Annotated in this window: 35 protein-coding genes; 10 read left to right on the top strand and 25 right to left on the bottom strand. The window is 62.0% G+C overall.

All coding sequences use genetic code 11. The features are described from left to right. Positions 1–114: 114 nt before the first annotated feature. Both Q0025_RS10865 and Q0025_RS10860 read right to left on the bottom strand, forming a co-directional pair. A complete protein-coding gene (locus tag Q0025_RS10865) occupies positions 115–498 on the bottom strand; it encodes a hypothetical protein (RefSeq protein WP_297298918.1) in 384 nt (127 codons plus the stop codon). A gap of 8 nt (positions 499–506) precedes the next feature. Then, the gene (locus tag Q0025_RS10860; RefSeq protein ID WP_297298915.1) at positions 507–1,178 is read right to left on the bottom strand and encodes a Crp/Fnr family transcriptional regulator; all 672 of its coding nucleotides are present in this window, start codon (positions 1,176–1,178) and stop codon (positions 507–509) included. Positions 1,179–1,591: 413 nt separating this feature from the next. On the opposite strand from Q0025_RS10860, the gene Q0025_RS10855 reads away from it, so the two are divergent. Further along, positions 1,592–1,804 carry a hypothetical protein gene (locus tag Q0025_RS10855; RefSeq protein WP_297298913.1) on the top strand — a complete coding sequence of 71 codons (213 nt, stop codon included), beginning with the start codon at positions 1,592–1,594 and terminating at the stop codon, positions 1,802–1,804. Between the two features lie 315 nt (positions 1,805–2,119). On the opposite strand, the gene Q0025_RS10850 is transcribed toward Q0025_RS10855, so the two are convergent. The 4 genes from Q0025_RS10850 to Q0025_RS10835 all read right to left on the bottom strand — a co-directional run bounded on the left by Q0025_RS10850 (position 2,120) and on the right by Q0025_RS10835 (position 5,246). Next, on the bottom strand, positions 2,120–2,812 hold the full coding sequence (locus Q0025_RS10850; RefSeq protein ID WP_297298920.1) for a VIT family protein: 693 nt from the start codon (positions 2,810–2,812) through the stop codon (positions 2,120–2,122). Between the two features lie 95 nt (positions 2,813–2,907). After that, positions 2,908–3,486, bottom strand: a complete 579-nt coding sequence (locus tag Q0025_RS10845; protein WP_297298911.1) for a cytochrome b/b6 domain-containing protein — start codon at positions 3,484–3,486, stop codon at positions 2,908–2,910. Positions 3,487–3,495: 9 nt separating this feature from the next. After that, the gene (locus Q0025_RS10840) at positions 3,496–4,737 is read right to left on the bottom strand and encodes an MgtC/SapB family protein (RefSeq protein ID WP_297298908.1); all 1,242 of its coding nucleotides are present in this window, start codon (positions 4,735–4,737) and stop codon (positions 3,496–3,498) included. Positions 4,738–4,967: 230 nt separating this feature from the next. Further along, complete coding sequence (locus Q0025_RS10835) at positions 4,968–5,246, bottom strand: hypothetical protein (RefSeq protein ID WP_297298905.1); 279 nt, start codon at positions 5,244–5,246, stop codon at positions 4,968–4,970. Between the two features lie 173 nt (positions 5,247–5,419). Here Q0025_RS10835 and Q0025_RS10830 point away from each other — a divergent pair, with 173 nt between their 5' ends. Beyond that, a complete protein-coding gene (locus Q0025_RS10830; protein ID WP_297298903.1) occupies positions 5,420–5,815 on the top strand; it encodes a hypothetical protein in 396 nt (131 codons plus the stop codon). 227 nt (positions 5,816–6,042) lie between these two features. Then, positions 6,043–6,903, top strand: a complete 861-nt coding sequence (locus Q0025_RS10825; protein WP_297298900.1) for a universal stress protein — start codon at positions 6,043–6,045, stop codon at positions 6,901–6,903. Between the two features lie 45 nt (positions 6,904–6,948). Here Q0025_RS10825 and Q0025_RS10820 read toward each other — a convergent pair whose 3' ends face one another. After that, the gene (locus Q0025_RS10820; protein ID WP_297298898.1) at positions 6,949–7,209 is read right to left on the bottom strand and encodes a hypothetical protein; all 261 of its coding nucleotides are present in this window, start codon (positions 7,207–7,209) and stop codon (positions 6,949–6,951) included. A gap of 127 nt (positions 7,210–7,336) precedes the next feature. Further along, a complete protein-coding gene (locus tag Q0025_RS10815; RefSeq protein WP_297298896.1) occupies positions 7,337–7,648 on the bottom strand; it encodes a hypothetical protein in 312 nt (103 codons plus the stop codon). A 241-nt stretch (positions 7,649–7,889) separates the two neighbouring features. Between Q0025_RS10815 and Q0025_RS10810 the strand changes: the two genes are divergently transcribed. After that, the gene (locus tag Q0025_RS10810) at positions 7,890–8,156 is read left to right on the top strand and encodes a hypothetical protein (RefSeq protein ID WP_297298894.1); all 267 of its coding nucleotides are present in this window, start codon (positions 7,890–7,892) and stop codon (positions 8,154–8,156) included. Between the two features lie 83 nt (positions 8,157–8,239). On the opposite strand, the gene Q0025_RS10805 is transcribed toward Q0025_RS10810, so the two are convergent. From Q0025_RS10805 to Q0025_RS10795, 3 genes are all read right to left on the bottom strand, one after another. Continuing rightward, positions 8,240–8,701 (bottom strand): group III truncated hemoglobin, encoded by a 462-nt coding sequence (locus tag Q0025_RS10805; protein WP_297298892.1) that lies wholly within the window; start codon positions 8,699–8,701, stop codon positions 8,240–8,242. Positions 8,702–8,764: 63 nt separating this feature from the next. Continuing rightward, the gene (locus Q0025_RS10800; RefSeq protein ID WP_297298890.1) at positions 8,765–9,145 is read right to left on the bottom strand and encodes a DUF488 domain-containing protein; all 381 of its coding nucleotides are present in this window, start codon (positions 9,143–9,145) and stop codon (positions 8,765–8,767) included. Positions 9,146–9,214: 69 nt separating this feature from the next. Further along, on the bottom strand, positions 9,215–9,691 hold the full coding sequence (locus tag Q0025_RS10795) for a hypothetical protein (protein WP_297298888.1): 477 nt from the start codon (positions 9,689–9,691) through the stop codon (positions 9,215–9,217). 385 nt (positions 9,692–10,076) lie between these two features. Between Q0025_RS10795 and poxB the strand changes: the two genes are divergently transcribed. From poxB to Q0025_RS10780, 3 genes are all read left to right on the top strand, one after another. Further along, complete coding sequence (poxB, locus tag Q0025_RS10790; RefSeq protein ID WP_297298886.1) at positions 10,077–11,807, top strand: ubiquinone-dependent pyruvate dehydrogenase; 1,731 nt, start codon at positions 10,077–10,079, stop codon at positions 11,805–11,807. A 191-nt stretch (positions 11,808–11,998) separates the two neighbouring features. Beyond that, positions 11,999–12,478: a hypothetical protein gene (locus Q0025_RS10785; RefSeq protein ID WP_297298884.1), complete on the top strand. Its 480-nt coding sequence runs from the start codon at positions 11,999–12,001 to the stop codon at positions 12,476–12,478. A gap of 45 nt (positions 12,479–12,523) precedes the next feature. Continuing rightward, the gene (locus tag Q0025_RS10780; protein WP_297298882.1) at positions 12,524–13,720 is read left to right on the top strand and encodes a lytic murein transglycosylase; all 1,197 of its coding nucleotides are present in this window, start codon (positions 12,524–12,526) and stop codon (positions 13,718–13,720) included. 9 nt (positions 13,721–13,729) lie between these two features. On the opposite strand, the gene Q0025_RS10775 is transcribed toward Q0025_RS10780, so the two are convergent. After that, complete coding sequence (locus Q0025_RS10775) at positions 13,730–14,959, bottom strand: serpin family protein (protein ID WP_297298880.1); 1,230 nt, start codon at positions 14,957–14,959, stop codon at positions 13,730–13,732. Between the two features lie 198 nt (positions 14,960–15,157). Between Q0025_RS10775 and Q0025_RS10770 the strand changes: the two genes are divergently transcribed. Next, positions 15,158–18,490 carry a DUF2126 domain-containing protein gene (locus Q0025_RS10770; RefSeq protein ID WP_297298878.1) on the top strand — a complete coding sequence of 1,111 codons (3,333 nt, stop codon included), beginning with the start codon at positions 15,158–15,160 and terminating at the stop codon, positions 18,488–18,490. 33 nt (positions 18,491–18,523) lie between these two features. Here Q0025_RS10770 and Q0025_RS10765 read toward each other — a convergent pair whose 3' ends face one another. Next, positions 18,524–19,807 carry an efflux RND transporter periplasmic adaptor subunit gene (locus Q0025_RS10765; RefSeq protein WP_297298877.1) on the bottom strand — a complete coding sequence of 428 codons (1,284 nt, stop codon included), beginning with the start codon at positions 19,805–19,807 and terminating at the stop codon, positions 18,524–18,526. 46 nt (positions 19,808–19,853) lie between these two features. Next, the gene (locus Q0025_RS10760) at positions 19,854–23,030 is read right to left on the bottom strand and encodes an efflux RND transporter permease subunit (RefSeq protein ID WP_297298874.1); all 3,177 of its coding nucleotides are present in this window, start codon (positions 23,028–23,030) and stop codon (positions 19,854–19,856) included. Positions 23,031–23,317: 287 nt separating this feature from the next. Here Q0025_RS10760 and Q0025_RS10755 point away from each other — a divergent pair, with 287 nt between their 5' ends. Then, the gene (locus Q0025_RS10755) at positions 23,318–24,211 is read left to right on the top strand and encodes an AraC family transcriptional regulator (RefSeq protein ID WP_297298871.1); all 894 of its coding nucleotides are present in this window, start codon (positions 23,318–23,320) and stop codon (positions 24,209–24,211) included. Positions 24,212–24,214: 3 nt separating this feature from the next. Here the strand turns inward: Q0025_RS10755 and Q0025_RS10750 are convergent, their stop codons facing one another. The 11 genes from Q0025_RS10750 to gltX all read right to left on the bottom strand — a co-directional run bounded on the left by Q0025_RS10750 (position 24,215) and on the right by gltX (position 38,683). Further along, complete coding sequence (locus Q0025_RS10750; RefSeq protein ID WP_297298869.1) at positions 24,215–24,481, bottom strand: formate dehydrogenase subunit delta; 267 nt, start codon at positions 24,479–24,481, stop codon at positions 24,215–24,217. Next, a complete protein-coding gene (fdhD, locus tag Q0025_RS10745; RefSeq protein ID WP_297298867.1) occupies positions 24,471–25,316 on the bottom strand; it encodes a formate dehydrogenase accessory sulfurtransferase FdhD in 846 nt (281 codons plus the stop codon). The genes Q0025_RS10750 and fdhD overlap by 11 nt, the downstream gene beginning before the upstream one ends. Next, positions 25,313–28,159 (bottom strand): formate dehydrogenase subunit alpha, encoded by a 2,847-nt coding sequence (gene fdhF, locus Q0025_RS10740; RefSeq protein ID WP_297298865.1) that lies wholly within the window; start codon positions 28,157–28,159, stop codon positions 25,313–25,315. Before fdhF ends, fdhD begins: the two co-directional genes overlap by 4 nt. 10 nt (positions 28,160–28,169) lie before the next feature. Next, on the bottom strand, positions 28,170–29,723 hold the full coding sequence (locus Q0025_RS10735; RefSeq protein ID WP_297298863.1) for an NADH-quinone oxidoreductase subunit NuoF: 1,554 nt from the start codon (positions 29,721–29,723) through the stop codon (positions 28,170–28,172). Next, the gene (locus Q0025_RS10730; protein WP_297298861.1) at positions 29,720–30,190 is read right to left on the bottom strand and encodes a formate dehydrogenase subunit gamma; all 471 of its coding nucleotides are present in this window, start codon (positions 30,188–30,190) and stop codon (positions 29,720–29,722) included. The genes Q0025_RS10735 and Q0025_RS10730 overlap by 4 nt, the downstream gene beginning before the upstream one ends. Before the next feature lie 171 nt (positions 30,191–30,361). After that, a complete protein-coding gene (locus Q0025_RS10725) occupies positions 30,362–31,252 on the bottom strand; it encodes a LysR family transcriptional regulator (RefSeq protein WP_297298859.1) in 891 nt (296 codons plus the stop codon). 199 nt (positions 31,253–31,451) lie between these two features. Then, entirely contained in the window at positions 31,452–33,674 is a 2,223-nt protein-coding gene (locus Q0025_RS10720) for a CHASE2 domain-containing protein (protein ID WP_297298856.1), read from the bottom strand. Beyond that, positions 33,668–34,444 carry an exodeoxyribonuclease III gene (gene xth / locus Q0025_RS10715; protein ID WP_297298854.1) on the bottom strand — a complete coding sequence of 259 codons (777 nt, stop codon included), beginning with the start codon at positions 34,442–34,444 and terminating at the stop codon, positions 33,668–33,670. The genes Q0025_RS10720 and xth overlap by 7 nt, the downstream gene beginning before the upstream one ends. Before the next feature lie 151 nt (positions 34,445–34,595). Next, positions 34,596–35,789 carry an FAD-dependent monooxygenase gene (locus Q0025_RS10710; protein ID WP_297298852.1) on the bottom strand — a complete coding sequence of 398 codons (1,194 nt, stop codon included), beginning with the start codon at positions 35,787–35,789 and terminating at the stop codon, positions 34,596–34,598. Between the two features lie 4 nt (positions 35,790–35,793). Beyond that, positions 35,794–37,110 (bottom strand): citrate synthase, encoded by a 1,317-nt coding sequence (gltA, locus tag Q0025_RS10705; RefSeq protein WP_297298849.1) that lies wholly within the window; start codon positions 37,108–37,110, stop codon positions 35,794–35,796. A gap of 154 nt (positions 37,111–37,264) precedes the next feature. Continuing rightward, complete coding sequence (gltX, locus tag Q0025_RS10700) at positions 37,265–38,683, bottom strand: glutamate--tRNA ligase (protein ID WP_297298847.1); 1,419 nt, start codon at positions 38,681–38,683, stop codon at positions 37,265–37,267. A 168-nt stretch (positions 38,684–38,851) separates the two neighbouring features. Here gltX and Q0025_RS10695 point away from each other — a divergent pair. Beyond that, positions 38,852–41,005: ComEC/Rec2 family competence protein (locus Q0025_RS10695; RefSeq protein WP_297298845.1), on the top strand; the 2,154-nt coding region annotated here is incomplete at its 3' end.

Below are 41,005 nucleotides of genomic sequence, written 5' to 3'. Positions count from 1 at the left end.
GCATCAGACGACGCGTAGCAGCCGTGGCGGTATGTAGGAAAATTCAAAGCCCCGCTCGGTCGCATGGGCGGGGCTTTTGGCTGAAGCGTAATCGACTACAGCGCATTGCAGACGTTACTTGCTAATCTCCTTGTAGAAAGCTTCAGCCTTTGCGAGGTTTCCGGCGGGGTCTTGGAAGAAGGTCAATTCCGCCTTCTGGTTGCCGAAGCAGTAGGTCTTGCCGTTGTAAGTCGCGTAGACGGAACAGTCAGTCTGCACTTTTTGATGCTGCGCTAAACCTTCCGTACACATGCCACCAAACTCTCCAGTCACAGCAAGCGCTACGCCCGTAAACCCTAGCAACGTGACTGCCGCGATTGCGGATGCAACCGGAATCATTTTCATCTTCGATCTCCGAAGCTGTTTTTCCAATGAAGATTCAGTTTCGCAGCAATACGACTTCGTGTCGGTAACCAAAGTCACCAAGCCAAAGAAATACGCAAGAGTCGGCGCGTCCATTTTAAATGCTAATGAGCCGACTCGCGCGAAGCCAGCGCTCGTCTATCCAGAATCTCCAACTTGCCGCGCGAACTCCTGACCCATCCGCTGCGCTCCCAATCGCCGAGATGACGGCTGACAATCTCTCGAACGCTACCGATGTCGGCAGCCAGTTCACGATGAGTTTTTTCGATTGTTCGGCTTTCTCCCGCATCCACAAGAATACGGCGCGCCAACCGTTGTTCGACTGTCGAGAAGGCAACGGAATCAATAAGCGAAAAGACTGAACCTAGGAGTCGCGTGTAGTCGGTCAGCACAAAATCCCGAAATTCAGGGATCGTTGACATGAAGTTATGGAAATGAGCCTTTGGGAGGACCGCTAATTCGGTCGGCTCCTCCGCAACGCTTTCTGCAGGAAAATTGCTGCCAGAGAGGAGGCATTGGGTCGTCAGCATGCACGTTCCGCCGCCCTCCACCTTGTAGATGAGAACTTCGCGCCCAGATGGGTTAGTCTTAAACACCCGGGTGCGGCCATCAACACACATAATATAGTTAGGGCATTCCCATTCCTCTTGATACGCGATCTGTCCTGGATAGAGCTTGGCAAAACTCGTGACGCTTGCGATCCTTGCGAAATCTTCGTCGCTAAGCTTCTTTACAAAAGGAAATTTTGTGACCCATCGGTCGAAACTATTGTCCACGACAACCTCCCAATTTTTTCCGTCCAGTATAGTTGGGCCGAGCATCTTTTCGAAGTGAAATGATCACCTGCGAGGCTTGAGCTGGCTTTATAAAAGGGAATGGGGCCCAGCGGGGGCGCGCCAGTATCCGATCGGGGGCTGCCGGCAAGCTTCTGCTCCGCGTAGAACCAATGAGCGACGTGCCGCCGCTTCACTCAGCATGACATCTGACGGCAGATCGGGGCTGCGAGGTTGGTTATGATGAAACGGATTGCCTCATTCCCGGGCTTATTGCGACTCCTGCGCCGGCGGCGCAGGCCCCTCCCGTCCCTCCAGCGGCAATCGAGCCGCAACCGCCCTGCGCGGGCCCTGAATGCAGCAACGTCTATCTCCAGGTGCAAGATCAGTGCGTATGGGCCCAAAACATCGAGAGGTTGCCTGTTACCCTCGTGCTGACCTTTGCCAACGGGACGAAGGCGCAATTCGTGCTGAAGGCCGCGAATAGCTCCCCAGCGAACGCCCCATACGACGATCGGTCATGCGACATCCTCGAGAGGAAGGTGCAGATCATGAACGAGCACCAGAGCAACGCTGCCATCGAGGCGATCGCGACTGACCGCGTCATGATGCAGGCATTGAAGACCTGACATGCCCAGGAGATCGCGGCCCGGGAAGCCAATCTTAAAATGGACGAATATTATGATCTCGGCAGCCGCACGGTGCGCCGCAGATCGACGATCGGGCTCGGCGGTTATTACCTGGGGACCGAAACCTATCCGATCTATTGGCTTGATTGAGAATGGGAGGCAATTGTCTCGGCGCGTTGCATGATATCCAATCGGACACTGCCGCATTGAAAATAGCCGCGAATGGAAATAACCGCGAATGGCGGATCAAAAAGCGGAGGCGGCGCAACCCGGCTTTCCGGCGGCGCCGTACGACAGCTTCGGCCGTCCGCGAATCTATACCGAATGTCCGACAAGCGCACCGACGCCGGCCGTAACCGCCATGGCGAACGCGCCCCAGAAAGCAACCCGGGCTGTCGGCTTTAGAATCGCGGCGCCGCCAAGCTTGGCGCCGAGCGCCCCCAATGCGGCCAGCGCGACGATCGACACCGCCGGAATCAGATAGAGGACGGCGTGCGGCGGACTGAGCAGCGCCGTGATGAAGGGGATGGCAGCCCCAGCGGCGAAGGTAACTGCCGAGGCGAGGGCCGCTTGAAGCGGTCGCGCTTCGCTCACTTCGGTCATTCCCAACTCGTCCCGCGCATGGGCCGCGAGGGCATCCTTCGCCATCAATTGCGCGGCGACCTGCTGTGCGAGTTCGGGCGAGAGCCCACGCTCGACGTAAATTTGGGCCAGCTCGTTTTTTTCGAATTCAGGATTTTCGGCCAGCTCCTCGCTTTCGCGTTTGAGCTCGGCTTTCTCCGTATCGCTTTGCGAGTTGACCGAGACGAATTCGCCGGCGGCCATCGACATGGCGCCCGCCACCAAACCCGCAAGGCCGGCGAGGAAAATCTGTCCGGGCGATGTCGCGGCTACGGCGACGCCCAACATGAGGCTTCCCGTCGATATGATCCCGTCGTTCGCGCCAAGCACGGCGGCCCGTAACCAGCCGATTCTTGCGATCAGATGCTGCTCGCGCGACGCTTGCATCAAGTGAGGCTCCGAAATGAAGTCAGCAGGACGCCAAAGGCCCGGCGTTCATGAAAGTTTAGTGTCGGATTGGGCACGGCAGAAACCCCGCTTCGTCATTTGAGGCGCGAAGCATCTCCCGGCATCATCCGTTCGAGAACGCTGTCGCGCCAAAGGTAATGATGCACCAAGGCGGCCGCCGCATGAAGTGCAGCGATGGCAAGCAAACCATTTGCAGCCAGTCCGTGGATGTCGGTGAGCGACTCGGCGACGGCATGGTCAGCCAAACGCGGCAGCTTGATCAAACCGAATATCGAAACGCCATGCGCGAACGCATTGGCAATCCCGAGAAGCGCGACGATGACGAGCAATGCATAGAGAAGATAGTGCGTACTGATCGCGAGCGTGCGGAGAATGCCTTTATCCGCCGGCGGTAGCCGCGTTCCTCGACCGCTGCGCCAGAAAATGCGCAGGAGCAGGACGGCGACGAAAACGAAGCCTAGGAAAAAGTGCAACGACCAATAAGCGCCCCGCCATGGTCCACGGGGGAGCATATCGGCGGTTTGTCCGATGGTCCAAAGAATGAGAACAAGGGCGACCGTTGCCCAGTGGAGGGCGATCGTTTTTGAATCGTAGCGCATAACCCTATTTAGAATAATTCTAATTAACAGTCCACCCCAACCAAACGACGACATTGCAAATTTCTAGACCGGGACAAGCCATCCAGCGAGCCATGCGGCCGCGGTCGAAATCACGATGCCCGGGATAAGCCGAATTGCGAAACGGCCGAAGCCGGTGGTGGCAGCGACGACGATTTTCGAGAGCGCATTGGTCGTGAAAGCAATGAGGATGGGCCATAACGCGAGGTGAGCCTCCAGTCTTCCGGAGGCCGACAAAGAGGCGACCGAAAGAGCTGCAGAATGAGCGTCGATCAGGCCAGCCACAGCGGCGCCCGCGAGAACGCCGGCATCGCCGAAACGGCTCTTGAGAAATGCGGTGAGCAACATCATCCCGGCGATCGTCGTCACCAGACTTAAGGCGGTCATCAGGCGCAAAGGGCGCTCCCGCCCCAATGCAAGATCATCCTTTGTCCGCGGCGCACGAAACGCGAAGAAAAACGCATAGATCAGCGCGGCAAGGCCGGCAGCGAAGAGCGACGGCGCCATAACGCGCAGATCAGGCTTGCTGATGGCGAAAAGAAGCAACGCCAGTTGTATCGGAGTAGCCACACTCGAAAAGGCCGCACCGGCGACGGCGGCATCAAGCGCTGCCGGAGAACGCGCGGCGAGCCCCGCCATAGATCCAATTGTCGCGGTGCTCGAAACGAAGCCAGATGCAAGGCCGGCGAGTGCCAACCCGTAACGCGTGCCAAACACCCGTGCTGCGATATAGCCCGAGGCGCTGATCGCGAGCATCAATACGAACAGAAGCCAGATATTGTGCGGATTGAGTGCGTCGAACGGCCCCATGTAGCGATTGGGCAAATGCGGCCAAATAGCTAAGGTTGCGACGGCGAAAATGAGCCCGTCGACCATCTCGGCTTCGGTCAATACGCCGCTTATAAAGGCATGCAGCGGCGCCTTCGCCGCGAACAATACGGCAACAACGGCTGCCGTTGCAGCGGACAAGACCGGATCGATCATAGTGCAACCGCCGATCACGGGCGCCAATACCAAGCCGACCTCTGTCGTCAACCCAGGGTCGTCGTTGCGGTTGAGCGAGTAGGACAGGCCGGAGAAAGCGGCGATAGCCAACACGACTGCGACCAACAAAAAAATGCCGCCAACATAAAATGAAAGCGCGCCGAGCAATGTCGCAAGAGCGAAGGTGCGCACGCCCGCCGCTCGGCGCGCTTGCCCCACGCCTTTGCTTCTCTCGCGCTCAAGTCCGATAAGCAGCCCCAGTGCGACCGCTATCCCAAGCCTGAGCCAGGAGGTTTCGGACATTGATCTTTACGACTCCGCTTCGGAACGGCCCCTTTTGAGTTTTGAAGACAGAGCGCCGCTTGCGTTGATCTTTGTCAATTGGGGCCTGCCTTTATCTTGGCAGGGTGTGGGAGCATGCAGGACGAATGATCAGCCTGACTTTCTCAGGACCACCGCACAGACGGTCCCTTTCCAGGAGGGATCCTTCTCTTTTGATGCCGTCACCGACCTGAAAAGACAGGCGCGTTCTGCTAAAGCCAGCTTCGCCCGGGGCGTTTGTCGCGGCCCGTGCGCAAAACTACCGGGTCCGCTGCCTCTTCGGGCCGCAACGATCGAATCCTAATCTCATCGTATTCGACCAGGGGCTCCAGAAAGCGCAATAATTCGGCCTGCAAGATACGAAACTGATCAAAATCCGCAGAGCCGGAGACTATCGAAAGCGGCGTATAGACAGTGAGCACCCGCCGCCCGGTTTCGCTTACGTCCAAGTCGGCCTTCGCAATATGTCTCAAGTCGATGGAAAGTTTCATCCGTGCCAAGTATCCCAAAAAAAAAATGCCAAGATAAAATGTCGATTCCGAGTCCCGATAGCACGGGGAAAATTTTATTCAAGTGACTTTGATGCTGCATTGCGGCGGCCGGCGTCTCGCTTTTATCGAGCACGTTAGCGGACGGTAACGTATCCACGCAGAGCGCAAGACCAATGCGCCGCCATCCTCGGTGCATCAATGGGGTTTCGGGACGAGGCAACATCGCCTCTGTTGCGGTCGCGTGTGCCATCGCGGACGAACCAAAGAACATCAGACTCGATGCTATGCATTTTTTATTTTCGGTCTCTTCCACCCCGATCGAATTTTTATGTTTCGACCTCCACGTTCTGGCTGTCATTCCAGAATTGGAGGTAAAAATGAAATCTGTTTTGACGATGTCAGGAAGCCACGCTCACGAGGTTTCCGTCCATGCGATCTTCGCCGTGGTCGTTGCTGGCTTCGCTATGTTGATCGCGTTCGCCAACTTGACTGCACCGGCCGTGGATCATTCCTGTCGGTCGACGTTCGCAAACCGTGCCGTCGTGCAATGTGCGGTGCATGCGAAATAACTCATCGCCCCTCCGGAGATGCGCCAAATTCCTCGGCGGTCGAACTCCAGGCGCAGCATGCGGCTGGCTAAATTCAGAAGACGTTCTCACTCTGCGCCTGGCCGTTGCGTCTAATGGCCAGGCGCCGCTTTCGGCAAGCGCATCGCCGAGAATTGATTCATATCATGGAATGATAGGACGAATTCGCTAGCCAAAGAGAGATTTGCGAAAACAAATTGGGGCGCTTGATGAACTCATTCGACGGAGAGCAATTAGACTCGCGGTTGAGGTCAGTTTATCTCAACATCGTAGTAGAAGAAGATCCCATCTCTCGCGCTGCGGTATATTACGCCAACACACTCTGCAGCCAAGAAGGCGCGCATCTTACTGTCGATATCGCAACGATCGCGCTCGATATCCCTTCGGGGCGGCTCGTCGCCGAAATTGGCGGACTGCTCGAGCAGGTGAATTCGGAAAGGCGACGAATAGCCACTTCCGAGATGAATCAAATCGAGGTGGGGGCTCGTCTGGCTGGCATTACGGCAGATTGTCGGGTCGTCAATGCGGCCCTTGCGCAAATGCGTGAAAATTTTCTGAATATCGCGCGCACGAAAGACGTCATCGTCCTTCCCAAGCCCGTCGGCACGTTGGCGACATCGCAAAGTATTTTCGAAAGCCTTTTGTTTGAATCGGGGCGCCCGATCATAATCATTCCGCCGGAATGGGATTCGGGATGTTCGTTCGAACATGTGGTCGTGGCATGGGACGCAAGTCGCGAGGCCGCGCGTGCTGTCGGCGATGCGATACCGTTTTTGAAGCGAGCCAAGACTATAGACATCGCCTGCGTCAGCACAGAATCGAAGGAAACGGCGGCGGGTGCGGATTTGGCCGCACATCTCAGCCGCCATTGTCGCGGCTCGTTGAGGTTGTCGGAATTGCCGGCCAGTTCCGACATTGGAGAGACCCTTCAAGCCTTTGTCCGGACCGTCGGGCCGGATTTGACCGTCATGGGCGCGTTCGGTCATTCTCGATGGCGGGAATATTTTCTTGGAGGCGTGACCGTCAATTTTCTTGAAACGTCAACTGTACCGCTGTTCATCTCTCACTGAGGGATGCGGTGCCCGGAACGCAACGGGGCGTGTCCTCTCTGCAGCCTAGAATTCCTGCACCGAAGAAATGAGCAGCGATCCGTTGAAATTTTTACCGGCGCGCAAAAATTCCCAGGCTGCGTCCTCGAAACAATCGAGTGTTGTTTGATCGACGATGAATAACAGCGCTTCTTCCGGCCGCGTCTGCTGTATGGCGTCGATCAGCTCTTGAAGGCTGCCGCAATCGATCGGCTCATTGGCGTGCTTGATGTCGGCAAACCAATGGCCTTCCGTATAAGCGACGTCAACTCTCCGCAGTTCGCGCATGGGAAACCTCAAGTCGGCTCACATGAGTTGCCTGGCCCGTCGATGTTAGAAATCCATAGTTTCGGGGGTGTGGATGGCGACGGTCAAATTTTAGCGATATGCCGTTGTCATCGATCGTTCAGCGCTATCAGCGCACGCAGCCTTCGTCGGTCAAATGACCACCTGCGGGACAATAGATCCGCTCGCACGCCGCTTCGATGTAAAGCGAGCGCCGTATATCCGCTTCCGACGGGGTGCATTCGCCCTTCTTGTCGATGCACGGATCAGAGTTCAGACACTCGGTGAAGGCTTGCGCCTTTGCTTTCGCCTCCGGCGTCGTCGCGTCAGTCCATTGCTGAAGCCGCGTCGCCTGCATGACTTCTCGCGGGACGCGAAGCGCGGGCAGCGCAAGCGAATACAGCGCGCCTATCGCGAAAACCATCAGGGTCGGCACGCGCAAGTCCTTGGGGATCATGTCCGTTCCTGGACGTCGGCTGACATCTCATTATGTCGCGAGGCGATTAAAAAAAGAAAAAAGAATATCCGGATTCTGTTATTTTAGCGATGGTCGATATGATTTGCAGTTGCATTTTCCGCAAAGGTGCCTCTGCGTCCTAACCCGGTATAAACCATAAAATAAACGCTGCGGAACCTTTAGCAATCCCGCTCGTCGATTTGGCATGCAGGGGCAGCGAGCCGCGATGATTGAACTTCGTATCCCCCATATTGCGCGTGCGAAGATCGACATAGACGGTCAATCCAAGCGCATTCTCACCGTCTATACGCCGCTCGCAACAGAAATGGGCTCGCCGGATTGGGAGGAGTTCTACCGTTTGCGCACGCGTCTCCAGATATTGGTCGAACCTCTTCTCGGGGGCTATGACGAGGTCAGAATTGAACCTCTCGACGCAGCCGAGAGGAGCGAACGGTCGTTCGTGGTCGATGCTTTCGGCGATCCCGTCTTGTAAGCATTGGGGGCCGGCGGGCGATTGTCTCAATCGATCCGCGGAAGCTCGCGCGCCGGTAGGAGATTTCTTAGCTGAGCCGGGTTTCATGACGCGCGTTGATAGCGCTCCCCCTTGCGCAGAAAAACGCCGCGCGCTCCGGCAATGCCAAGTTCCAAGCTTTCCGCGACGCGGCGCGCGCGGTCGATAAAAAGGTCGGCGGCGGCCGGTGGACAGAGATCGCGCGCCGTTTCTTCGAAGAGGGCGAGCCAGCGGTCGAAATGCTGCGCATCGACAGGCAGGGGCAGATGCTTTGCCATCGGCTGGCCGTGGTATCGTCCGCTTTGCAACGTCAGCGATGACCAGAAGGCGAACATTTGCTGCAGGTGCGGTTCCCAATCGGCGATGCGGGCGTCAAACACAGGCCCGATGAGCGGATCTTGACGGACGCGGGCATAGAAGGCGCGGACGAGCATTTCGATCATCCGTTCATCAATCCCGGTCGTCGATTTTACTGTCTCGATCATGGCCGCGCGGCGTTCGTGCGCGCTACGGAATTCATCATTCATCTGGGCATCCCTAACAAATTTGGAGTCTTCCTAACAGTCTCGATCGATGGCAAGCGAAAGCCGTTAACTTGCATGGCTTCGCCAGTGCGTGCGCAGAAAATCGGCCAGAACAAGCGCATGATTGTGGGCGGTGTCGCTCGCGGCATAGAGCAAGGTCACGCGGCCGCGTTTCAAGAGATCATCGAGGCGCCCCACCGTATCCTTATTCGCCGCCAGTTCGGCGCGGTAGCGACGCGAAAACTCGTCGAAACGCGCCGGATCATGGCTAAACCAGCGACGCAAATCCGGCGTCGGTGCGATCTCCTTCAGCCAGAGGGCGAGCTGCGCCGATTCCTTGCGAAGTCCGCGTGGCCAAAGCCGGTCGACGAGAACGCGCGTGCCGTCCTCATGGCTCGGGTCGTCATAGGCTCGCTTCAAGCGGATATCCGGAGCGCTTGGGGACATAGGCTTGCCTCGCTGATGATTCGTTGCGAACGTGGCCTGCTGATTCTCACGGCTTGATCTGCTTCGGTTTCAGAAAAGAGCGCCACCCCAGCTTCCCGCGACGGCACCGAGGATCGTCACAACGGCGAGGGCGAGGAGCAAGTAATGAGCCTTCTGCAGCCAGGCCAGGGCACGGTCGGGTTGCGTCGATGCCCAGCGCTGAAAAGACCTGTGCAGAACGAGCGGTTCTGCGACGAACAAGATCAGGGCAAACAACACCCACACGCCTGCCATCGCGTGCATCCACCAAAATGCCGGCGATCCGAAGCGGTCCCATAGATCCTGCCGCACGATCATATAGAAGCCGCTCAGCCCCACGACCAGTATCGCAATGCGCGCTTGCCACACGAAGCGATGCTCAACAGCCCGGAACGCCTTCAGCCGGTCCGCGCCAAGATCGCCGCGACGGACCGCGGGCAGGACGATTGTCGTTGCCATGCTGACGCCGCCGATCCAGATGACCACCGCAAGCACATGCAGCGCGCGAGCCAGATTAACGTCATTCACGGGTCTATGGCCTCCGCGCCTTTATGCCCATAAAATATCGTGTGACGACATTAACGACCTCCTTTATCCGGGGGTTTGCGCTGGATCAAATCGCTCGTCATTCTGAGGTGCAGCGGCCCGGAGGCACGATGACAGCCGGCCTGCCTTGAGCGACCTGCCGGCAAAGCTTCGGACGAGGCGGCGATGTGCCAAGCGGATCGCCTCACGATAACGTTCTTTTTGTCCCCGCTCTTGGTTTCGCCGATCCGTTGCCGCTAAGCTCGCGCGGTGCCGCTGTCGCCGTTCTGTCAAACTTCGTTGCGAGTTTGCCGGCAGCGTCGATCTGAAGCTTAACCGTATCGGTTGCCGGCAGAACAGCGCCGCGTGCCGGAGCGAAGGTGTAATCATGGCAACCTATAGGGCCGCTGATCTTGCGATTGAAAGCCTGCATGCCGCGGGTATTCGCCACATCTATGGTGTCGTCGGCGACAGTCTGAATGCCATGACGGACGCGCTGCGCAAGCGCGCCGACATGCAATGGATTCATACCCGGCACGAGGAGGCGGCGGCTTTTGCGGCGGGCGCCGACGCGCATCTCACCGGCCAGCTTGCGGTCTGTGCCGGCAGTTGCGGACCAGGCAATTTGCATCTGATCAATGGGCTCTACGATTGTCATCGCTCGCGGGTCCCGGTGCTCGCCATTGCGGCGCATATCCCGAGCGCCGAGATCGGCCGCGGCTATTTTCAGGAGACGCATCCGGAATTGTTGTTCCGTGAATGCAGCCATTATTGCGAGCTCGTCTCCAATCCAAGCCAGCTTCCGGGCGTGATCGAAACCGCAATCCGGGCTGCGGTCGGCCAGCGCGGCGTCGCGGTTGTCGTCATTCCCGGCGACATCGCGCTGAAAGAGGTCGCGGGCGCAGCGTCAACGCGCCGGGCGCTTGTGACCAATCCGCCGGTTGTCGTGCCGGGCGAGCACGATCTCGACGAATTGGCTGCGCTGCTTAACGCGAGCGAAAAGACGACCTTGTTTTGCGGCCGCGGCTGCGCTGGCGCGCATGACGCGCTGATGCGCCTCGCCGAGACGCTGAAATCGCCGATCGTGCATGCCCTCGGCGGCAAGGAATATGTCGAATACGACAATCCATTCGATGTCGGCATGACCGGGCTCATCGGCTTCAGTTCCGGCTATCATGCCATGCTCGATTGTGACACGCTGTTGCTGCTCGGCACGGACTTTCCTTACCGGCAGTTCTATCCGACCGAGGCCAAAATCGCGCAGATCGACATACGGCCGGAAAATCTCGGGCGGCGGACCCGGATCGACCTCGGTCTCGTCGGCGATGTCAACGCGACGATCGCGGCGCTTTTGCCGAAGCTTCGCAACAAGCCGGGCCGCTTCCACCTCGATGAGAGCCTCGCGCATTATCGCAAGGCCCGCGCGGGCCTTGACGATCTTGCCGTCGCGCGACCGGGCGACAAGCGGATTCATCCGCAGCGGATCGCGAAACTGATCAGCGAACATGCAGCGGACGATGCGGTCTTCACCTTCGACGTCGGCACGCCGACTGTCTGGGCGGCGCGCTATCTGACGATGAACGGCCGGCGGCGGTTGATCGGCTCGCTCAATCATGGCTCGATGGCCAATGCGATGCCGCAGGCAATCGGCGCGCAAGTGGCGTTCCCCGGCCGCCAGATCATCAGCCTCTCGGGCGACGGCGGCTTTTCGATGCTGATGGGCGATTTTTTGACGCTCGTGCAGCACAAGCTCTCGGTCAAGATCGTCGTCTTCCAAAATAAGGCGTTGGGCTTCGTCGCGCTGGAGATGAAGGCAGCCGGCTTTCTCGAAACCGGCGTCTCCCTGGCGAGCGTCGATTTCGCCGCGATGGCGCGCGCCATCGGTATTCATGGCGTCCGCGTGGATGATCCAGCGGATCTTGAAGACGGGATCAAAAATGTCTTGGCGCATGACGGGCCGGCGCTGCTCGACGTTACGACGGCGACGCAGGAATTGGCGATGCCGCCGACGATCGGTCTCGAGCAGGTGAAAGGATTTGGCCTCTGGGCGCTCAGGACAGTGCTCAATGGGCGCGGTGACGAATTGATTGAAGTCGCACGAACCAATTTGCGCCGATAGGCCGCTAGGCCGCCCAATCGTAGCATCGCCAATGGGGGTAGCGACCTCGTCAGGCTTGGGTGCGCGACGTTGGTTTTCATCGCCACGGCGTTTGGCTTGACCGTTCCCAAGATGATCGCGAAACATTTGCGATTGACTGGATCGGGATCGCGATCATGATGAGAGCAGCGTACAATCGGGGAGGCGCTCGGATGGGCCGTGTCAGATCGCTGGGCTTTGCAACCGTGCTTGTTGCGCTGGCGGCATTTGGCATCGGCGGATCCGAGGCGGGGCCGTTTTCCCCTCTGGCCGGAAATTGGGTCGGGAGCGGCACGCTGACGGTGAGCGGCGCGCGCGAAAGACTTCGCTGCCGCGCGATTTATTTTGTTTCGGCGGCCGGCGAGAGCCTACGGCAGATTCTGCGTTGTTCGAGCGACAGCTATATTATCGACGTCAATAGCAACGTGACCGAGATCGACGGAAAAGTGTCAGGCACGTGGCATGAGGCGTCGAGCGGCGTCACCGGCACGTTGACAGGTATCGTCCGCGGCCCGGTCATCCAGGCACTTGTATCGGGCATCGGCTTTACGGCGCCGCTGTCGCTGGTGACGCGCGGCCGTTCGCAACACGCCACCATCAACCTCGGTGGTCCGACGGTCGCCGCGGTCGTCGTGACCTTTCATAAGGTCTGACCGGTCGCGATGCAGGCGTGCGACCGGCACATGCGGAAAACGCGATTGGCTGCCAAGCTCGGCATCTGGGTGGCCTGCCTATTCCTCTGCGCGCTTGCGGGCGCGCCGGCGAAAGCCGATCAAAGCGGGTTTCACAATTTCCTCGAAGGTCTTTGGCCGCAGGCGGCGGCGCGGGGCATCAGCCGGGCGACGTTCGAGCAGGCTTTTGCCGATTTGAGCGAAGACCCCAGCGTCCCGGTCGCGGTCGGCAAGCAGCCGGAATTCGAGCGGCTGCTTTCAACCTATTTCAAGGAAGCGGTCTCGCCGACGCGGATTACGCGCGGACGGACGCTCGCTGCCGCCCATGCCAACGCGCTTACGGAGATCGCGCATCGGTATGGCGTCCCGCGCGGCATCCTCGTCGCGGCCTGGGGCATGGAAAGCGACTATGGCCGCGATCGCGGCGGCAAGGATGTCATTCGCTCGCTCGCCACGCTCGCCTTTCATCGCCGCGACACCGACCTTTTCGTCAACGAGCTTTTGAGCGCGCTCGTCATTCTGCAGAGCGGCGATCTTTCGCGCGCAAAGCTTATCGGCTCCTGGGCCGGAGCGATGGGCGATCCGCAATTCATGCCGTCGGCCTATCTTAAATATGCGGTGAGCTATCGCGGTCGCGGCGCGCCGGACATCTGGAACGATCCCGCCGATACGCTCGCCTCGATCGGACATTTCCTCCGTGCCTCAGGCTGGAACCCGGCGCTCCCATGGGGTCTCGAAGTGATCGTACCGCGGGATTTCGGCTTCAAGACGCTGCATGCCGATTTCGCCGACTTTGCCGAGGCGGGAGTCAAAAGCGCCGACGGCGCGCCGCTGCCGCGCGGCCGAGCGACGCTGTTTTTGCCGGCCGGCGCCGGTGGCCCGGCCTTTCTGCTTAGCGACAATTATTGGGTCTTGAAGGCTTACAACAATTCCGATTCCTACGCGCTGTCGCTCGCTTGTCTTGGCGACCGCATTATGGGGCGGCCCGGTCTGCATAAGGCGTGGCCCAGAACCCAGACGCTTTGGAGCCGCAGGGACAAGATCGAAATCCAAAGGCTCTTGACGAAACTCGGTCTCTATCACGGCACCTTCGACGGAAAATTCGGTCAGGCGTCGCGCGACGCGATCCATGCCTTTCAGATCGAAGCGCATGACGCGCCGGCAGACGGAATCGGCGGCGCCGATCTGCTTGCGCGGCTGCGCGCGAGGGCCGGCGGCGGCTGACGCTGTCCGCTAATGCCTCGGATCGACGATCCGGCCTTGAAACAGCACCGCGCCGGTTTTCTGATCCACAATGAAAAAGAGAAACGGCCGGTCGACGATGAAGGGCTCGGGCGGCGGCTGATTCACCGGGGCCATCGCCGTCGCGGCCATCGGAACGGCGGTTGCGGCCGCCGCTTCCGAGCTTTCCTCGTTCACGTCGATGACGGCATTGTGGATCACGTCCGCGATCGCGACCTGCAGTTCCGCGGGCGGCCGCCCGGTCATGCCGCTGAAATCTGCCTTCTGCAGGTTGAACGCCGGCCCCATGCCCACCTTTTCGAGCGGCGCGGCGAGGCTTGCCCGATAGCCTGTATGGAAACGCGGCAGTTGCAATTGCACGTCGGCAAAATCCGCGCTGCCGAAGTCCGCGAAAAGGTCGGCGAGCTGCTTCGGGCCAAGTTCGGCGATCACTGCGGCAAGGCCATCGATGGCGTCTGGCAGGACGACGATCATGCCAAGCCGTTCGTCGGCGGAGCGATAGGGCAGGCGGATCGCTTTAAAGTCCTTGCCTTTGACCAGTGCGAAATGGTCCTCGTCGTGCATCATCGGCACCTCAACATCGCGCACCGCGGTCAGATGGAAGGTGCCGTTCTCGGTCTCGGCCTTATCGAAAGGATATTGCCAAAAGGCTTTGAAATAGGCGGCATTGGCGAGGACGAATCCGGTCCCGTCCGGCAGGCTATCGAGCAAATGGCTGATTTTTCCGGAGGTCTTCTGCGCGATCCATCGGTTGATTGCATTGAGATCGCCGGGGAATATCTCCGCTGCATAGTGTTTTTGCAGCAGGCTGCGGAAATCGGCGTCCACGACATCTGGTTTCACTTCGGCGAGCGCATTGGCGCTGTTCAGGACCGCGGAGTTCTTGTCGTTGGCTGATTTGAGGTCTGCGATCAGGGCGGCATTCGCATCGGCGAGATCGGCGGGAGACAGGTTTAGTTGCAGCGCATCGCCGATCGCTTTGGCCGTGTCGCCCCGCGCGCCGGCGAGCACCATGGAGAGCGCGCTGCCGACCGAATAGGGCGAGAGGACGATATTGTCGGGGGCCTTGGCGAGATCCTGAAAAAGCCGTTGGCCGGTGCTGTTATAGCCCGAGACCAGTGTCTGTTCCGGCGCGGTCGGCGCGGTGGCGGATGCCGTGGCGCCGCAAAGAAGTGCCGCCGCAAGACAAAGCATGGGGGCAATGACACGAAAAAAATTCATCGGCCTTCGCCTTTGCAATGAAAGGCTTATGGCGACCGATTGTGGCGACAGCGCGGTCCGTGCCCATATCCGTGCCGCGGCGCTTAGCGAAAGGGCAGGCGGCAAGAGGTTACGAGGCGTCGCGCGGCGCGGCGATTGCTTGGCATCCGCCACATTCCTAAGCTAGAGCGCCTCCGCGACAATATCGGAACCTGCCCTTTGACGATCTCGGCCGCTATTCATCATGTCACGCATTATCGTTACGATCGTCCGATCGGCCTCGGACCGCAGACCATCCGGCTGCGCCCCGCCCCGCATTGCCGCACCAAGATCGCGAGCTATTCGCTGAAAATCACGCCGGCGGAGCATTTCATCAATTGGCAGCAGGACCCGCACGGCAACTGGCTGGCGCGGCTCGTCTTTCCCGAGAAGACCAATGAATTGAAGATCGAAGTCGATCTCACGGCGGAACTCGCCGTCATCAATCCGTTCGATTTTTTTATCGAACCCGATGCCGAGCAATTTCCGTTCGCCTACGAACCCGAGCTCAAAAAGGACCTTGCGCCTTATCTCGAAGTCGAGCCGCTCGGGCCGCGTGCGACCGATTATATCGCGAACCTGCCAAAAGGCCCGATCCACACGATTACCTTTCTGGTCGATCTCAATGCCAATTTGCAGAAAGCGGTGCGCTATGTGATCCGCATGGAGCCGGGCGTGCAGACGCCGGAGGAAACGCTGACGCATGCCTCAGGCTCGTGCCGCGATTCGGCCTGGCTGCTTGTGCAGATTTTGCGGCATCTCGGCCTCGCCGCGCGTTTTGTATCGGGCTATCTCATTCAGTTGCGCGCCGACATCGATCCGCTCGAAGGGCCGAGCGGCACGGATCACGATTTCACCGACCTGCATGCCTGGGCCGAAGTCTATATTCCCGGCGCTGGCTGGATCGGCATGGATGCGACCTCGGGCCTTTTCTGCGGCGAAGGGCATATTCCGCTGTGCGCGACCCCGCATTATCGCGCCGCCGCGCCGATCTCCGGCGCCGTCGAGCCGGCGCAGGTCGATTTCGCCTTCGATATGAACGTTACCCGCGTCGCCGAGGCGCCGCGCATCACTTTGCCTTTCTCGGAGGAGGCCTGGGACAAGCTCGATGCGCTCGGCAAAAAGATCGACGCCGATCTCGCCGCGCAAGACGTGAAGCTGACCATGGGCGGCGAGCCGACCTTCGTCGCGGTCGACGATTTCGAAGCGGCCGAATGGAACACGGCTGCGGTCGGTCCGACCAAGCGCAGCCGCGCCGACGATCTCATCCGCCGGCTGCGGGCGCGTTTCGCGCCGGGCGGCATGCTGCATTACGGCCAAGGCAAATGGTATCCCGGCGAGACATTGCCGCGCTGGGCCTTCGCGCTTTATTGGCGCAAAGACGGCAAACCGATCTGGAAGAATCCTTCGCTCATCGCCCGCGTGCCGGTGGCGCGCACCGCCGAAGAAATTCAAGCGATGCCGCGCGATGCGGCCGCCGAAGACGCTTTGCGCGTGCAAGCCGAGAAACTCAGCACCGGAATCGCCCTGCGCCTCGGCATCGACACGGATTGCGTTCTGGCCGCTTATGAGGACCCGACGACCTGGCTCGTCAAGGAAGGCAATCTGCCGGACAATACCGATCCGCTCGATCCCAAGATCGAAGACGCGGAAGAGCGTAACCGCATGATCCGCACCTTCGCGCGCGGCCTCACCAGCGCATCGGGTTTCGTCTTGCCGGTGCAGCGCTGGAACGCGCAGGCACGGCCGCGCTGGACGAGCGAGCGCTGGAAGCTGCGCCGCGGCCGCCTGTTTCTCGTGCCGGGCGATTCCCCCGTCGGTTACCGGCTGCCGCTCTCGTCGCTGCCCTGGGTGCCGCCGGCATCCTACCCTTTCATCGTCGCGCAAGACCCGCTGGAGGAGCGCGACGCTTTGCCGGACCCGATCGAGCTCGGCCAGCATTTCGAGCGCGTGGCAGCCGACAACACGGCGCAGCAGGAGCGCGTCGAACAGCAGATCGTCGAAGGCGCGGTGCGGACCGCGCTCTCGGTCGAGCCGCGCGACGGCATCATCTGTGTCTTCATGCCGCCGACCGAGACGCTCGCCGATTATCTCGAACTGCTGGCGGCGGTCGAAGCTGCTGCGGCCGCACTGAAGACGCCGGTTCACATCGAAGGCTATCCGCCGCCCTTCGATCCGCGCCTCGATGTCATCAAAGTGACCCCAGACCCCGGCGTCATCGAGGTCAATGTCCACCCGGCGAAGAGCTGGGCGGACGCCGTCGCGACAACCCGAGGTCTTTACGAAGACGCCCGCCAGGCGCGGCTCGGCGCCGAAAAATTCATGACCGATGGCCGTCATACCGGTACGGGCGGCGGCAACCACATCGTCTTCGGTGGCCCGACGCCGCAGGACTCCCCCTTCCTGCGTCGCCCCGACATGCTGAAAAGCGTCGTGCTCTATTGGCAGCGCCACCCGGCATTGTCCTATCTCTTCTCCGGCCTCTTCATCGGCCCGACAAGCCAGGCGCCGCGCTTCGACGAGGCGCGCCACGATCAGCTCTATGAATTGGAGATCGCGCTTGCGAGCGTACCCAAGCGCGATGCGCCGGCGCCGCTGTGGGTCGTCGACCGGCTTTTCCGCAACCTGCTCGTCGACTCGACGGGCAATACGCATCGCACCGAAATCTGCATCGATAAGCTTTATTCGCCGGACGGGCCGACCGGCCGGCTGGGCCTCGTCGAATTCCGCTCGTTCGAAATGCCGCCCGACGCGCGGATGAGCCTCGCCCAGCAACTCCTGCTTCGCGGCCTTCTGGCTTGGTTTTGGCGCGAACCGCAGGAGGGCGAATTCGTCCGTTGGGGGACGGCCCTGCATGACCGCTTCATGCTGCCGCATTTCGTCTGGCAAAATTTTCTCGAAACGCTCGGCGCGTTAAGGCAGGCCGGCTACGATTTCGATCCTATGTGGTTCGAGGCGCAGCGCGAATTTCGCTTTCCCGTCTATGGAACGGTCGAGCCGAGCGGGGTGCGGCTCGAATTGCGCCAAGCGCTTGAGCCCTGGCATGTGCTCGGCGAAGAGGGCGCCATCGGCGGCACGGTCCGCTATGTCGACAGCTCGGTTGAACGGCTGCAGGTGAAATGCAACGGCTTGATCGAGGGACGCCATGTCATCGCCTGCAACGGCCGGCGGCTGCCGATGACGCCGACCGGACCCTTCGGCGAAGCGGTCGCAGGCGTGCGCTATAAAGCCTGGAAGCCGGCGCATGGCCTGCATCCGACGCTCCCCGTCAATGCGCCGTTGACCTTTGATGTCATCGATACCTGGACTGGCCGCTCCCTTGGCGGCTGTGTCTATCATGTCGCCCATCCCGGAGGGCGCAATTACGATACGTTCCCGATCAATAGCTACGAGGCCGAGGCGCGCCGCCTGGCGCGTTTCCAGGAACACGGCCACACGCCCGGGGCGATGACAGTGCCGCGCCCCGAGCGCTCGAGCGAATTTCCGCTGACCCTGGATTTGCGCCGGCATTGATCCCCTCTCCCCGCCAGCGGGGAGAGGGGATCATCAATCCTTGGCGCTCGCACCGCTCTCGGCGCTACCGACGTGAACATTATCGCTGTCGCGGGAGGCGGCGACGCGCATGCCGTCGCGAATGTTGATCGGTGGGCTCAGAATAACAAGATCGTCCGGCTTGAGGCCGGTGCGAACGTCGACCTCCGCGCCATTGTCGGCCAAGAGATTAAGTTTGCGCAGCCGCACCACACCATCGTCGTAGACTGCGGCGCTGAGCCCATTCTTGTTGAAGATCAGCGCCTGCGACGGAATTGAAATCACCGGCTGCGCGCGCGGGATGAAGAGCCGCACGGTGCAATAGAGGCCGGGGAAGAGCGTCCCGTCGGCATTGTCGACATCGACTTCCGTCAGCCGCGTGCGCGTGCCCGGCTGCAAGGCATTGGCATTGCGCGCCACGGTGCCGTGGAAGACGCGGCCGGGGATTTCCGGCACACGGACTTCGGCCGACGCGCCGTCCTTCAAACCGAAAACGGCATCCTGCGGCACATAGATTTGCGTGCGCAGCACTTCGCTATGGGCAATGTCGAAGAGCGGTGTGCCGGTCGACTGGTCGGCGGTGACAAGGCTGCCGACATCGATGTGGCGCTGGGTAATAAAGCCGTCGAAGGGCGCCACGACCTGCTCGAAGCCGGTCAATTCCTTAAGCCGCGAGACCTGGGCTTCGCCGGCCTGCAGATTGGCCTCAGCAACTTTCAGCGCCGCGGTCTGCGCGTCGTAGGTCAGGCGGTCGGTATCGCCTTGCTGCTTCGTCTGCCAGCCTTGGACGACGAGGGTCTGCGTCCTGTTATTGGTGACGAGGGCGAGCTGCTTATTCGATTGCGCCTGAGTCACGGCCGCCTGCAACTGCGCGACTTGGGCTTCCGCCTGCAAAAGCTGCTGGTCGAGGTCCGGCGCTGCAATGACGGCAAGCACGGCGCCCGCTTTCACCTCGCTGCCGATATCGACGTTGCGCTTGGCGATATAGCCCGTTGCGCGAGCATAGACGGTGGCGGCGTCGAAGGCCTCGGTACTGCCCGGCAGATCTAGCACGCGCGGCGCCGAATTGGTGACGACACGCGCGACGCGCACGGTCGGCACCGCGTCTTCCTGCTGCCGCTCCGTTTCGAGCGCCGCTGAGCGGCGCTGCGCATGGCTCCATGCGCCATAGGCAACGAAACCGCCGATCGCGAGCAGGGCGGCGAAACCGACGAGGCCCAGACGGCGGGGCCGCTCGCCGTGCGACGGCGCAGCCGGCTCTGACGTATGCGTGTCAGGCTTGTTGACGTCGTCGCGCATCAGACAAAATCCTTATCTGCGAAAGAGGATGGGGCGTAAGCTTGGCTCATTGCGCGGGCTCGCCCTCTGGCTCGTGCCGCGGCTCCGTGCGCTCGAAACGGCCGATGATAGAATATAACCACGGCACGAACAAAAGCGTCGTGACCGTGCCGATCATGACGCCGCCGATCACCGCGCGCGCCAGAACGGCATTCTGCTCTTCGCCCGGTGCGCCGATCGCCATCGGGATCATGCCGACAATCATTGCCGCGGCCGTCATCAGCACCGGACGAATACGGGTGCGCCCCGCGGCGCGGGCGGCATCGACCGCGTTTAGGCCCTCGTGGCGCTGCTCGCGGGCAAACGTCACAAGCAGGATGGAGTTCGCCGAAGCGACGCCGATGGACATGATGGCGCCCATCAATGACGGCACGCTGATCGTCGTTCCGGTCACGTAGAGCATCAACAGAATGCCGGCGCCAGCACCGGGCAAAGCGAAGATGATCGCCAAGGGGTCGATAAAGCTTTGATAATTCACGACCATCAGCAGATAGACGAAGACGGCGGCAAACAGCAGCCCGAACATCAGATTGTAGAAAGCGGAGTTCATGCTGTTGATCTGGCCGCGGACGACGAATTTGTTGCCGGGTTTCAATTGCGATTTGAGGTCGCCGATGATGCCGTTGATGCTCTTGGCCACGCTGCCGAGATCGCTGTCCTGGACGCTCGCATAGATGTCGTAAAGCGGTTGAATATTGGCGTGATTGAAGACCGATTGAATGTAGCGGCGGTGGACTGAGGCGACATTGCCGAGGATGTTCGGCACCGGCGTCGTCGCTGCGGCAACGCTGACGACCGGCGTGTTGTTGAGCTCGTTGAGGCTCGAGACGCGATATTCCGGCGTCTGGACGGCGAAATAATAGGGGATGCCGTTCTTAGGATCGGTCCAGAAATTCGGCGTCACCTGCTCGGACGAGCTGAGGCTGATATTCAGATTGTTGGCGATGCTGTTGATGTTGAGACCGAGCTCCTGGGCGCGGATGCGGTCGACGTAATAATAGAGTTCCGGCGCGTCGAGCTCTTGCTGGATATGCACGTCGACGAGGCCGGGCACTTTCGCCATGCGGTCGCGCAAGATTTTGGCGACATCCTGATTGCCGGCGCGGTTTGGCCCTTGAATGGCGACGTCGATCTGCGACGGAATGCCGAAATTGAGAATCTGCGTCACCATATCGGCCGGCTGCGTATAGAAAAGCACGTTGGGGAAGGCCAGCGTCAGGTCGCGGCGCAGCTTCTTGACCAGGGCGTAGGTCGGCGGATGGCCTTCCTTCAAAGCGATCTGGATCGTGCCGTCATTGACGCCGATGGTCGAGCCGTCGGTGAAAGCGAGATTATAAACGCGCTGCGGCAGGCCGATATTATCGAGGATGAGATCGAGATATTGCGGCGGGATATCCTGGCGGATGCGGTCTTCGATCGATTGGAAGATCGCTTCCGTCGCCTCGATGCGGGTGCGCGCCGGCGCGCGGACGTGCAATTGGATGAGGCCGGTATCGACTTGCGGGAAGAAATCCGTGCCGACCTGCGTCATCAGCAGGCCGGCGCCGCCGACGACGCAAAGGGCGATGAGCGGCACGAGAATCCGGCTCCCAAGAACCCGGTCGAGCACGTAGGTATAGCCTTCGCGGAAATGGTCGAATCCGGCGTTGAACCGATCATGGAAGCGGCTGAGCCACGATGTCTGCCCGGCCGCGTGCTGTGCCTGTTCCGTGCGCAGCAGGGCGCGGATGATGATCGGCGTCAGCGTGCGCGAAAGGAGATAGGAGGTCAGCATTGCGAAGGCGACGGCCATGCCGAGTGGGCTGAACAGATAGCGTGCGGCGCCTTGCAGAAAGAAGACCGAGACGAACACGCTACAGATAGCAAGCGTCGAGACCAGCGTCGGCAAGGCGATGCCGGCCGAGCCATGCAGCACCGCTTCGTCGAATTCCATATGTTCTTCGAAGAGGCGATGGGTGTTCTCGATCGCGACGGTCGAATCGTCGACGAGAATGCCGACCGCGAGCGCGAGGCCGCCGAGCGTCATCGTATTGATCGTCTGGCCGAGCGCCGAGAAGATCGCGATCGACGACAGGATCGAGAGTGGAATCGACACCATCACGATCAAGGTCGAACGCCACGAGCCGAGGAAGATCAAGATCATCAAGGCGGTGAGACCCGCGGCGATCGCGCCCTCGCGTAACACGCTGGCGATGGCCTCGCTGACGAAGACGGACTGATCGAAGAGAACATGCATCTGCATGCCGGGCGGGGCGGCCTTAAGGAGTTCCGGCAGAGCGGCCTTCACGGAATTGACGACATCGAGGGTCGAGGCGTCGCCGTTCTTGATGATGGTCAAAAGCACCGAGCGGCGGCCGTTGGCGCGCACGATATTCTGCTGTACGGCCCAGCCGTCGCGCACATGCGCGACGTCGCTGAGGCGTACCGTCGTCGCGCCGATTTGGCGCAGCGGCAGGCGGTTGAGCGCGTCGATGCTCTCCGCCATGGCGTTCATACTGACGATATATTGCGTATTGCCGATCTTGGCGTCGCCCGAGGGCAGGGTGAGGCTCTGCGCATTGACGGCATTGACGATATCGCTCGGCGTCAGACCGTTGGCACGCAGCGCGTCGAGGTTGAGATCGACCATGATCTGGCGGTATTTGCCGCCATAAGGGGTCGGCAGCGTAATGCCCTGGATCGGCGCCAGCGCTTGGCGCAGGCTGTAGATGCCGTAATCGTAAAGCTGTTGCTCGTTCATCCGGTCCGAACTCAGGCTGAGTTGCAGGACGGGCACGCTCGAGGCGTTATATTGCACGATGATCGGCGGCTGAATGCCGGGCGGCATCAACGCGCGGATGGCATTGGTGGCGGAGACGATCTGGGCGATGGCGAGATCGACGCTCACGCCTTGCTGGAAGAAGATTTTTTGAACGGCGACGCCCGACAGGGTTTGCGATTCCATGTCGAGAACGTTGTTGACGTTCGCGCTGATGGAATATTCGCTGTAGGTCGTGACGCGCGCTTCCATTTCCTGCGGCGTCAGGCCAGTGTATTGCCAGATGACCGTGACGACCGGAATGTTGATGACCGGAAAGATGTCCTTCGGCGTCGAAATGATCGCGCTGATGCCGAGAAACAGAATCGCCAGCGCCATCACGTAGAACGTGTGCGGAAACCGTAAGGCGAAGCGAACGATACCCATTCCCCGGCTCCGTCCGATCTTTGTTCTGCAAAGATATGGAAAAGGCCCTTGCGACACATAGGGGCGCCAAGGTCCGCCGGCCACAAGGCCCGTGTCCGGCCACGATTATCTACCAGCGTGACCTGAGGTTCGCTTGTTCGGTCTTGCTGATCGAGCAAGCAGGACAGCCGCTCACCGAACCGTGAAGTGCGTTGAATTGGTGCTTGATCACCGCCATATCACCGGCAAAACAGCTCGGCGGGGAACGGTCAGGAGGGCGGCAGGCCCTTTTTCCCCTTGGACAGTTCATGAACGTTTCCGATTCAGGCTTTAGCGCGCCGCAGGTCGATTATACCCCGCCGCACATCACCCAACGCCGTGTCGCGGCGTGGCGTGGGCTCTGGGCTGAGACCCTCGAACTCACCCAATCCCAGCCGTACGAATATGATTTCCAAGCGCCTTTTCACCTGCTGGTCGCCGCCGAGCGGTCCGAGCGCTATGACGGCGAGACCTGTCTCGAGGGTTTGCCCAAATCGCGCCAGCGCGAACTCTCGCGGCGGATGACCTTCGTGCCGGCCGGGCGCCGTTTTCGCGGCTCGCAAAAGCCGCGCGTTCTGACCCGGGTGAATTTCTTTTACATCGATCCGCACGGGCCCTTTCTCGATCCTGAGCTTGGGTTTGATGCGATCGACCTGCAGCCGCGGCTTTTCTTCTTCGATGCCGATCTCTGGGCGACCGCGCTCAAGCTCAAGGCGCAGATCACCGCGCCCAATGCCGTCGCAAGTCCTTATGCCGAGGCGCTCGGTGCGGTGCTGTGCCATGAATTGATCCGCATGAACGGCGCCAAAGCACCGCTACCCACGGGCCGCCAGACGGGGCTTGCACCTTGGCAGCAGAAGCGCGTGGCCGATTATATCGAAGCACGCCTCGACGCCCGGCTGACGGTCGCCGATATGGCGGCGCTCGTGCATCTGAGTCCGTTCCATTTCGCTCGGGCGTTCAAGCAATCGTTCGGCATGCCGCCGCATCGCTATCACATGATGCGCCGCGTCGAGGCGGCCAAGGCCCTGCTCAATGCGACGACAACACCGATGATGGAGATTGCCTTGCGGCTCGGCTTTAGCGAAGCGAGTTCGCTCAGCGCCGGATTCCGCCGGGTGACCGGTGTCAGTCCGAGTGCCTACCGGCGCATTGTGAGCTGAGTCTTATTGCTGCTGGGCTGCCTGCGCTTGCTGTCTCTTCTCAAGCACTTGCAGTGCTTCTTTGATGTTCGGCTTCAAACCATCGCCGCCTTTGGCGAGATGCGCGAAAATCTGCTTCTGCATCCGCGAATTCCAGAATTTCGCGATGTGATCGGCAACCCCGGCGACCTCTTTGTCGTGCCCTTGCACGGCGAAGAAGCCGCCGATCTGGTTGGCCATGTAGATCAGCCGGTCAAGGGTGTGCGAAGCTGCGTGCGGTTCATGCGACATGGCGGGAGGTTTCGCTCAATCTTTCGGTATGGGTGAAGGCTTCGAAGTCTTGCCGCCGCGCGACGGCGACGAGGGTGATGCCGGCCTCGTCGGCAAGCCGGATCGCAGCCGCGGTCGGCGCTGAGACGGCAACGAGCACGGGCGCATTGAGCCGGGCCGCCTTCTGAATCAGTTCGATCGACACGCGGCTCGTCATCAGGACAAGGCCATTCGCCGCGGTGCGCCCGGCGCGGACCAGGGCGCCGATGAGCTTGTCGAGCGCATTGTGGCGGCCGACGTCCTCGCGCACGGCGACCAAGCCTTCGCGCTCGGTCCAAAAAGCCGCGCCATGGACGGCATGGGTTTGGTCATTCAGAGTCTGCGCCGGGTCGAGCGAGGCCATCGCCGCGACGATCGATTGGGGCGAGACCTTCAGGTCGGCGGTCACTGTGGACAGCGGCCGCATGGCGGCCTCGAGGCTTTCGATGCCGCAGAGGCCGCAGCCGGTCGGACCCGCCATGCTGCGCCGCCGCTTGGCGTAGGCTTCGGCACGGTCGCCCTTCAGCCAGACGCGGGCCTCGATGCCGAGCGGCATGGTAACGATTTCCAGATTCTCGATCTCGCTGCGGCTTTCGATCAAGCCCTCGGTCAAGGCGAAGCCGACCGCGAAATCTTCGAGGTCGGCGGGCGTCGCCATCATCACCGCATGGGTCGAGCCATTATAGGTGAATGCGACGGCCTGTTCGTCCGGGACGACTCGCGTCGTCGCAAAAGAGACGCCGCCGCGCCGCGCCAGGCTTGGAACGCTGACCGCCGGGGCGGGCAGCGCATTCGCCATGTCGTCCGCGTCACTCATTCCGCCGCATCGAGGGGCTGGGCGATCTTCGAGTTTTGCTCGGACATTTCGCGATATTCTTCCTGCCATTCGGTCGGCCCGTTGGAGGTCGAGACCTGGACGGCGGTCACCTTGTATTCCGGGCAATTGGTCGCCCAATCCGAATAATCCGTGGTGACGACATTGGCCTGGGTCAAGGGGAAGTGGAACGTCGTGTAGACGACGCCCGGCGACATGCGCTCGCTGATCTTGGCGCGCAGCGCCGTCTCGCCCGAACGGCTCTTGACCTTCACCCAATCGCCATCGCGGATACCGCGATCCTCGGCATCATGCGGATGGATTTCGAGCACGTCCTCCGCGTGCCAGGCGGAATTGGCGGTGCGCCGCGTCTGTGCCCCAACATTATATTGCGACAGAATGCGGCCGGTCGTGAGCATCAATGGGAAGCGCGGGCCGATCCGCTCATCGGTCGGGATATATTCCGTCAGCATGAACTGGCCTTTGCCGCGGACGAAATGGCCGATGTGCATGGTCGGCGTGCCAAGCGGCGCATCGGCATTACACGGCCATTGAATCGAGCCGACCTCGTCGAGCAGCTTGTAGGAGACACCGGCGAAGGTCGGCGTCACCTTGGCGATCTCGTCCATGATATGGCCGGGATCCTTGTAGCGCATCTCATAGCCGAGGGCCTTCGAGAGGATCATGGTGATCTCCCAATCCTCGTAGCCATTGCGCGGCGCCATCACCCGGCGTACGCGCTGGATACGCCGCTCGGCATTGGTGAACGTCCCGTCCTTTTCCAGGAAGGTCGAGCCGGGCAGGAAGACATGCGCGTAATTCGCCGTCTCGTTGAGGAAAAGGTCCTGGACGATGACGCATTCCATCGCGCCGAGGCCGGCCGACATGTGGTGTGTATCGGGGTCGGACTGGAGAATGTCCTCGCCTTGGACGTAAAGCGCCTTGAAGGTGCCGTCGATCGCCGCGTCCATCATGTTCGGGATGCGCAGGCCGGGGTCCTTGTCGAGCTTGACGCCCCAGACCGATTCGAAGAGCTCACGCACGGCATCGTTCGAGACGTGCCGGTAGCCCGAATATTCATGCGGGAACGAGCCCATGTCGCAGGAACCCTGGACATTGTTCTGCCCGCGCAGCGGGTTCACGCCGACGCCTTCGCGCCCGACATTGCCGGTCGCCATGGCGAGATTGGCGATCGCCATGACCGCGGTCGATCCCTGGCTGTGCTCGGTGACGCCGAGGCCGTAATAGATTGCCGCATTACCGCCCGTCGCATAGAGCCGGGCGGCGGCGCGGATGGTCTCGGCTGGCACGCCGCAGAGCTTCGCGACAACCTCCGGGCTGTTGCGCTCCTCCGAGACGAAGGCCGCCCAAGTCGAGAATTCGGCCGGGTCGCAGCGCTCCTGCACGAAGGCTTCGTTGACGAGCCCTTCGGTGACGATGACATGCGCCAAGGCGTCGAGGATCGCGACATTGGTGCCGGGCCGCACCGCGAGGTGATAATCGGCCTTGATGTGCGGCGACTTCACCAGATCGATCTTGCGCGGATCGATGACGATCAGCTTGGCCCCGGCGCGCAGCCTCTTTTTCATATGCGAGCCGAAGACGGGATGCGCATCAGTCGGATTGGCGCCGATGACGAGCACGACATCGGTGTGCTCGATCGAGTCGAACTCCTGCGTGCCGGCCGAGGTGCCGAAGGTCTGGCCGAGGCCGTAGCCGGTCGGCGAGTGGCAGACGCGCGCGCAAGTATCGACGTTGTTATTGCCGAAGCCGGCACGGACCAGCTCCTGCACCAGATAGGTCTCTTCGTTGGTGCAGCGCGACGAGGTGATGGCGCCGACCGAGCCGCGGCCGAATTTGGCCTGGATGCGCTTGATCTCGGAGGCGGCGTAATTGATCGCCTCGTCCCAAGAGACCTCGCGCCAGGGATCGGAGATCTTTTCGCGGATCATCGGCTTCAGCACGCGATCCTTGTGAGTGGCATAACCCCAGGCGAAGCGGCCCTTGACACAGGAATGGCCGTGGTTCGCCTTGCCGTCCTTATAGGGTACCATGCGGACGAGTTCGTCGCCGCGCATTTCGGCCTTGAACGAACAGCCGACGCCGCAATAAGCGCAGGTCGTGACGACCGAATGTTCCGGCTGGCCGATATCATAGAGCGATTTTTCGGCGAGCGTCGCGGTCGGGCAGGCCTGCACGCAGGCGCCGCAGGAAACGCATTCCGAATCGAAGAAATTCTCCATCTGGCCGGGCGAGATGCGGCTCTCGAAACCGCGTCCGTCGACGGTCAGCGCGAAGGTGCCCTGCACTTCCTCGCAGGCGCGTACGCAGCGGTTGCAGACGATGCACTTCGACGGATCGTAGGTGAAATAAGGATTAGACGTATCTTTCTTGTCCTTGAGGTGGTTCTCGCCCTCGTAGCCGTAGCGCACCTCGCGCAGGCCGACGACGCCGGCCTGGGTCTGCAATTCGCAATTGCCGTTGGCGGCGCAGGTGAGACAATCGAGCGGATGGTCGGAGATATAGAGTTCCATCACGCCATTGCGCAGCGCCTTGAGCCGCGGCGTCTGGGTATGGACGACCATGCCGGGGGCGACCGGCGTGGTACAGGAGGCAGGCGTGCCGTTGCGGCCTTCGATTTCGACAAGACAAAGTCGGCAAGAGCCGTAGGCATCGATGCTGTCTGTGGCGCAGAGCTTCGGGATCTGGTTGCCGAGCTCCATCGCCGCCCGCATGATCGAGGTGCCGGCGGGGACCTGGACCTTGGCGCCGTCGATCGTCAGCTCGACCGTCTCGGTCGATTTCGAAGCCGGGGTACCGTAATCAATCTCTTGGATGAGAGACATTCCGTTCTCCTCATTCCGCCGCAACCGCCGCAGTGCGGGGTCGGAAATCTTCGGGATAGTGACGCAGCGCACTCATAACCGGATAAGGCGCGAAGCCGCCGAGGGCGCAGAGAGAGCCGAACTTCATCGTCTGACAAAGATCTTCCAAAAGGCTTATGTTGGCGTCGACATCGACGCCGTCGAAGATTTTGTCGATGACCTCCTGGCCGCGAGTCGAGCCGATGCGGCAAGGGGTGCATTTGCCGCAGCTTTCGATGGCGCAGAATTCCATCGCGAAACGGGCCATAGCCATCATATCGACCGTGTCGTCGAAAACGACAATACCGCCGTGGCCAATTAACCCGTCTTTGGCCGCGAAGGCCTCGTAATCGAAGGGCGTCTCGAACAGGGCGGGGGGGAAATAAGCGCCGAGCGGGCCGCCGCATTGCACTGCGCGCACCGGCCGGCCGGAGGCGGTGCCGCCGCCGATATCCTCGACGATTTCGCCGAGCGTCAGGCCGAAGGCTGTCTCGAACAGGCCACCATAGCGGATATTGCCGGCGAGCTGCAGCGGCATCGTCCCGCGCGAGCGGCCCATGCCGAAGTCGGCATAAGCTTTGGCGCCATGCGCCAGGATGAACGGCGCCGCTGCAAAGGACAGAACGTTGTTGATGACGGTCGGGCGCTGGAAGAGGCCATGGATAGCCGGAAGCGGCGGCTTGGCGCGAACCATGCCGCGGCCGCCCTCGAGGCTTTCGAGCAGGGCGGTTTCCTCGCCGCAAACATAAGCGCCGGCGCCGACGCGCAATTCAATGTCGAAGGCATGCCCCGAGCCGAGAATATCCTTGCCGAGATAGCCCGCCGCCCGCGCCAGATCGAGCGCGGCATTGAATGCTTTGACGGCGTGCGGATATTCGGAGCGGCAATAGATATAGCCTTTGCTTGCACCGACGGCGATCGCGCTGATCGTCATGCCCTCGATGAGCATGAATGGATCGTCTTCAAGCACCATGCGGTCGGCGAAGGTGCCGCTGTCGCCCTCGTCGGCATTGCAGACGACATATTTCCGGTCGGCCTTGGTGTCGGCGACGGTCTTCCATTTGATGCCGGTCGGGAAGCCGGCGCCGCCGCGGCCGCGCAGGCCGGATTTGGTGATTTCCTCGACAATGGCGGCGCTGCCGATTTCGATGGCACGCTTCAACCCGAGCCAGCCCTCGTGCGCCGTGTAGTCATCGAGCGACAGCGGATCGGTGATGCCGCAACGGGCGAAGGTCAGCCGGGTCTGGCGCTTGAGATAGGGATGCTCTTCCGGCCGGCCGATCCGCAGCGCATGCGCACCCCCATTGAGGAATCCCGCATCGAACAGCGAACTCACGTCTTGCGCCGAAACCGGCCCATAGGCGATGCGCCCGGCCGGTGTCTCAACTTCGATCAGCGGCTCCAAGAAGAACATGCCGCGCGAACCGTTGCGGACGATCGTCACGTCGGCGCCGCGCGCCTTGGCGTTCTCAAGGATCGCCGCGGCGACTTTGTTCGCCCCAAGGGCGAGAGCGACTACATCGCGGGGGACGAAAATGCGCGTCATGCCGCGTCCGCCTCCTCGATGACGCCGACCAATTTGTCAGCGGTCAGTTCCGCGATCGGCTCGTCGTCGAACAGCGCGGAAGGGCCGTTGGCGCAGAGGCCGAGGCAGTAGACCGGTTCGACCGTGATGGCGCCGTCGGCCGTGGTGCCGTGCCAGTCGACGCCAAGATCGGCGAGGCAATGGTCCGCGACCGATTCGCAACCGCGCGCCTGACAGGCCTCGGCACGGCAAATCTTGAGGATATGCCGCCCCGCCGGTTCGCGGCGGAAATCGTGATAGAAGGTCAGAACGCCATGCACTTCAGCGCGCGTGATGTTGAGCGCGTCGGCAATTTGCGGCACCGCTGCATCATCGACAAAGCCGAATTCTTCAACGAAGGCATGGAGGATAGGCAGCAGCGGCCCTTCGAGCGCAAGATGCGCATCGATGATGTCCTTGGCCCGCTGCGCGTCGAAGACGGCTGGCATGTTTCCACCTGTTCTGCCGGCGACGATCCTGCATTGCCGGCGCCAAATCGTGTCGCGCCCAGAAGCTTGAGTTCCGCTGGGCGCGCCGACCTTAGTTTCTCTCCAAGAAAGATGGTCCCGCGGGCCTTCGCGATCAATAAAGGCATCCCGTCGGTCTATAGAATAATTCTATTATAGCTGCGGTGCGATCAGCTTTTTTGCTTCAGCGAAGAGGGTCGCCGTCAGCGGCGTCATCGGCTCACGGCGCGGCACGACGAGGCCGATTTGGTGTACGGCCTGCGGCTCGATGATCGGAATCGAGCGAATCGGCTCCGCGACGGAGAGCGTTTCGACCAGTTTTTCGGCCATGATGCTCGACCATTGGCCGGTCTTCACATGCGCATAAAGGGCGATCACCGAATTCGACTCGAGCGTCGGCTCCGGCCGGTTGCCGGAACTCGCCAACAATTGATCGACGATGCGCCGGTTCTGCATGTCCGGCGTCAGCAGGCACAATGGAATGCGGCCGACGTCGGCCCAGGTGACGCTTTTATGGTCGGCGAAAGGGCTGCCGGCGCTGGTGAGCAGGCGATATTGCTCGATGTAGAGTGGCAGGCTGCGAACCGTGCCGAGCGGTTCGTTGTCGAGATAGGTGATGCCGGCATCGATCTCGAGATTGGATATACCTTGCAATATTTCCTGTGACGTGGCCGAGACGACGCTGAATCGCACACCGGGATGTTTGGCGCGGAAAGGCGTCGTCAGCGCTGCGACCATACTGAGCGCCGTCGGGATGACGGCAATCCGCATGAGGCCGGTCAAGCCGCTCTTGAGGGCGCGAACTTCCTGCCGCATGGCGCGAGAATCGCCAACGATGCGCTTGGCCCATTCGAGCACCCGCTCGCCTTCCGGCGTCAGGCCGTGAAAGCGCGAGCTCCTATTCACGAGCAAGACGCCGAGCGTGTCCTCGAGTTGCTTGATCCCGGCGGAAAGCGTCGGTTGGGTCACGCCGCAGACATCGGCGGCGCGGCTGAAGCTCTGCTCGCGGGCAACGGCGATGAAAAATTCCAGCTTGTCGATCAAGGCGCAAGGCCCGAGCCAACAGCGGCCGGGCGGCCCAGTCGCGCGCAATGCGAAAAATTGGTCGCTGAACTTTCGCGCAAATCCCGCTCTAAACGATTGAAATCACCCATGGATGACCTTGCGCCGCTTCGATCCGCAGCCATCGCGATCGCGCAGCGCCAAGGCTTGCCTCTTTGCGGGCACGGACGCAAGCCGGATTTCAGACCGCGCGCGGCAAGAAGGCCGGAATATCGGGCTCAAGCCGGGCGTAAAAACCCACATAGGCAGCGCCGTAAAAATGGTCTCGGGCTGCGCGGATCTTTGCCGCCGCGTCGGGTTCTTCCGCCGCGGCTGCCGCCAAGGCGGCCTTATGAAGCTGCAGGAAGCGGGCGAACTCCTCCGCCGCCTCGGTGGCGCGGCCGTGCAAAGCATAGATCGGCGTCCGGTGGCTGCGGCCACGCAGAACAATTTCGCCGAGCGGGACAAAGAGGAAGCCTGGCGCCGCTTGCATGGTCGATTCGGCGACGAGGATGGGAACGCCTAAGTCTTTGGTCGCTTCCTCAAGCCGCGCGGCGATGTTCACCGTATCGCCGACGATCGAATAATCGAACCGCATGTTCGAGCCCATATTGCCGACAAAGGCCTCGCCGGTGTTAATGCCGATGCCGATCTCGATCGCGCGTGTCTCGATGCCGGTTTCGACAAGGCGCGCGTTCAGCGCGGGGAGAGCGTCGCGCATCGTCAGCGCCGCGGCGCAGGCGCGTTCGGCATGGTTTGCCACGTCGAGCGGCGCGTTCCAGAAGGCCATCAGTCCGTCGCCGAAATATTTGTCGATCGTGCCGGCCTCGTTGAGTACGGATTGCGTCAGCGGTGTCAGCACGCCGTTGAGGAATTGCACGACTTCGACGGCGGACAGGCCTTCCGACCGGCCGGTGAAATCCCGCACGTCCGCGAACAGCACCGAGACGTCGCGCGCCTCGCCGCCGAGTTCGAGCCTGCTTGGGTCCTTGGCGAGGCGCTCGACGAGAGCCGGAGCGAGATAACGCGAGAATGCCTTGCGGACGAATTCGCGCTGCCGCTCGCTGCGGCGGTACACGGCAATCGTCATCGTCGCATAGGCAAGCACCCAGGTCGCGCCCGGCATCAGCGGATCGAAGAGAAGTCCCATGCGCGAAAAGGCATAGAAGTTGGCGAAGGCGAGTGCTTCGAGCGAAAGCAATAGCACGCCGACGGCTGCGACCGGTTTGGTGAAGCGCGCCATCACCGCCATGACCGCACCGCCGAGGACGAGCAGCAAGGCTTCGAGCCCCGGCGCATAATCCGGCCGCGCCAGGGTCGTGCCGGAGAGGACATGCTCCAGCAGTTCGGCATGGATATCGACACCTGGAACGGCGGCTTCGAGCGGCGTCGAACGAATATCGGCCAGCGCGCTCGCGCTCGAACCGATCAGGATGATGCGCCCGGCTATGTCGCGATCGGCCACGTTGCCGGCGAGCACGCGCCAGGCGGAAAGATGCCGTGCCGCCGCGCTGCCGGCGTAATGGACGCGCACCGCGCCGTCGGCCTCCGTTGCAATCTGCAGCGCGCCGATCTTGACGTTGACGATGCCGGTCTTGGCGCCGAAGCCGCCAGTATTCGAGGCATTCGAGGATTTCACCAGAATCGTCGAGGCCTGTTGCGCAACGCGCAAAATTTCGGCGTCAAGCGACGGCACGAGGCGCGAGGCATCGCCTGCGCCCTGCGTGAAGATCAGCGGCACTTTGCGGACGATGAGGTCGCGGTCCGGCTGCCAATTGATGGCGCCGAGGCCCGCGGCTTTGTCCATTAGGTCGGCGAGGGGCAGAATGGCGCCGCGAAAATGCGGCAGGAACGGCCGCGGATCGTCGCCCAAGGTCGCAAAGCCGGATTTGACCGGAACGTCGGTGCGGTTGCCGTTGGTCAAAACAAGCGTCAGCACGCTCGGGCCGCGCGCCAGCGCCTGCTGCAAGCTCGGATCCTCGATCAGGCCGCGCGCCGCCAGCGCGTCGCCGAGGCTTTTACGTTCCGGAATGTCGGGCAATTGCGCGAGCAGATTTTGCGGCGTTGCGCGATCTTGCTCGGAAAAGAGAATGTCGAAAGCGACGACTGCGGCGCCTTGGGCGAAAAGATGGCGGGCAAGATCGGCGAGCCTGCGCCGCGGCCATGGCCATTGGCCGATCTGCGCAAGCGACGCATCGTCGATATCGACGACCCGCACCGGTCCATCCGCCGAATAGGGACGCGGCTCAATCTCTTGATCGTAATCGAAGACGAGGTTGCGCAGGCGTTCGACGAGCGGCGGGCTTTCCAGGCAGAGTGCAAATCCGAGGCCGATGGGCAAAGCCCAGATAAGCGCGCCGAGCAGATGCGCGGCAAGCGGGCGAAGCCCTGCCGCGAGACCTTTGGACGGCGACGGGCTCAGCAAAACGCCGCCCGGATCGGCACGTGATCGGAGGGCTTGTCCTCGCCGCGCCGTTCTTTGTCGATCGTAACCTCGGTCAGCCGGTCTGCGGCGCGCGGCGAAAGCAGCAGATGATCGATGCGGATGCCGCGGTTGCGCTGCCAGGCACCGGCTTGATAATCCCAAAATGTATAAAGTCCGCCGGCATCGGTCGTCGCGCGCAGCGCGTCGGTGAAGCCGAGATTGAGCAAAGTATGAAACCGCGCGCGCGTCTGCGGCAAGTAAAGCGCATCGCCGGCCCAGACGGCCGGATCGAAACAATCGCGCCCCGCCGGAATGACGTTGAAATCGCCGGCAAGCACCAGCGGTTCTTCAAGCGCCAGAAGATTTCGCGCATGCGCGGCGAGTCGGTCCATCCAGGCGAGCTTGTAAGTATATTTCTCCGTCTCGGGCGGATTGCCGTTCGGCAAATAGAGCGAGGCGACGCGAATGACGCCGTCGCCATCAGGCACGACGGCTTCGATGTAGCGGGCATGCTCGTCGCTCTCGTCGCCGGGCAGGCCGCGCGTCACCTCGAGCGGACGCTTCGACAGAATGGCGACGCCGTTGAAGCCTTTCTGACCATGCACCGCGATATTGTAGCCGCAGGCCTCGACCTCGCTATGCGGAAAGGCCGCGTCGAGACATTTCAATTCCTGCAGGCAGATGATGTCGGGGCCGATTTCGCGCAGATAGCGCAGAAGATGCTCGGTTCTCTGCCGGATCGAATTGACGTTCCAGGTCGCGATTTGCATGGCGGTCTCCGGCCGCCAGTTTATCACGACCGCGGGCGGTGCAAACCCGTGTCTCTAAAACCAGGAGCCTCATCTCGAAGCGTCCCGACGCTCTTCGACCGCATCAGATTTATCAAAAACCGCTACGCGCGTTTCGGTCCGATGCGGCGGTTCAGAAAAGCGCGCGTGGCGGCAGGACGCCTTCGCGCAAGGCGGCTCGCCGCAGCGGTCCGATCGCCGACATGGCGAAGAATCCGAGCCCGCGTGCCATATCGACGGGCAGGAAGTCGGACAGCATGGAACGATTGAGAATATCGATGCCGCGCACACGGATATCGACGTCGGCCTCGCGCGCTTCGGCGTAGTGGCGCAGTGGCGCCAAGGCGCCGATGTCTTGTCCTGCCGCCTTGAGCGAGGACAAAAGCGCGGCGATGTCGCGCAAACTGAGGTTAAGCCCTTGCGCGGCGAGCGGCGGGAAGGCGTGCGCCGCCTCGGCGATCAGCGCGATGCGGCGGCCGGCGAAACGCGTCGCGCGCATGCCTGCCATGGGGAAGAAGCCGACGGCGCTGTCGAGCTGCATCGCGCCGTAAATTTCCTCCGCCTCATGGGCGATTTCCGCAGCAAGCGCGGTCGCGTCAAGGCCGCGGCGGCGCTCCGCCTCTTGCGGTGTCATCAGCCAGACAAGGCTCGATCGTTGCGGTGCATTCTCGCGCGGCCGCAGCGGCACGAGCGTGCAGGGGCCAGAGCGCGTATGGAACTCGACCGAGCGATCGTGATGTGGCAGTTCGTGGGCGAGCAGCGCCGTCAGCGCGACCTGCGGATAGGTCCAGCGCCGCGTGCCGATCCCGGCTTTTTTCCGGACGATCGAACGCTGGCCGTCGGCCGCCACGATCAATTTCGCATGAATCGTTCCGCCCGACACAAGGACTGCGGTTACATTGTCGTCGCCATGGGCGATGTCGGTGATCCAATCCTCGACGAGATGGATGGCGGGATGCTGGCGCACCAGATCGGCCAGGCGGAGAACGAGCTTGTCGCCTTCAATATTGGCGCCGAGGGCATTGAGGCCGATATCGTCCGCGGCGAAGGTCAGGGAGGGGATCGGCACCGGCGCGTTGGTCGCGTCGATCAATTCGATCGCATCGATCTTCGCGGCGATGTCGGTGAGATGCGGCCAAAGCTGCTGCGCCCGCAAAAAGCGTAGCGAGCCTTCGAAGAGGGCGACGGTGCGGCCGTTGCTCGCCGCCTCCAGCTTGCCGGCGATGGCGACCCGATGGCCGGAATTGGCCAGCGCCAGCGCCGCGCAAAGGCCGGCCGCGCCGGCCCCGGCGACGAGACAATCGACCGCTAAGTCGGCTTCGGCCAAAATCCTACTCGCGCTGATCGATCGGCACATATTGGCGCTCGCGCGCGCCGGTATAGAGCTGACGCGGCCGGCCGATCTTCTGGCCCGGATCTTCGATCATTTCCTTCCACTGGGCAACCCAGCCGGCGGTGCGCGCCACGGCAAAGAGCACGGTAAACATGGCGGTCGGGAAGCCCATCGCCTTCAGCGTGATGCCGGAATAGAAATCGATATTCGGGTAGAGCTTCTTCTCGATGAAATATTCATCGTTGAGTGCGATCTGTTCGAGTTCCATCGCCACATCGAGCAACGGATCGTCCTTCTTGCCGGCGGCTTCGAGCACCGCATGGCAGGTCTTCTGCATCAGCTTGGCGCGCGGATCGTAGTTCTTATAGACGCGGTGGCCGAAACCCATGAGGCGGAAGGAATCGTTCTTATCCTTGGCGCGGGCGATGTACTTTGGAATGTTCTCGACGCGGCCAATCTCCTCGAGCATCTTGAGCGCCGCCTCGTTGGCGCCGCCGTGCGCCGGGCCCCAAAGGCAAGCGACGCCCGCGGCGATGCAGGCGAACGGATTGGCGCCGGAAGAGCCGGCGAGCCGCACCGTCGAGGTCGAAGCGTTCTGCTCATGATCGGCGTGCAGGATGAAGATCTGATCGAGCGCGCGGGCCATGATCGGATTGACCTTGTATTCCTCGCACGGCACGGCGAAACACATGCGCATGAAATTCGACGCGTAGTCGAGTTCGTTCTTGGGATAAACGAAGGGCTGGCCGATCGAATATTTATAGGCCATCGCCGCCATCGTCGGCAGTTTCGCGATCAGCCGCATCGACGCGACCATGCGCTGGCCGGGCTCCGAAATGTTCGTCGAGTCATGATAGAAGGCCGAGAGCGCGCCGACGCAGGCGACGAGGACCGCCATCGGATGCGCGTCGCGGCGGAAGCCCTGGAAGAAGCGCGCGAGCTGCTCGTGCACCATCGTGTGGCGGGTGATGCGATGCACCCAATCGGCGCGCTGCGCCGGCGTCGGCAATTCGCCGTAGAGCAGAAGGTAGGAGGTTTCGAGGAAGTCGCCCTGTTCGGCGAGCTGTTCGATCGGATAGCCGCGATAAAGCAGGACGCCTTTGTCGCCGTCGATATAGGTGATTTCCGACTCGCAGCTCGCCGTCGACGTGAAGCCGGGATCGTAGGTGAACATGCCCGTCTGCGCGTAGAGCTTGCTGATGTCGACGACGGCCGGCCCGATATTGCCTTCCTTGATCGGCAGGTCGATCGACTTTTCACCAAGGGTGAACTTAGCCGAGCCGCTCGTTTGAGCCTGCTTTGGTGCGTCGAGCATGAGAGCCTGCCTTCTTTCTTTTAGATTATTCATCCGCGTCTGCTGGCATCAGCCGCGCCAGAGTACGGATGTGGTGCAATGCAATATCACCTATCGCATCGCTGGGTTAGGTTCAAGTTTGTTGCCACGGGGTTTCGAAATGTGAGCGAGGGCATCAGCGTGCTTGGTCGGCAAGCCGCGCCAGGCTTTCCTCGCGGCCGAGCACGGTGAAAACATCAAAAATGCCGGGCGAGGTGGCGCGTCCGGTCAGTGCGGCGCGCAAAGGTTGAGCAACCTGACCCAGCTTTAAGCGATTTTCTTCGGCATAGCGCCGCACGACCTCCTCGGTCGCGGTGGCATCCCATGCGGGCAGCGCCGTCAGCCTCCGCAAAAGCTCCCGCAGATGCGCGCGCGCTCCAGCATCGAGAATGGCGGATGCCGCGGCGTCGAGCGCCAACGGCCGCTTGGCGAAGAGGAATGCCGCGCCGTCGCGCAATTCGACCAGCGTTTTCGCGCGCTCTTTGAGGCCCGGCATGGCGGCGTGCAGCTTTTGCCGCATCCCGGCATCAATCGTCTGCGGAAAAGCGGCGGTTTCGGGCAGGTGAGGCAGGGTGTCGATCAAGAGATCGGTGAGCGCCGCCGGCTCCGTCGCACGGATATAGTGCCCGTTCATATTTTCGAGCTTGGCAAAGTCGAACCGCGCCGCCGAGCGCCCGACATGAGCGAGATCGAACGCGGCGATCATGTCCTCGGTCGAGAAAAATTCCTGGTCGCCGTGGCTCCATCCGAGCCGCACGAGGTAATTGCGCAACGCCGCCGGCAGATAGCCCATGGCGCGGTAGGCATCGACGCCGAGTGCGCCGTGACGCTTCGACAATTTGGCGCCGTCGCTGCCGTGGATCAGCGGAATATGCGCCATGCGCGGCACGTCCCAGCCGAGCGCGTCGTAGATCTGCATCTGCCGCGCGGCATTGGTCAAGTGATCGTCGCCGCGGATGATATGGGTGACGCCCATGTCGTGGTCGTCAACCACGACCGCCAGCATATAAGTCGGCGTGCCGTCGGAGCGCAGCAGGACGAAATCGTCGAGGTTTTCATTGGCCCAGGCGACGCGGCCCTGGACGAGATCGTCGAGAACCGTCTCGCCGGTCTGCGGCGCCTTCAGCCGGATCACCGGCTTGATGTCCGCCGGCGCCTCCGAAGCCGGACGGTCGCGCCAGCGCCCGTCATAGCGCGGCGGCTTGCCTTCGGCGCGCGCCTTGGCGCGCATGTCGTCGAGTTCCTGCGGCGTCGCGTAACAATGATAGGCGCGCCCGCTCGCAAGCAGACGTTCGGCCACCTCGCGATGGCGCGCCGCGCGCTGAAACTGATGGATGACGTCGCCGTCCCAATCGAGGCCCAGCCATTTGAGCCCATCGAGAATGGCGGCGATCGCCGCATCGGTCGAGCGCTCGCGGTCGGTATCCTCGATCCGCAGCAGCATCTTGCCGCCGGCATGATGCGCATAAAGCCAATTGAACAGCGCGGTCCGCGCGCCGCCGATGTGCAAAAATCCGGTCGGCGAAGGCGCAAAACGGGTCACCACCTGAGCCATGGACGGCGCTTGATCCTCTTAATCTGGTCCTGATCGGAGCGTTGGGCTTCGGCCGGCATTGCGGCCGGGCGCGGTTTAGCACGGAAAAGCCGAAAGGAAAGCCTCGCCGCCTTGTCAGCGGGCCCAAGCGGATCAATCATGCGGGCCGCCTCGGGCACGGGGAGGGCGATGACGGAGCGGGCAGGGACGGCGGTTGCGGGCGGCATTGCGCCGGCGCGCTTCGGCCTGCGCTTCGCGCAGCTCTTCGGCATGGCGCGCCGCGCCATCCGGCAGGCGCTCGACATCGAGATCGCCGAGCGGCGGTTTTTCCTCTGGCTGCCGGTGGCCGCCGGCGCCGGCACCGTGCTCTATCTCGTTGCCGACCGCGAACCGTCGCTCTGGTATGCGGGATTTGCGGCGGCGCTCTTCGGCGCTCTCGCGGCGCTCGTTCGCCGGCATCGGCTGGCGCAGAGCGTGATGCTCGTTCTCTGCTGCCTCTGCCTTGGATTGCTTTCGGCGAGCTGGCGCACCGCGCGGGTCGCGGCGCCGGTGCTCGATCATATCCGCGTCACGACGCTCGACGGCCTGATCGAGGAAATGGATTTCCGCCAGGACGGCGCGCGCTTTCTGCTGCGCGTCGATAGAGCCGAAGGCCTCGCACCGCAGGCGACGCCTTATCGCGTGCGGCTGACGCTGCGCCGCACGCCGCCGTTCGAGGCGGGCACTTATGTGCGGCTCAAGGCGCGGCTGCTGCCGCCGGCGCAGGCGAGCGTGCCGGGCGGCTATGATTTCGCCCGCGACGCCTGGTTCGCGCGCATCGGCGCCGTCGGCAATGTGCTTGGCCGCGTGAGCGTCATCGCGCCGCCGCGGCCGCCGGGTCTCGTCGATGCGGCGCTGATGGCGCTCGACGGCGGCCGCAACGCGCTGGCGCGGCGCATCGATACGATCGTCGGCGGCGAAGCCGGCGCCATCGCCGCGGCCATGGTCACCGGCAAGCGCGATCTCCTGTCCGACGCGACGAAAGAGGTGATCCGCGAGGCCGGCATCTTTCACATCATTACGATCTCCGGCGTGCAGATGACGCTGATGGCGGGCATTTTCTTCGTCGGCCTGCGCCGCCTGCTGGCGCTCTCGCCGGTGCTGGCGCTGCGCTATCCGATCAAGCAATGGGCCGCGGCCGTGGCGATCGCCGGCGCTGTCTTCTACGATATCGCGACGGGCTCGCGCGTCGGCACGGAACGCGCCTTGTTCATGACGCTGATCATGCTCGGCGCGGTCCTCGCCGGGCGCCAGTCGCTCAGCATGCGCAATCTGGCGCTCGCCGCGGCGCTCGTCATGCTCATTGCGCCGGAGGCGATCCTCGGCGCGAGCTTTCAGCTTTCCTTCGCCGCCGTCGCGGCGCTGATCGCGGTCTATGAATCACGCCTCGCCCTCGATGCGCAGCTGCGCGACGAACGCGCCGGCCTGATGCCTCTCTCCGCAGGGCGGGCGCCGACGGCGGGGATCATGCGGCTCTTCAGCCGCGGACCGGCGGCGCTGATCTTGGCGACGCTCTGCGCGACGACGGCGACCGCCTCGTTCATGGCCTATGATTTCCATGAGCTCAATCCTTACGTGCTGATCGGCAATCCGCTGACCTTGACGCTGATCGAGCTTTTCGCCGTGCCCTGCGCTTTGTTCGGCGTGCTGCTCTATCCGCTCGGGCTCGACGCTTTCGTCTGGCATTATCTCGGCCTCGGCATAAGCTTCGTCCTCTGGGTCGCGCGCTGGATCGGCACGCTGCCCGGCGCGACGCTGCATCTCAACGCTTTCGCGCCCTGGGCCATCGTCTTTCTGACCTTTGCGGTTCTGTCGGCGGTGATCTGGCGCTCGGCCTTGCTGCGGCTGACGGCGCTGCCCCTGGCGCTCATCGGGCTTTATGGCGCGCTCAGCGGCTCGACGTTCGATCTGGCGGTCGCCGCCAACGGCGATGCGGTGGCGGTGCGCGGCGCCGACGGAGCGCTGACGATCATCGGCCGGCGGCCGAGCGAATTCACCGTCGGGCAATGGCTCGCCGCCGACGGCGACGGACGCGATCCGCATCAGGCGATCGATGCCAGCGCCTGCGACCGGATCGGCTGCGTCGGCATTCTGCCGGATGGGCGCAGCGTCGCTCTGGTGCTCGATCAGGCGGCTTTCGCCGAGGATTGCGATCGCGCCGATGTCGTCGTCACGCCGCTCTATGCGCCGCGCGGCTGCGCCGCCGCGCTCGTCATCGACCGCGACCGGCTGCGCGCGACCGGCGCGATGCTGCTCCGCGCACAAGGGCAGGGCTGGGCAATCGATGCGGGGCGCGGCGCGGAC

The sequence above is a fragment of the uncultured Methylovirgula sp. genome (assembly GCF_947646745.1).
Lineage (GTDB): Bacteria > Pseudomonadota > Alphaproteobacteria > Rhizobiales > Beijerinckiaceae > Methylovirgula.
The sequence above is the reverse complement of the archived record's forward strand: the minus strand, read 5'-3'. Positions and strand labels throughout refer to the sequence as shown.

What these genes read in the sequence shown, in the direction of transcription:
- Q0025_RS10850 (WP_297298920.1), bottom strand. Translation starts at nt 2,812, where the DNA reads ATGCAAGCGTCGCGCGAGCAGCATCTGATCGCAAGAATCGGCTGGTTA.
- gltA (WP_297298849.1), bottom strand. Translation starts at nt 37,110, where the DNA reads ATGCTCGACGCACCAAAGCAGGCTCAAACGAGCGGCTCGGCTAAGTTC.
- fdhF (WP_297298865.1), bottom strand. Translation starts at nt 28,159, where the DNA reads ATGTCTCTCATCCAAGAGATTGATTACGGTACCCCGGCTTCGAAATCG.
- Q0025_RS10755 (WP_297298871.1), top strand. Translation starts at nt 23,318, where the DNA reads ATGAACGTTTCCGATTCAGGCTTTAGCGCGCCGCAGGTCGATTATACC.
- xth (WP_297298854.1), bottom strand. Translation starts at nt 34,444, where the DNA reads ATGCAAATCGCGACCTGGAACGTCAATTCGATCCGGCAGAGAACCGAG.
- Q0025_RS10840 (WP_297298908.1), bottom strand. Translation starts at nt 4,737, where the DNA reads ATGTCCGAAACCTCCTGGCTCAGGCTTGGGATAGCGGTCGCACTGGGG.
- Q0025_RS10835 (WP_297298905.1), bottom strand. Translation starts at nt 5,246, where the DNA reads ATGAAACTTTCCATCGACTTGAGACATATTGCGAAGGCCGACTTGGAC.
- Q0025_RS10750 (WP_297298869.1), bottom strand. Translation starts at nt 24,481, where the DNA reads ATGTCGCATGAACCGCACGCAGCTTCGCACACCCTTGACCGGCTGATC.
- Q0025_RS10845 (WP_297298911.1), bottom strand. Translation starts at nt 3,486, where the DNA reads ATGTCGTCGTTTGGTTGGGGTGGACTGTTAATTAGAATTATTCTAAAT.
- Q0025_RS10785 (WP_297298884.1), top strand. Translation starts at nt 11,999, where the DNA reads ATGGGCCGTGTCAGATCGCTGGGCTTTGCAACCGTGCTTGTTGCGCTG.
- Q0025_RS10735 (WP_297298863.1), bottom strand. Translation starts at nt 29,723, where the DNA reads ATGACGCGCATTTTCGTCCCCCGCGATGTAGTCGCTCTCGCCCTTGGG.
- Q0025_RS10760 (WP_297298874.1), bottom strand. Translation starts at nt 23,030, where the DNA reads ATGGGTATCGTTCGCTTCGCCTTACGGTTTCCGCACACGTTCTACGTG.
- Q0025_RS10730 (WP_297298861.1), bottom strand. Translation starts at nt 30,190, where the DNA reads ATGCCAGCCGTCTTCGACGCGCAGCGGGCCAAGGACATCATCGATGCG.
- Q0025_RS10810 (WP_297298894.1), top strand. Translation starts at nt 7,890, where the DNA reads ATGATTGAACTTCGTATCCCCCATATTGCGCGTGCGAAGATCGACATA.
- Q0025_RS10865 (WP_297298918.1), bottom strand. Translation starts at nt 498, where the DNA reads ATGGACGCGCCGACTCTTGCGTATTTCTTTGGCTTGGTGACTTTGGTT.
- poxB (WP_297298886.1), top strand. Translation starts at nt 10,077, where the DNA reads ATGGCAACCTATAGGGCCGCTGATCTTGCGATTGAAAGCCTGCATGCC.
- Q0025_RS10830 (WP_297298903.1), top strand. Translation starts at nt 5,420, where the DNA reads ATGCGCCGCCATCCTCGGTGCATCAATGGGGTTTCGGGACGAGGCAAC.
- Q0025_RS10825 (WP_297298900.1), top strand. Translation starts at nt 6,043, where the DNA reads ATGAACTCATTCGACGGAGAGCAATTAGACTCGCGGTTGAGGTCAGTT.
- Q0025_RS10805 (WP_297298892.1), bottom strand. Translation starts at nt 8,701, where the DNA reads ATGAATGATGAATTCCGTAGCGCGCACGAACGCCGCGCGGCCATGATC.
- fdhD (WP_297298867.1), bottom strand. Translation starts at nt 25,316, where the DNA reads ATGAGTGACGCGGACGACATGGCGAATGCGCTGCCCGCCCCGGCGGTC.
- Q0025_RS10820 (WP_297298898.1), bottom strand. Translation starts at nt 7,209, where the DNA reads ATGCGCGAACTGCGGAGAGTTGACGTCGCTTATACGGAAGGCCATTGG.
- gltX (WP_297298847.1), bottom strand. Translation starts at nt 38,683, where the DNA reads ATGGCTCAGGTGGTGACCCGTTTTGCGCCTTCGCCGACCGGATTTTTG.
- Q0025_RS10800 (WP_297298890.1), bottom strand. Translation starts at nt 9,145, where the DNA reads ATGTCCCCAAGCGCTCCGGATATCCGCTTGAAGCGAGCCTATGACGAC.
- Q0025_RS10775 (WP_297298880.1), bottom strand. Translation starts at nt 14,959, where the DNA reads ATGAATTTTTTTCGTGTCATTGCCCCCATGCTTTGTCTTGCGGCGGCA.
- Q0025_RS10765 (WP_297298877.1), bottom strand. Translation starts at nt 19,807, where the DNA reads ATGCGCGACGACGTCAACAAGCCTGACACGCATACGTCAGAGCCGGCT.